Below are 56609 nucleotides of genomic sequence, written 5' to 3' on the forward strand. Positions count from 1 at the left end.
CGGGGGCCCCCCCGGCCCCCCCCGGGGTTAACACCCCCGGGCCCCCCCCGGCCCCCGGCGGTATGTCCGCACCCCCCCCCACCCCGGGGGGGGGGAAGGCGGCCCACCCGACTCCCCACGCCCGAGACCGCTGCGGATGCCTCACCTACGCGCAGGAGAGCGGGGCGAGGCCGCCACTGGTGAACACGTAGCTGACCGATCGCTTGTCCGGTCCCGGCGACGCCTACGGCATGCCCCCCTACGGACTTCCGCAGGAAGTCCCTGCTCCCCTGACGCCGGCCGCGCCCCGCCGGGACGGCCCGGTGGCCTCGGTGGGGCACCTCGTCGCGTAGCGGAAGGTCACCGGAACCGCCTGCCGATCAGTGCCATGATCGGTGCGGTAGGGGCGCGTTCACGACTGAAAGGTGATCACAGATGCTGCTTCGCGATGTCGGGCACGGCGACGTCGACGCCTACGTCCGGATGCGGTGCGACCCGCTCATGATGGCCGAGTTGGGCGGTCCGCAGCCCCGGGAGGGAATGGCGTCGAGGGTGGGCCGGGACATCGAGCGGGTGGCGGCGGGCACGGACTGGATCAAGATGATCGTGCCCGACGCGGCGGCGCCGGACGTGGTCGCCGGGGCCGTGAACCTGTGGATGCAGGGGAGCGGGGACGAGCGGACCACCGAGATCGGGTGGATGGTGCTGCCGGAGTTCCAGGGGCGGGGGCTGGGCAAGCGGGCGGTCCACACCCTGCTGGAGCAGGCCCGCGAGGACGGCCGGTGGGGGCTCGTGCACGCCTACCCGGCGACGACGAACGCCCCGTCCAACGGCATCTGCCGCACGCTGGGCTTCCGCCTCCTGGGCGAGCAGGACACGCCCTTCGGCGACCGGGTCATCCGGTCCAACCACTGGGTCCTGGACCCGCGCGGCGATCTGGCCTGAGCCCGGGACGGTGGCGCGGCGGTCAGCCGGCACGGGCGCGCAGGTGGGCGCTGCGGCTCTTCACCTGCCCGGCCGACCGCAACCCACCCGTTCAGACCGCCCGCTGCCCGCCGCAGCGGGCAGCGGGCGGTCTCCGCCCTAGACGCCGGTCTCGTACGTGACCCAGGTCGTACGCTCGGCAAGGGAGTTGTACAGCGCCTGGGCCTGGTGGTTGTCCTCGGCGGTGACCCACTGCACGAAGGTTCGCCCCTCGGCGGCGGCGAGTGCGCGCAGCTGCTCGATGAGCGCCCGTCCGACGCCCCGGCCCCGGGCCTCGGGATCGGTGAACAGGTCGTCGAGGAAGAGGCCCGTCGTCCCGGTGTACGGGGAGGGGACGGGGCGGTGGTGCGCGAATCCGACGACGGCTCCGTCGACCTCCGCGACGAGGGCGTCGCACTCGTGCCCGGGATCCGTCAGCCAGGCCCAGGCGCGGGAGACGACCTCCTCGGACTCCTCCAGCCGGTAGAACGCACGGTACTGGCGGAACAGCACGCGCCAGCGGGCTTCGTCGGCTGCGGCGAGGGGGCGGACGGTCGGGGCGTTCGTGGTCATGTGGTGCTCTTTCCTTACGTGGTGCATGCTTACTTGGTGCTTGCGCGGTGCGCGGGCGGCTCTCCGCTGAGGTCCCCCGCGGCGGCGCGGAGGTCGGAAAGGGACCGCTTCTGCCGGCCCTCCCCGTCGAAGTTGTCGGGCGAGAGCCACCGCCGCAGCGCCCCGCCGACCTGCGGCCACTCGGTGTCGACGACGGAGTACCAGGCGGTGTCGCGGCTGCGGCCCTTGTAGACCACGGCCTGGCGGAAGATCCCCTCGAAGGTGAAGCCCAGCCGCACGGCCGCCCTGCGCGAGGGCTCGTTGAGGCTGTCGCACTTCCACTCGTAGCGGCGGTAGCCGAGCCCGTCGAAGGCGTAGGACATCAGCAGGAACTGGGCCTCCGTGGACAGCGGGGTCCGCTTCAGCAGCGGGGAGAAGGTCACGCTGCCGACCTCGACGACGCCGTTGGACGGGTCCTGGCGCATCAGGGCGAGGGTGCCCACGGCCCGCCCGGTGCGCGGGTCGACGACCGCGTACTGCAGGGGGTCGTCCGCCCGCGTCTCCGCCGTCACGTGGGCGCGGTAGTCGGCCGGGTCGTCGAACGGGCCGGACGTCATGTACGTCCAGTCCGCGCCGTCCGCCGCGAGGGCGTAGGCGGCGTACAGGTCGTCGGCGTGGCGGTCCGCGTCCAGGGGTTCCACCCGGCAGAAGCGGCCCTCAAGGGTGACCCGGGCGGGCGCCGGGCGCGCCGTCCAGCCGGGCAGGGGGTGGCCGACGGGCTGGCCGTATTCGTTGGGACGTGCGGACATGTTCTTCTCCTGGTGTGCCGGTCCTTCCAGGCTAGGGACCGTGTGGACCCTCGATAAGGTCCACGGTACGGTCGTTCCATGGAGCCACGACGTGAGACCCTCGGGCCGCAACTCGACTTCCTGCTCCACGAACCGCTGTCCCGCACGCGCGGCGGGGACTCCCTGCAGAAGCAGCTGCTGCACCGCCTGCGGGCCGCCGTCCTCGACGGCCGGCTCCCGGCGGGCAGCCGCCTGCCGGGCTCGCGCGCCCTGGCCGAGGGCCTCGGGGTGTCGCGCAACACCGTGACGCTCGTCTACGACGTGCTGGGCACGGAGGGATACATCGAGCCCAGCCGGCAGGGCACCCGGGTCGCCGCACTGGCCCGCCCCGAGCCGGCCGACCGCGCGCACCCGGCCCCGGCGACCCTGGGGCGGCGTGCCGAGCGGATCCGCAACCGCGACCCCGGCGGCGTCGACTCCTTCGCCTTCGCCTCGGGCGTTCCCGCCCTGGCCCAGTTCCCCCTCGCGGCCTGGCGGCGCTCCCTGGACCGGGTGCTCCTGCGGGGCGGCACCGAGCTGCTGGGGTACGGCCCGCCGCGCGGCGAACCGGCCCTGCGGACGGCCGTCCTGCGCCACCTCGCGCTCGCCCGCGGCATGCGCTGCGCCCCGGAGCAGGTCGTCATCACCGAAGGGGCGCAGGAGGCGCTCTCGCTGTGCGTGCGGCTGGTCACCGACCCGGGGGACATCGCCTGGGTCGAGGACCCGGGCTACCGGGGCGCGCAGACCGCGCTCGTCGGCGGCGACCTGACCGTCGTCCCCGTCCCGGTCGACGCGGACGGACTGCGGACCTCCGCGTCCGACTGGACGGCCCGCCCGCCCCGCCTCGTCTGCACCACCCCCGCGCACCAGTACCCGACGGGCGCGGTCCTCACTGCGGCCCGGCGCCTCGACCTGATCGAGAAGTGCCGACGGCACGGCGCCTGGATCATCGAGGACGACTACGACAGCGAGTTCCGCCACAGCGGCGAACCCCTCGCCTGCACGCAGGGCCTGACGCCCGCCGCGCCGGTCTTCTACGTCGGCACCTTCAGCAAGACCCTCTTCCCCTCCCTGCGGCTGGGGTTCCTCGTGCTGCCCGAGCAACTGGTCGGCCGGGCGGCGCCGGTGGTGGACGAGCTGCTGCGCGGCGGGCACCGCCACGAGCAACTCGCCCTCGCGCACTTCATGGAGAGCGGCCAGTACGGCCGGCACCTCGCCCGCATGCGCCGCCTCTACCGCCGCCGGCGCGACGTGCTCAGGGCGGCGCTGGTCGAACACTTCGACGTGCCGCACACCGTGACCGGCGGGGACAGCGGGATGCACCTGACCGTACGACTGCCACCGGACGTTCCCGACCGGGCGCTCGCCCACGCCGCCCGCCGCCACCGGCTGGCCCCCCGGCCGCTGTCCCCGCACTCCCTGAACCCCGACACCGCCCCCAACGGACTCGTCCTGGGGTACGGCAACACCCCCGAATCGGCGTTCGCCCCCGGGCTGCGCCAACTCTCCCACCTGGCAAGGACCTTGGGCTGACCCCCGAACCGCGGAACATCGAAATCCCCGCCACGGCTTCCTTCGTTCCGCTCCCCCGCCGACGGCTTCCCTGGGACCATTCCCCCAGGGGGTTGCCATGAATTCTCGAATCAGGAAAACGACGCCTCCGGGCCGGTTCCGGCTCTCCGGACCCGCCGCCCGCCGGCTGATACCGGCCCTGCTCGTCCTGGCAGGACTGACCGCCACCGCTCTCGGCTTCGCCTGGTTCGCCGACGCCGACATGCGAATGAACGCCTACCGCGCCGCCCCGCCGTGCAGCACGGCGGAGGCGCACGGGCCCGACGCGCGCTGCGTGCGGCACGAACCGGGCAAGGTGACGGCCAAGGCCGTCCACCGCGGCTCCGGCCCCTCCGCCGACGACCCCGAGAAGGAGCACAGGCTGACCGTGGTGCGCGAGGCGGCTCCGACCCGCAGCTACGAGGTCGGCAAGGCCCTCTACGAGGACGTGGAGATCGGCGCGACCGTGGACCTGACGGTCTTCCGGGGGCGGGTGGCCGCGATCGCCTACCGGGGGCACCACGTCAACACCCCGCACCCGTCCGTCACGGTCTACTTCGGAATGGTCCTCCTGGTCGGCCTGGGAACCGCACTCACCTCCCACGGCCTGTCCTGGCCCCGGCTGGGCCCGAGCCCGGCCCGGTTCGCCACCGTCGGCGGCGCCGCCGCCGGCCTGGCCTTCCTCAGCGGCATGGCCTTCATGTGGCTGCCCCTGCCATCCGGTCTCCTCCCCGCCCTCCCCGTCCTCCTCTGGCTGATCGTGACCGCCACCGCCACCGCGATCACCTGGAACGACTGACCCCGCGCCGCGCACGGGAAGTCGGACGGGCCGACTTCCCACGCCCGAAACCCCTACAGAAGGCGGGTGTCGGCCTCCTACGTCGGTCGGCTCATCGTGGCGGTGGCGTCGAGGCTGACGATCGGCGGGCTCTCCTCGTACGACACGCTGATGCCGGCGGCCAGCTCGGCGACGGCATCCTTCAGCTCCTTCGACGTCGCGCCCGCCTTCGTGGTGGCGACCTTGATGCCGGATCCGTCCGGAAGCATGGCGACGGAGTGGACGGGACCCGGGAGCCTGTTCGACTCGGCCGCCTCCGCGATCCGGTCGAGCGCGGGGTCGACCGTTCCTCGCGAGTACCGGCACTTCCGGATGAGCGTGTGGGACGTCTCGATGCCCGGGTGCGCCGCCGCAGCCGCTTCGATCAGGGTCCGCGCCCGGCCCTCGTCGGTCGCGAAGAGGATGACGTGCCGCCCGGCCGGGTCCAGCTGGAGTGCGCCGAAGGTGTCCTTGAAGTCCGCACGCCCCTGTTCCCCGAGCGCCGATTCCAAAGTCTGCAGCGCGGAGTAGGTGCGCCCGTCGATCGGCGACGCCGGGCGGGGCTCGGGCGCTCCGCCGCACGCACTGAGCAGGACGCTCGCGAGAAGACCGGCCGACCAGGCGGCGATCGAGCGGTGCGGATTCATCGATCGATCCGTTCTTCCTTGCGCGTCCTTCATGGTGACGATCGGTCAGCCCACCCTACGGGAGGCCGGCGAGGAGACGGCCAGGGACTCCCGGCGATCACATGCGGGGCGGGGGTGTGCCATGATGCGCTTCGCCCGCCGCGCGGTGCGCAACGCGCCCACGGGCAGCCCGCTGGCGGGCCTGATGCTGCACGCGCTGTACGAGCGGGGGAAGGCCCGCCCCCGGGAGGAACCGTTCAGGGCCCTGTTCGAACGCCGACGGCTGACCACCGCCGCGAACGCACTCGCGCTGGTACCCGAGCACGACCCGTACCTCCCGCCGCTGCGGCACCTGCTGGCCCACCACCTGGTCCGGGCGAGGATGTGGGACGCGGCGCTCGACGAGTTCCGGCGGCTCGGCCCGTGGTGCGGCGCCGCGCCCTGGACCGACCGCGCCGACCCTGTGACGGCCTTCCACGCCGCCCGGGGGCTCGCGGCGGCCAGGTCCAAGGTCGAGACGGGCCGGGGCCGCCGGGCCGTGAAGGACAAGCAGCAGGGCATGGCCGGCTGACGCGGCACCGCCTCCCTCGACACGGAGCGCCGTCAGGCGGCTTGGGCCCGATGGGAGCCGTCGGTGGTGTGGCGCGGCCCGACAGACAACAGGAGTTCGCGGATGCGCAGGCCCAGGTGCAGGGTGGTGCGGTCCGCGCCGTTGTTCAGGTCGAGTCCGGTGATCTCCTGGATCTGCCGCAGCCGGTAGTACAGCGAGGTGCGGTGGACCCGGAGCGCTTCGGCGGTCCTGGGCATCGACCCGGCGTGGTCGAGGAAGCACCGCAGGGTCTCCTCCAGCCGGGGCCCGTTGCCCGATTCCAGGAGGGTGCGCAGCGGCCTCGGGAGCAGTGACTCGTTCAGGGCGTGGTCCGGCAGTTGCAGCAGCACGGCGAACTCGCCGAGGTCCTCCCAGGAGCCGATGCCCTCCAGTCCGGGCATCCGGCGTGCCGCGCGCACCGCGACGAGCGCCTGCTCGTAGGAGGTCCGCGCGCCGGTGAGGCCCGTCTGTCGGCCGCCGATGCCGATGACGGGCTCGGCCGAGGCGCCCAGCCGGGTGCCGAGGGCGTCCAGGAGGCGCGCGGACTGCTCCCGGAGGGCGCCCTGGGTCAGCGGCCGGTCGGCGAGCTGGAGCAGGACGGCCCGGTGCGAGGAGACCGCGAAGGCGGCGCTCACCGACCGGGTGCGGCCGAGGTCCTCCAGGGCGCCGTGGAGCGCGGTCGTCACCTGCCCGGCAGACAGCTGGGAACGCCTCACCCGCACCACGCCGACCACCGCGTGGGGGGCGTCCGGAAGCAGCGCGTCGTCGAGCAGCCGCTGTCGGGACCCGGCGCGCGTGGCGGCGTCCGGGCCCAGCAGCGACAGCAGGAGCTCCTGGTGCCCGGTCCTCTCCTCCTCGGCCGCGAGGCGGTCGGCGTACAGCTGGCCGACGACGGCGGGGGTCACCCGGGCGATCGCCTCGCTCTCCTCCGGGGTCAGCCGGCCCTCCGGCGCGATGACCGTCAGCAGGCCGAAGAAGTGGCCGCGCTCGCGCAGCGGCACGCAGTAGCGGGGAAGCAGGCCGAGATCGTCCCGGCCGTCGAGGAACCCCGGCTTCGACCACCGCGCGACGCCCTGGTCCAGGACATGACGCGCGACCTCGCCGCATGCCTGTCCGTACAGCAGGCTGTGGACGCGGACCGGGTCCGCGTCGTCGAAGTGGCGGCTGGAGCAGATCCGCCTGACCGAGGGGTCGACCAGGGTCACGGACCGCCGGAGCGACTCCGCGAGGTCCTCGATCAGCGCCTGCAGCGCGGTACTGCCGCAGGGGGCCCGCAGCCACCGTTCGGTCATGGCGGTCCCCGTTCGCGCTCGCTGTCCCGTTCGTTCTCAGGACACGCTGGCACCACCGCGATGCCCCACGGTGCACGGTTCTTGTCCCTGTCCGCAGCGTGAGGGTCGGCACTCAGCCTCGTGGCGGAGACGCCACCACGCCACGGAGCCGCCGCCACTCGCTCGGGGACACCCCGTGGGCCGCCCGGAAGCGGCGGCTGAAGTGGCTCGGGCTGCTGAACCCGCAGCGGGCGGAGACGGCGGCGACGGTCAGCCGGTCGTACCGCGGGGAGGCGAGCATGCGCCGAGCCTTCCCGAGCCGCTCCTCGATGAGCCACTGCTCCAGGCTGATGCCCGCAGCGCCGAGCAGGGTGTAGAGGCGGCGGATCGAGACGGCGTGCTCCGCCGCGATCCGCTCCGGCGTCAGGTCACGGTCCGCCAGGTGGGCCCGCGCGTAGGCCATGACCCGGGTGAGCAGGGTCTCGTCCATCGTCGACCTGACCTCGACGCTCTCCTCGACGTGCGCGGCCGAGAGCAGCAGCGCGCGCACCAGCTCCGTGGTGGCGGACGCCAGGGCCTCCGCGCCGGGGTCGGCCTCCAGTCGGCCCGGATCGTGCCACAGGCCCCGCAGGTGCTGCAGCACCAGGCCGTGCAGCGGGCTGGCGCGCAAGCGCAGGGACGCCCGCTCCACCGTCTCCACCGGCACACCGAGGCGGTCCATGTCGAACATGAGGGCCTGGGAGGCGCCGTCCCCGGACCAGCCGTACGTGCGGGGCGACAGCTCGTGGAAGACGCAGATGTCGTGGGACCCGAGGAGTTCCCGCCGGCCCGCGACCTCGGCCCGGTGCACGCCCAGGGGCTGGAGCGAGACCGAGACCACGGGGCTCTCCCGGTGGTGGCGGACGTGCTGGGCCGTCCGCCGGACCTCGAAGCCCGAGTTCCGGGTGGCGAAGAGGTTCAGCCCGCCGACCTGCCAGAGCTCCATGCGGGCGTGGATCCCGGTCTCCCCCTCCTCGTGGGCGATGTCGTTGGGCACCAACGAGTCCGTCAACGCATGACGGAACGCCTCCACGCGCTCACGTGGCGGAACGGTGTGGAGGTCGAGCAGCAGCACACTTTCTCCCAGGAAGGCCGGATTCGGACGGTCTGTCGCACCGGCCAACAGCGGGAACCCCGCACACCTTCCCGGCCCCCGCGCGCGAGCGCGTACGGCGGGCGGCGCGGACCCCGCTACTCCAGCCACACTCCGTCCCGCATGATGACGCGCCCGCGCAGTTCCCGCTCGCCGCGCCAGGCCCGCACCGTGCTCGGGACCACCCGGATGTACAGATACGGGCTCTCCTCCGTCCGTGGGTCCCACCCGAACTTCTCCAGGAAGCCCGCCGCCGCGGCCGCGGGGACCTCGTGGTCCGGGAAGCACTGCGCCTCGCCCTGGAGCATGATCACGTCGGCGGTGTCCGGCAGCGCGAGGCGCACGCGCGGCTCCTTGCGCACGTTCCGCACGGTCACGGACGTGGCACCGGTGCACACCCACACCGCCTGACCGTCCCACCGGAACCACAGCGGCACCTGGTGCGGCCCGTGGTCGGGGTGGGCCGTCGACACCCAGACATCCCTTTCGGTGACGAGCCGTTCCAGGGTCTCGCGCTTACGCTCCGCCGTTTCGCGGCGGACAATTCCCGTGCTCTCCATGAGACCCGACCCTAACCACGCCGACCCGCGCCCCGCCTGCGGCGCGGGACCTACGCCCAGCGACCGATGAACCCTCAGCCCGGCCCCACGGCGCCCGTCGGGTTCCACCGCTGTTCAGCGGCGTGTGGCCCGGTCGATGATCTCCGACCAGAACCGGTCCCTACCGTCGTGGCCCACACCACTTCGGGAGCGAACATGCACGACATCCACGAGTCCGGGCACGAGTGCGGGTGCCCGCGGACCGCCGACCTCGACGGGGACGGGCCGGCGGCGGCGGGCCGGCGCCGGTTCCTGCGCGGGGCGGGCCTCCTCGGGGCCGGGGTCGGGACGGTGGGACTCGGCCTGCTCGGCGCGGGGCCCGCTCAGGCGGCCGAGCCCGGGGCGGACCCGGCGAAGGCGGACGGTGCGGCAAAGCCGGCGAAGGCGGAGAAGGCCGAGAAGGCGAAGAAGGGGCGCTGGCAGCCGGACCCGGACGCCCGGCGGTTCACCGTCGTCGTCATGCCGGACACCCAGTACCTGTTCGACCAGGACCGGATCCACCCGGCGCCGGTGGAGGCCTCGATCCGCTACGTGCTCGACGGCGGGGTCAACCGGGAGGACGGCACGGACGACAACATCGTCTTCCTGGCCCACCTCGGCGACGTCACCGAGAACGGGCTGCCCGCCGAGTTCGCCGCCGTCTCCAAGGTGTTCGGCCGGCTCGACGACGCCGGCGCGGCCTACGGCGTGCTCGCCGGCAACCACGACGTCCGCTCCTCGACCGACGACCAGCGCGGCAGCACCCCGTACCTGGAGACCTTCGGCAAGGCGCGGGCCGCCCGCACCTCCGGCTACCACGGCTCCAGCCCGGACGGGTACAACACCTGCCACGTCTTCACGGCGGGCGGCCGCCCGTGGATGCTGCTCTCGCTGGACTGGCGGCTCTCGGACGCCGGCTTCGCCTGGGCCAACGCGGTGATCGCCGCCAACCCCAAGGTGCCGGTGATCCTGACCACCCACGACCTGGCGTACGCCGACGACGCCGGCCGGGCCGAGCTGTCCGGCTACGGCAAGAAGCTCTGGGACCGGCTGATCAGCGGCAACGACCAGATCTTCCTCACCGTCAACGGCCACTACTGGCCGCCCGGACGCACCGTGCTGCGCAACAAGGCCGGCCACGACGTGCACGTCCACATCACCAACTACCAGGACCGCTACTACGGCGGCGCCGCGATGATCCGGGCGTACCGCTTCGACCTGGACCGGAACACCATCGATGTGTCGACCTTCTCGCCGTGGATCCAGGAGATCGCGGCCGAGGAGCGCAACACCCTGGCAGCGCAGCAGGTCGAGCTGACCTCGGACGTGGACCGCTTCTCGCTCGCGATCGACTTCGACCGGCGCTTCGCTGGCTTCGCGCCCGTCCCGCAGCGCCCGGCCCGCCGGGCGGCCGAACTGCTGGTCCGGGACACGGTGGCGTACTGGCGCTTCGACGGCGGTGGCGGCGACGGCACGGCGCTCGCCCCGCAGCAGGTCGTCAAGGACCTCACCGGGCAGGGCAACGACCTGCTCTGGCGCAGCGCCCCGGGCACGCCCGACGGCGCGCTCACCTGGTCCGCCGAGCACCACCCGGACCAGCCGGGCCACGGCAGCCTGCTGTTCAAGGGCACCCGCTCGCCGGTGCGCGGCGGCTACCTGGAGACCGCGCCCACCGCGCCGCTGAACCGGGAGACCTTCGAGCGCGGCTTCACCGTCGAGGCCTTCTGCAAGCTGCCCGCCGACTGGGACTCCGGGCAGAGCCGCTGGTCCGCCCTGCTCAGCCGGTGGGGGACGGCGAGCGAGGCGGGCCGCAGCGGCCCGGGCACGGACGCGGACGAGCCCGTCGTCACCCTCAGCCTCTCCGAGGCGCCCGCCCTGCAGTGGTGCGTCTACCCGCTCAACCAGACCGGGGCGTCGACCTGTTGGGGCCACCAGTTGCCCCTGGACCGGTGGTGGCACGTCGCGGTCGTCAACGACGGCAAGCTCAGCCGGATGTACGTCGACGGCTGCGAGGTGGCCCGCAACCCGTCGACCCCGGCCGTGGGGCTGGCGACGCTGGGCCGGCCGTGGATGCTGGGCGGCTACGCGTACGCGGGTGTGCTGGACAAGGTGTTCCACGGGCACATCGGCGACGTCCGGATCGTCAAGCGCGCCCTGCGGGTGCGGGAGTTCATGACCGCCTGAGGTCGGCCGCGGCCGCGGAGCGGGGAGCCGGCCGGCTCCCCGCTCCGCGTGCCACCGGTCCTGCGGGCGGGGGCGGCGTTACGGTGCGGTCGGGCAGACGAGGGAGCTGAAGACGGGCGGATCGGGGAACTCGCTGCCCTGGTAGGTGCCGTTCGAGCCGTACTCGTAGTAGAAGTAGTAGATGCGGAAGTCCATGCGGGCGCCGATGGTGCAGTCCGAGTCGGCCGTGAAGTGGTAGGGCAGGGTCACGGTACGGCTCTCACCGGGCGCGATGGGGACCGTCGGTGAGACCAGGTTGAAGCGGACCGTCATGGGCGCGACCTCGCACCAGCTCGCACCGGTGCACCCGGTGAACTCGCGGCGCGCGCCGGCGATCGGCGAGCCCGCCTCGGAGGCGACGAGCGTCGTGTAGAGGAAGGTGACCGGGCCGGTCTGCCGGTTGGTGAAGGTCACCGACAGCGCGCCGTTCTGGCCCGGCGTGAGCGTGGTGTCGTCCAGGCTCAGCGCGAAGGAGGGCGCCGACACGGGCGCCGGCACGGGCGAGGCCGCGGCGAAGGCCTGCTGGCCGAAGCCCAGCAGGCCGAGGAACAACGTCAGTGCGGCGATGAGGCGCACACGCCTCATCGCCGAAGTGGGGGTAGACATGGTCGCCCAGCGTAGGCACCCGCATTCCGCCCGTCTGCCCCGCGCTCGGGAAACCGGCCATGATCGGCCGCACACGCACGCGTTCACGAGTGAAGGGGGGCTACGGATGCTACTGCCGCGAAGGTGCCCACCGCATGCTCAGCATCTCCATCAACTCGCTTGGTGGAAAAGTTCATTGAGCCTTCGTCAGATCAGTGAACGCGAATACGCCCCGAAGGGGTGGTTTGCGGCCGCACGACTCAAGGATTCCAGGAATCGGGGACCACGATGGAGTCCGGCGCTTCGCTCTCGAAGCACCGACCCACCAACCGATTCCCGGATTCCCGGACTACCCGTGCGAGGAACGATGAAGCTTCTGCGTGCCCTGTCGGTGGCGGCCTCGGCCGCCGTGCTGAGCACCCTCTCGCTGGCCGGCCAGACGGCGCCGGCCTCCGCCGCCGGCTCCTTCGTGGTCAGCGAGTCCCAGTTCAACCAGCTGTTCCCGAACCGGAACGGGTTCTACACCTACCGCGGCCTGGTCGACGCGCTCAGCGCCTACCCGAAGTTCGCGGCCACCGGCGACACCCCGACCCGCAAGCGCGAGGCGGCGGCTTTCCTCGCCAACGTCAGCCACGAGACCGGCGGCCTGAAGTTCGTCGTCGAGCAGAACACCGCCAACTACTCGCACTACTGCGACTCTTCGCAGCCGTACGGCTGTCCGGCCGGCCAGTCCGCGTACTACGGTCGCGGACCGCTGCAGTTGAGCTGGAACTTCAACTACAAGGCGGCGGGCGACGCCCTCGGCATCGACCTGCTGCACAACCCCAACCTGGCCCAGAACGACCCGGCGGTGTCCTGGAAGACCGCGCTCTGGTTCTGGAACACCCAGAACGGCGCCGGCCGGATGACCGCGCACGACGCCATCGTCAACAACAAGGGCTTCGGCGAGACCATCCGAACCATCAACGGCGCGCTGGAGTGCGACGGCAAGAACCCCTCCCAGCGCGACGACCGGATCAACCTCTTCAAGAAGTTCGTCGGCGCCCTCGGCACCGACACCGGCGGCGGTAACCTCTCCTGCTGACGCACCGGCCGGCGCGTGACCGGGCGGCCGGGCCCACCGGCCTCCCGGTCACGCCCGCCAGTGCACGAAGGTCGGCGGCGAGCAGTCCCACAGCTCCCCCGCGATGCTGGTCGGCCAGGACTCCCACCCGTCGAAGTCCTCCTGGACGATGCGGCGCAGGAACTCGACCATGCCGAACGGGTGGACCGCGAAGGTCGGGTCCATGCGATCACCCTGGCGACCGGGCGCGGTGACCAGCGGGAGGCGGTGAACGGTTGCCGGGCGGACGATCCGTCGGCGTCCGATCGGTCCGTCGGCCCAGCGCCCGGAGTCAATTCCCCCGCGAATGACCGCCCTTGGCCACCGGGGCCGCGAGCAGCGGAAATGCCCGCCGGGTCACGGCGCCGGGCGGGCGGGTGGCGGTGAACGGGACCGACGATTCCTGAACGACGGGAAATGGCAGCCGAGTTGGATGGTGTGCGATCTCCTGGGAAAGCAGTGAACCGACCACCGGCGCGCAGCGTGAGGCCGCGAACACCGTCCGCAGTCACTCAGACCCCAGGAGCCCGCCCAGGTAGCGCCGACCCCGTTCACATGTCAACCACACAACCTTGAAGCGACATCCTCAACAACCATTGTGGCTCCGCAGTCCCGGCGGGTAGAGTCCCGGTCCGCCGAGCACCGAACACGTGCTCGCACGGCATTCTTTGGGGCGGGCATGACAAATAACCGCAACATCCACGGGGCCACTTCCGACCTGATTGACGCGTTCACGGAAACCGTGCGCCGATATCCCGCACGCCCGGCGATCGTCCACCACGGACAGGACCTCAGCTATCGCCAACTGAACGAATCAGCAAGCAGTTTGGCCGCACACATCGGCACCGCGCCGGGCGTGGTGGCGGTTTCGGCGACGCATACGCCGGACACCGTCATCGGCCTGCTCGGCATCCTGGCCGCCGGCGGGGCGTACTGCCCCGTCGACCCGGCGTTCCCGCCGCAACGGCAGCGGGAGATGCTGGCGGCGGTCGGGTGCCGGAAGGCCATCGGCCTCGATCCCGAACCGCTGCCGGACGCCGCCGAGTTACCCCGATTAGCCGCGACCTCCCGGGACGGCTCGGAACAGCCGGAGCGGCCGGCCTATCTGCTCTTCACGTCGGGCTCGACCGGGCAGCCGAAGCCCGTCGTCACACCGCGACGGGCGATCTCCGCCGCCGTCGACTCGCTGCGCACGCTCTTCGGCCTCACCCCCGAGGACCGGGTGCTCCAGTTCGCCTCGCTGAACTGGGACACCTGCTTCGAGGAGATCCTGCCGACCCTCACCACCGGCGCCGCGCTGGTCCTGGACCGTGAGGCGCACAGCGGGTCGTTCCCGCGCTTCCTGCGGATGATCGAGCGCGAGCGGATCACCGTGCTCGACCTGCCCACCGCCTTCTGGCACGAGCTCGTCCTGCACCTCGCCGAGGGGGGCGCCGCGCTGCCCGGGTGCGTCCGGCTGCTGGTGATCGGCGGCGAGCCGGCCAACCCGGCGCGGCTGGCCGACTGGGCCACCCTCGACACCGGACGGATCCGGCTGCTCAACACCTACGGCTCCACCGAGACCACGCTGATCACCCATGCCGTCGACCTGCACGGACCGCTCGCCGCCGTCCGGGACCGGCCCTGGGCGGCCGGCGACCGGGTGCCGATCGGCCGCGCCCTGCCCCATGTGCACGAACGGATCGACGAGCACGGCGAGTTGCTGATCGGCGGACCGGCGGTGGCGCTCGGCTACCTCGGCCTGCCGGAGGCCACCGCGGCCCGGTTCACCGAGGACGCCGAGGGCGTGCGCTGGTACCGCACCGGCGACCGGGTGAGCCGCGGGCCGGACGGCGTGCTGACCCACCAGGGCCGGATGGACGGCGAGTTCAAGATCCGCGGGATCCGGGTCGACCCGGCCGAGGTGGAGGCGCACATCGGCGGGCATCCGGGCGTGCAGGCGGTGGCGGTGACGGGGGCGACCGTCGCCGGGCGCTCCGCGCTCGTCGCGTACGTGGTCCCGCGCGCCGGGGCGGCGGCCGGGACGCTGGACGCCGAGGTCCGCGCCCATCTGCGGGACCGGGTACCCGGCCACCTCGTGCCCAGCCGGATCACGGTCGTGCCGGAGCTGGTGCTCACGGCGAGCGGCAAGGTCGACCGGGCCGCCTCGCACCGCCGCCACTCGGCCCCGACCACGGCTTCAACCACGGCACCGGCACCCGCCTGCCCATAACGCTTCCGCCCTCACGCGCCCCGGGCCCGCGCACCGAACGGCCCACCACCCTCACGCGGTGCCGCCCCCGGCGCGCCGCGACCCCCGACGGTCCCTAGGAGACCCCGTTGAGCAGCGTAGACACCACCCCCGCCGACACCGAGGGCGTGACGGCGATCTTCCGTCGCGTCCTGGAGACCGAGGACGTCGCGGCGGACTCCGACTTCTTCCTCCTCGGCGGTGACTCCCTCATCGCCACCCGCGTGCTGAGCGCCCTGGCCCGGACGTACGGCGTCGAGCTGTCCTTCGAGGACTTCGTGCTCGCCCCCACCCCGGCCGGCCTCGTCGCGCTGATCGCGGGCATCAGATGACCGGCGGCAGAGCGCGCTCCGCGGTCGTCGTCGGCGCCGGACTGGCGGGTCTGACCGCCGCCGAGGGGCTGGCGGCCCGTGGGCTGGACGTCACCGTGCTGGAGGCCCGGGATCGGGTCGGCGGGCGCACGCACGGGATCGAGGTCGCGCCCGATGCCTGGATCGACGCCGGCGCCGCCTACCTCGGCGCACGACACACCGAACTCCTCGACCTCATCAAGGAGTTGGGCCTCCACACCACGCCGACCACGATGCTCGGCGCGAGCCGCTTCGCACTGGGCGGCCACGACGGCCGCGCGGACGGCGAACACGCCACCCGGGACGGCCGGTTCCCGCCGCTCAACGCGGTGGCGCTCGGCGACCTCTTCGACCACCTCGCCGAACTGACCGCCGTCGTCCGCCCGGAGGCGCCCTGGCTCACTCCGGACGCCGAGCGGCTGGACGGCCTCACCGCCGCCGAGTGGGCCGAGCAGTACCTCGACCACCCGGACGCCCGGCTGTTCTTCCCGCTCTTCCTGGGCGAGATGATGGCCGCCGACCCGGCCGAGGTCTCGGTCCTGCACATGGCCTTCTACCTGCGCTCCGGCGGCGGCCTGCGCTATCTCAACGCCTTCGAGGGCGGCGCCCAGCAGGACCGGATCGCGGGCGGCGCGCACCTGCTCTGCGAGCGGCTGGCCGGCCGGCTGGCCGAGCGGCACCACGGCACCGTCCGGCTCGGCACGGCGGTGCGTGCCGTCGCCCAGGACGCCGACGGAGTCACCGTTCACTCCGAGCGCGGCGCGACGTACCGGGCCGACGTCGCCGTGGTGGCCCTGCCGCCGCTGCTCGCCGACGCCCTCGACCTGGGACCCGATCGCCCGGCCCGCCGGGCGGGCGAGCTGACCGGGCGCGGCTGCGCCGTCAAGGTCAACCTGGTCTACCCGTCACCGGTCTGGCGCGAGCACGGGCTCTCCGGCTGGTCGGTCAACGCGGAGGGCCCGCTGCTCTCCACGGTGGACGACTCACCCGCCGGCTCGGCGGTCGGGGTGCTCACCGGCTTCGTCACCGGCGCCGAGGCGCACCGCTACGCCGCCCTCGGACCGGGCGAGCAGCGCGCCGCCGCGGTCGCACAGGCCGCCCGGCTGTTCCCGATGCTGCCCGAGCCGGTCGGCTTCCACGTCACCGACTGGGTCAACGAGCCCTACAGCAAAGGCTGTTACGCCGCACTCTTCGGGCCCGGCGACTGGCTGCGGCTCGGCCCGACGCTGACCGCGCCGCACGGCCGGGTGCACTGGGCCGGCACCGAGACCAGCACGGAGTTCTTCGGCCTGCTGGAGGGCGCGATCCGCTCCGGCCACCGGGTCGTCGCGGAGATCCTCGACGGCGAGGCCTGACCCGCCGCCCCGGCCGACACGCACACCGGCACAACGGGCACAACCGCTAGACGGCCAGAGCACCACCGACCACCGCTCCCCCGCCGCCCGTGCTCCCGTTCCACAAGAACCGCGGGCCACCCCCCTCTCAGGAGACGCCATGAGCGACCCGAGTTCCGCCCTGAGCAGCACCCCGCCCACCCCGATCGCACCGCTCGCCGCCCGCGAGCGGCTGATGGCCGAACCCGGCCTCGGGGCGGGCAACTTCCTCGACCACGCCATCGCGGTGAACCCGAACCGCGCGGTCCCGTTCGCCTACAGCCACCACACCGACCACCGCGGCGCCGTCGTGCTGCGCGGCCACAGCCTGCTCGACCTGGCCGCACAGCGCGACCGCTACGCCGCCTGGTACCACGCCAACGGCGTGCGCCCGGGCGAGCCGGTGGCCGTGGTGATCGCCGAGGGCCTGGAGCCACTGCTGCACTTCCTCGCGCTCAGCGCGCTGGGCGCCGTCCCGGCCCTGGTCAACGACGCGATGCGGCACGACGTGATGGTCCGCTACCTCCACCACGTCGGTGTGGTCGGCGTGGTGGCCGACGACACCACCCGGCTGGCCGCCGCCTACCGCGAGGACCCGCAGCACCGCCCCCGGTTCCTCGCGCTCGCCGCCGAGGTCCGGGCCTTCGACGCGGAGTCCTCCGGCTCCCTGCCCGCCCAGTACCCGTACCGGCACGCGCCGGACGACGTGGTCGCGCTGATCCACTCCTCCGGCACCACCGGCACCCCGAAGTCCACCATGCTCGGACACCGCCAGTTCTGGGACGGCAAGCAGCCGCGCATGGTGCGCTTCCCCGCCGAGCCGTCCGACCGGCTGATGTCGCTGATGCCGCACACCCACGCGGGCGGCCTGAGCTACTTCCTCACCGCGACCCTGCTCGGTCTGCCGACCGTGGTGATGGCCGACTGGCGCCGGGCGGTGGTCGAGCCGGTGATGGAGGCCTTCCAGCCGACCATGGTCGCCTCGTTCCCCCGCACCTTCGTCGAACTCGCCACCGGGGAACTCCCGGTGAAGGGCGCCGCCAGGGTGCACTCCTGGTTCAACACCGGCGACAGCGCCCACTACGGGCACATCCGCCGCCTGGTCCGACTCGGCGAGCGCCCGGCCGGGCTGATCCGGCCCTGGCTGCTGCCGCGGGAGAAGGCGGAGCAACCCGCCCTGCCCGGTTCGCAGTTCGTCGACGGCCTGGGCTCCTCCGAGATGGGCATGGCACTGTTCGGCCAGGTGACCACACCGGAGTCGGACCGCGACGACCGCTGCGTCGGCAAGCCGCTGGAGGTGGTGCGCCGGGCCGCCGTGCTGGACCAGGACGGCGCCGAGGTGCCGGACGGCACGGTCGGGCTGCTGGCGATCGACTCGCCCTCGCGCACGCCCGGCTACTGGAACGACGGCCGGCTGACCGGCAGCTTCGAACTCGCCGGGTACTGGCTCACCGGGGACGTCGCCCGGCGCGACGCCGAGGGCCGCTTCTACCACCTGGACCGGACGGTGGACGTCATCGACACCGCGGCCGGCCCGGTCTACAGCCTGCCGATCGAGGAGGTGCTGCTGGCGGACTGCGCCGAGCTGGTCCGGGACTGCTCGGTGGTCGGCGTGCCCGGCGCCGCCGGAGAGGGCCAACGGCCCATCGCCGTCGTCCAGTTGCAGCAGGATGCGGAGTCCGCGACGGACACCGAGGTGCTGGAGGCCGCCAACAAGGCGCTCGCCGGGGCCGGCCTGGCCGCGCTCGCCGCCGTCCGGATCGCCCGCACCGCGTCGGAGTTCCCGCTCGGGCCCACCGGCAAGGTACTCAAGCGCGAACTGCGCACCCGCTTCGCCACCCTCTTCACCGGCCAGTAGCCCCCGGATGGACGACCGCCACGCTGCGCCCGCGCCCCCCGCGCCCGCGCAGCCCTACCAGTACGTCCGCACGCCCCTGGTGGAACCCGACTGGCGCCGGCTGCCCGGCTGGCGCGAGGTGACCGGGGCGCAGTGGCGCGACGCCCAGTGGCAGCGCGCCCACTGCGTCAAGAACACCCGCCAACTGCGCGCCGTTGTCGGCGACTTGCTCACGCCTGAGTGCTATGCCCAACTCGACGCCGACCAGGCCGGGTTCGCGACGATGCCGCTGCTGGTGCCGCCGCAGATGCTCAACACCATGGCGGCGAACGCGCCGACCACCCCGGGGGAGTACACCGCCGCGTTCCTCGCCGACCCGGTGCGCCGCTACATGCTGCCGATGCTCGCCGACCGGCTCCCGCACTGGCCCAGCCACCCCAAGGCCGAGCGCGACTCGCTGCACGAGGCCGAGATGTGGGTGACCGAGGGCCTCACCCACCGCTACCCCACCAAGGTGCTGGCCGAACTGGTCGCCACCTGCCCGCAGTACTGCGGCCACTGCACCCGGATGGACCTGGTCGGCACCTCCACGCCCCAGGTCGCCAAGACCCGCCTGACGCTGCGGCCGGAGCACCGCCAGGAGCAGATGCTCGACTACCTCAAGCGCACCCCGGCCGTGCGCGACGTGGTGGTCTCCGGCGGCGACCTCGCCAACGTGCCCTGGCCGCAGCTGGAGTCCTTCCTGCGCCGGCTGCTGGAGCTGGAGACGGTGCGTGACATCCGGCTCGCCAGCAAGGCGGTGGTCGGCCTGCCGCAGCACTGGCTGCAGCCGCAGGTGCTGGAGGGCGTGCACCGGATGGCCACGCTCGCCGCCGGCCGGGCCGTCAACCTCGCCGTGCACACCCACGCCAACCACGTCCGCTCGGTGACCCCGCTGGTCGCCGAGGCGGCCCGGGCGCTGCTCGACGCGGGCGTGCGGGACGTGCGCAACCAGGGCGTGCTGATGCGCCGGGTCAACGACACCCCCGAGGACCTGCTGGACCTCTGCTTCGCCCTCCAGGGCGAGGCCAACATCCTGCCGTACTACTTCTACCTCTGCGACATGATCCCCAACGCCGAGCACTGGCGCACCAGCCTCCACCACGCACAGCGCCTGCAGGAGGCGATCATGGGCTACCTGCCCGGATACGCCACCCCGCGCCTGGTCTGCGACGTGCCGCGGCTCGGCAAGCGCTGGGTGCACCAGGTGGTGGCGTACGACCGCGAGCGCGGCGTCTCGTACTGGACGAAGAACTACCGCACCGGCCTGGAGGTCCGCGACGCGGGCACCGCCCCGGCCGGGCACGACGCGCTGGACCGCCTCCACCCCTACTACGACCCGGTGGACACCCTCCCCGAGGCCGGCCGCCGCTGGTGGGCGGAGCGGGCCGGGCACCCCGCCCCCCAGGAAGGAGCAGCACGGTGAACCCGTCCGCCCCGCACGATCCCGCCTCACACGGTCCCGCCTCACACGACCCCGGCCCGCTGCGCCGGATGTGCTGGATCTTCCCCGACCGCGAGTCCACCCGCACCACCGCGACCTGGCGCCACTACTTCTGGGACCTCTACGCCGAGGTGGCCGAGGAGCTGGGCCTCACCTGGTGCCGGCACGCGCCGGACGCGGTCACCGTGGACGCCACCGACCCGGCCCGCCCGCTGGTGTACGTCGACGAGGAGCCGGTGACCCCGCGGGACACCCTGTTCATCACCGCGCTCTACTCGCTGCCGTACCAGTCGATGGACGTCTTCAACCAGTACGCGCTGTACGCGGTGCTGGAGCAGGCCGGCTTCTACCTGCCGTTCCCGCCGCACATCTCGCTGATCGGCAACGACAAGCTGGCCACCGTGCTGCACCTGGCCGACTCCCCGGTCCCGCCGATCCCGTCGGTCCGGATCGGCACCGGCCGGGACGTCGCCAAGCACCACTACGAGGTGGCGCTCGGCTCGCTGACCTACCCGGCGATCGTCAAGCCGGCCGGCTGGTGCGGCGGCGGCGGCATCAACCTGGCGCGCGGCCCGGAGGACGTCCGCGGCCTGGCCAGCCTCGCCCAGGGCGGCGACACCACGCTGATCGCCCAGCCCTACCTCGGCGACGGCACCGTGGACTACCGCGTCTACGTGATCGACGGCAAGCCGTACGCGGCGCTGCGGCGGGTGCCCGAGCCCGGTTCGCCGGTGGCCAACGCCAGCCGCGGCGGCTCGATGGAGTTCCCACCAGTGCCGCCCGAACTCGCCGAGGCCACCGCCTACTTCGCCGAGAAGCTGGCGATCCCGTTCTTCTGCGTGGACTTCCTGCACGACGGCGAGCGGTACTGGTTCTCCGAGCTGGAGCCGGACGGCGTGATCGCCCCGGACTTCGACGACCCGGGCCGCACCCTGCAGCGGGACATCACCCGGGCCCGCTTCACCGCCTACCGGGACGCCCACGCCAAGTGGCTCGCGAACCGCCCCCTGTCCCCCATCCTCCGATCGGACGCCCGATGACCGATGCCTTCTCCCTTCCGCCCGACGCGGCCGAGCCCCGGCTTCCCGTCGCCGCACGGACCTTGGAGCTGCTGCGGACGGTGCCCGGGCTGGCCCCGCGCTACGCCGCACACCCCGGCGGCGTCCGCACCCTGGAGGAGCTGGCCGCCCTGCCGCCGCTGCTCAAGGACGACCTGAACACCGCGCTCGCCCATCTGGAGCCGCGCAGCACGACGGCCGCCACCTGGCTGTTCCAGAGCGGTGGCTCCACCGGCGCGCCCAAGGTCGGCTACGCGCCGACCGGCTTCTACATGGCCGGCGTCCAGGAGCACTGGCAGGCACTGGACCGCGACGACGTGTTCGCCAACGCCTGGGGCGCGGGCCGGATGTGGGGCGCGCACTTCCTCGCCGCCGCGCTCGCCGACCGCGCCGGCTGCCGGGTGATCGCGCTCGGCTCGATCACCCGCGAAGAGTACCCGGACTGGCTGGGCTTCCTCGCCGACCGGGGCGTCACCGCGATCGGCGGCACCCCGAGCGTGCTGCGCCTGTGGTTCACGCACGCCCGCGCCGCCGGCATCAAGCTGCCCGCCCTGCGGAAGGTGCTCTGGCTTGGCGAGGCCTGGCAGCCGCAGCTGGAGGAGGACCTCGCGGCCGTCGCACCGCAGGCCCGCCGCTGGGGCATGTTCGGCTCCACCGAGACCTGGGTGGTCGGCACCAATACGCCCGACTGCCCCGCGGACACCTTCCACCCGCTGCCCGACCAGCTGGTGCACGCGGGCCCGGACGGACTGCTGGACTTCACCACCCTCAACCCGGAGATGCTCAACCCGGTGCTGCGCTACCGCACCGGCGACGCGGGCGGGTTGACCGACTGCCCGTGCGGGCGCCCGGGCCGGGCGATGCGGGTGCTGGGGCGGCGCGACAACGTCGTCCAGGTGCGCGGCCTCGGCCTGCACGTCGACGAGCTGGTCGCCCGGGCCGAGCGCGAACCCGGCGTCTCCCGGGCCCAAGTGGTGATCACCGAGGACGGCGGCCGGGCCACCGGGGTGGACGTCCTGCTGCTGGCCGGCCCGGGCACGGCGGTGGACGCCGCCGCGCTGCGTACCGAACTGCTGTCCGCCACCTTCACGTTGAGCACCGCCTTCCAGCACGACCCGGAGCACGTCACGGTCCGGGTGGCGGACGCGCTGGTCAGCAACGACCGCACCGGCAAGACGGCCTCCTTCGTGGTGCGCGAGGCCACCGGCGCCGCGGCGACTCCCGACACCGCGGCGGCCTCCGACGGGGAGGCCTCGTGAAGCCGCGGCGCCCGGAGGACCTGGGGCGCGGCTTCAACCTGTTCTGGGCCGGCCAGACGGTCAGCGTGGTCGGCGACCGGATCACCGTGTTCGTCGTCCCCACCCTGATGATCTTCGTCCTGCACGCCTCCGCCCTCCAGGTCGGCGTGGTGGCGATGGCCCAGTACCTCGGCATCCCGCTGCTCGGCCCGGTCGCGGGTGTGCTGGTCGACCGCTGGGACAAACGCCTCACCATGCTGGCCTGCGACCTGCTGCGGCTGGCCGCCGTCCTGGTGATCCCGCTGGCGTACTGGCTGGACTTCCTCTCCACCGCGCTGCTGTTCGGCTGCGTGGCGGTGATCAGCGGCGCGACCATCTTCTTCAACGTCGGCTATCTGATCGCCGTCCCCGCCGTGGTGCCCGAGGACCGGATGGTGCGCGCCTACTCCCGGCTGGAGGGCAGCAACTCGGTCTCCGAGGTGGCCGGGCCGTCGATCGCCGCCGGCCTGTACAGCGCGCTCGGGGTGGGCGCGCTGCTGGTGGACGCGGCCAGCTACCTGGTGTCCGCCGCCTGCTTCCGCTCGATGCGGCCGTGGGGCGAGCGGACCGTCGTCGAGGGCACCGTGTGGGAGCGGCTGACCGCGGGCTTCCGGATGAACTGGGCCGACCCGGTGCTGCGCCGGGTGGTGCTGGCGGCCGTCACGCTCAACTCCGGCGGGCCGGTCTTCGTCACGGTGCTGCCGGTGCTCGCCTACCGCGGCCTCGGTGTGTCGGTCGGCGTGCTCGGCGCCGCGATGTCGGTCGGCGCGGTGGGCGCGCTGATCGGCGCCGTGGTCGCGCCGCGGATCAGCGCACGCCTCGGCCTGGGGCGGACGCTGGCCTGGTCGCTGCTGCTGCACTGCCTCGTCGGGCTCGGCGTACTGGCCGCGCCCGCGCTGCCCGCCGGACCGGTGATCGCGGTGACCATGGGCTGCTACGGCTTCTTCATGTCCTGCATCAACGTGTGCAGCGCGCCCACCCGGCAGTCGCGGATGTCCGCCGAGCACCAGGGCGTGATGCACGCGGCGTTCCGCACCGTCACCTGGGGCGTGATCCCGCTCGCCGCGCTGGTCGGCGGCCTGGCCGTGTCGGCGCTCACCGAACCGCTGGGCATCCGGGACGCGGCCCGCTGGGTGATGGCCGGCGGCACCCTGCTGGCGGCCTGCTCCTTCCTGCCCGCGCTCGGCATCCAGCCCCGGATGGACGCCGCCGCCCGCGCGGAGAAGCAGCAGGCGGCGGACGTCTCACCGGAGTTGACGGAGAGCGCGTCATGAGCGGCGACGTCCTGCTGATCACCGGCTGCTCCTCGGGCATCGGCCTGGCCACCGCCGTGGCCGCCGCCCGCGCCGGGTTCACCACCGTCGCCACCCTGCGCGATCCGGCCCGCTCCGAAGCCCTGTGCAAGGCCGCCGAGCAGGCCGGGGTCACCCTGGACGTCCGCCCGCTCGACGTCACCGACGCCGCCTCCGTCACCGCCTGCGTCGACGGCGTGGCCGCGGCGTACGGACGGCTGGACGCGGTGGTCAACAACGCCGGCGTCTCCAACTTCGACCCCACCCTGGAGATGTCCACCGACGCCGCGCTGCGGGCCAACCTGGAGGTGAACTTCTTCGGCGTGATCGCCGTCAGCCGCGCCGCGCTGCCACTGCTGCGCGCCTCCGGCGGGCGGCTGGTCACCATCGGCAGCGTGCACGGCGTGGTCGGGCAGCCGTTCAACGAGGCCTACTGCGCCGCCAAGTTCGCGGTCGAGGGCTTCATGGAGAGCCTGGCCCCGGTGGCCGCCGCGCACGGCGTGCGGGTCTCCGTCGTGGTGCCCGGCTTCGTGCCCGACACCGGGTTCGGGATCTTCCCGGACATCGACCGCCGCACCATCGCGGCAGCCTCCGGCCCGTACGCGCCCACCTTCGCCGACTACCTGACCTGGGTCGCCGGCCAGGGCTGGGAGGCCGCCGGCCAGCCGGCCGCCGAGGTGGCCGAGGTGGTGCTGCGGACGCTGCGCGCCGAGCGGCCCGCCTTCCGCGTGCCCACCAACGCCTGGGCCGCCGGCCATCTGGCCCACAAGCTCGCCGACCCCGACGGCTCGGCCGTCCAGACCCTCGCCCGCGGCTGGATCGGCCTTCCCGATTCCCCCTGACGCATCCCCAGGAGCCCCGCCATGCCCGCCAAGCCACTCCCCGAGCTGGTCGACTTCGCCCGGCGCAACTCCCCCTTCTACGCCGAGCTCTACCGCGACCTGCCGCCGCGGATCGAGCACCTCGCCCAGCTGCCGCTGATCGAGCAGACCGCCTTCTGGGCCGCCAACTCCTGGCCGGACAACCGCCTGCTCACCGGCCCGCTGACGGACGCCGGCGTCTACAAGACCGGCGGCACCTCCGGCGTCCCCAAGTTCTCCCCCTGGTCGCGCACCGAGCACACCGACTCGGTCACCGCTTTCGGCGCGGGGCTCGTCCAGGCCGGCCTCAGGCCAGGCCACCGGGTCGCCAACCTGTTCTGGGCCGGCGAGCTGTACGGCGGCTTCCTCTACATCGAGAACGCCCTGCACCACGCGCCGGTCGAGAACGTCCGGCTGCCCGTCGGTGCCGCGCCCGAGGCGTACATCGCCGACCTGATCCACGACTTCGGCGTGGACGTGCTGGCCGGTGAGCCGATGAAGCTCAGCTCCGTCGCCGAGCACCTGGTCAAGGAGGGCAGGGCCGCCGAGCGGATCGAACTGCTGCTGTTCGGCGGGGACCTGCTCTTCGCCGACCTGCGCCCGATCCTCTCCCGGGCCTTCCCGAACGCGGCCGTCTCCTCGATCGGCTACGCCTCGGTGGACGCCGGTCTGGTCGGCGCGCCGGTGCCCGGCGACGACGTCCGGGTGCACGAGGCCTTCCCGAACCGGACGGTGGTGGAGCTGGTCGACGACACCACCGGCGAGCCGATCACCGAGCCCGGGGTGCCCGGCCGGGTCGTGGTCACCAACCTGTTCCGCACCCTGATGCCGATCCTGCGCTACCCGACCGGCGACCGCGCCGAGTGGGTCGACGTGGAACGCGGGCGGTTCCGCCTGGTCGGCCGGTCCACCGAGGGCGCCCGGGTCGGCACGGTGGCGATGCCGACCGAGGAGATCCGGGCCGTCCTGCTCGCGCACGACCCGGAGCAGGTCATCTCCGGCCTGCAGATGGTGCAGCGGCGCTGGGACGGCAAGGACGGGCTGATCCTGCGGCTCGGGTACACCGAGCAGCCGCCGGCCGGTCTGGCCGGGCGGCTGGTCGAGGCGGTCTACAAGGCGCGGCCGCTCTATCCGGACGACGTGGCGGCCGGGGTGATCCACGACCTGGTGATCGAGTGGGTGCCGCGCTCGGAGCTGGTCACCAACCCGCGCACCGGCAAGCTCCAGCAGGTCATCGACGAGCGTCCGCCGGCCTGACCCCGGGCGCCGCCCGGGCGGGTGTCCCCCGCCCGGGCGGCCCGGCCCTCGACGTGGCCGCTGTTCAGCCCTTGTGCGGCGTTCCGGCCAGCATCACGCTCTGGCCGCGGAACTCCGCGATCACCTTTCCTGCCGCGTTGCGCACCGTCACGTCGTAGACGCCGGTGCGCCCGGAGCGGGTGCGCTCCACCGCCTCGGCGGTCAGTTCGTCCCCCACCGCCGCCGGTGCCAGGAACGTCACCTGCGCGGCCTGGGCGACCGTCACCGGGCCGTAGCTGTTGCAGGCGTAGGAAAAGGCCGCGTCGGCGAGCAGAAAGAGAAAACCGCCGTGTGCGATGCCGTGGCCGTTCACCATCGCCGGGCCGATCGTCATCCGCATCACCGCGCGCCCGGTGGACACCGCGTCGAGCGCGATGCCGAGCCCCTGGCAGGTCCGGTCCCGCTGGTAGAGGGCGGCCATCCGGGACTGCGGCACGGACGCCTCCGCCGATGCCCCGGAATCGGTGACGGCCTCGGTTTCCACGCTCATGACGCCCTGCTTTCCCCGGGAACTGCCCGAAACGGTCGGTGTCGGTGTGCCGTGCGTGCGTATTGCACCCGCATTACACCGAGGCCCGCGACGGGCTGTCAACGGCCTCAGGACGAGGACGGAACGTCGGGTGGGGGAATTCAGAGCAGCCGCTTGATGTCACCCCGGGCCCGGTAGAACGAGCCGCTGCCGGACTCCAGCACCTCCGCCACCAGGTACCGCGCGCCCGCCACCCGGATGTCCTTCGGGAACTGCACCCGGCGCAGCGGGTCGAAGCCCGGCGACACCACCCGCACCCGCAGCCGGGCGCCGTCCTGCACGCACTCGACCTCGATGCCGCCCGTCGCCGCCGCCGACCCGACCGTCACCGACTCGATCGCGGCGCCGGCCACCGCCGCCGTCCAACCGCTGCCGTCCACCTCGGCGGCCTGCGGCAGCCGGCCCTCCTCGGCCGCGCGCACCGCCTCCTCGCTCGCGTCCAGGCAGACCAGCGAACCGTCCGTGGTCACCAGGTAGAGCCGGCCGTCGCGGTACTGCATGCTGTACGCCGAGCCGCAGCCGGTGCCGAGCTTCCACAGCCGGGTGCCGTCGGCCGCGAAGCAGTACACCGAGGAGTGGTTGTCGCCCGCGAACACGTAGCGGCCGTCGGGCGAGGCCGCGCAGGAGAACACCGCGGCGTCGCAGCGGTAGCGGGCCGCCTCGGAGCCGTCCGCCTTGCGCAGCCGGTGCACCGAGCCGCGCGAGGTGCCGGCGAACACCTCGTCGCGCTCCTGCCAGCCGAACAGCACCGCGCCGTCGGTCCCGGTGTGCCACACCGGCGCGCCGCCGCGCGAGGCGTAGCGGGCCACGCCGCGCGAGTGGCCGTGGTAGACGCCGTCGGCGTCGCAGCGCACCATCCAGCCCTCGCTGCCCTCGGCCTTGCGACGCCACTGGAACTCGTCCTCGTGGTCGACGGTGGTGATCCCGCCGCGCGCGTCGGCCACGCCGAGCACGCCGTCGTGGATGTCCAGCCAGTAGATGTCGACGTCCTCGGCTATCTCGTACGCCACCCGCGGCACCTTGCCGCCCAGGTCGTACACCTTGCCGTCGTCGCAGCCGGCGTAGATCCACCAGTCGTCGGCGACGATGCACTTGACGCCGTCCGGCAGGCCGTAGCGGCCGGTCACCTCGCCGTCGTGGGTGAGGGTGTAGACGTCGCCGCGCTCGTTGCCGACCCAGGCGTGCTCCTCGCCGACGAAGATGCCGAACGCCGCCGCGCCGGAGCGGAACCGCCACAGCACTGGCGCCTGGCGGGCCGTCGAGCGGGTGCTGACGATCGCCCGGCGCGTCACCGCCCGCCGCTGCCGCACCCCGCGCACCGCCGGGGCGTAGCCCTTGCGGACCTTCTCGCCGATCTTCTTGGCGGCGGCCGACGCGGCCTTCTCCGGGGAGGGGTAGCTGGTGGTCTTGGTCTGGCCGCTCTCGCCGATCCGCCCGTAGGTGATGGTGACGGCCGCCCCGCTGACCAGGACCTCGTAGAACTTGTGCGCGCTGCCGCTGTCCTCGGACAGCTCCAGGTAGGTCGACTGGGCGTCGGTGGCGGTGGCTGACATGGCGTGGGCCCCTTCCGGGCACGGCGTGGTGTGGGCCGCCGGGTGTCTCGGTGCCCGGCGACACCTCAGAACCTAGCCGCCGGTACCGACAACGGCGCCGCCGGGCCCTGCGGGCGCGGAGTCTGCCCGAACGGACCTTCCGCCCCGCGCACCTCTCTGACAGCATCGTCCGCTATCCGGTCACCCGGCACCGGGGAACACGGGTACCGCTCACGGGGCAGGGGGGAGTCGGCGGATGCGGGACCTGGCGGCACCCTCCGCGCCCGTCGCGCACGCCGGCCACCGGCCCGCGCGGTGGGTTCGCACCCGGCTGCGGGCCGCACCCTGGACGGCACTGCTCAACGCCGTGCTGGTGTTCGCGGTCGTACTGCTCGCCACCGGCCTGCCCCGGGGCGTCGACCGCGGCGAGGACGCCGCGCTGCGCGACTTCCTGCGCGACCGCGGCATCGGCGCGACCAGCCTGGTCACCACCGCCGGGCTCCGCCAGGGCGACGACTCCGCCGAACTGGACGCCGTCGCCGAGCGGCTGACCGCCCACACCGGCGGGGAGTTCCGTGTCTCGGCGGGCGGACCGGTCTACGGCGTGCAGGGCAGACAGGCACGGACCCTCACCGACCCGCAGCTGTCCCGGCCCGACGGCCCGTCCCCCAAGCTGGCCCTGCGCCACCTCGCCGGCCTCGCCGAGCACACCGCCCTCGCCGAGGGCCGGTGGCCCTCGCCCGTCCCCACCGACCGGCCGCTCCAGATCGTGGTGTCGCGGACGACTGCCGAGAAGCTCAACATCCGGGTCGGCGACGTGCTGACGGCCGAACCCCTCCCGCTCGTCCCGCCCTCCCCCGGGACGGAGGTGGTAGGCACCTTCGACGTCCACGACGAGGCCGACCCGTACTGGACGGACCTCGCCTGTCTGACCAGGCCCTGCCTCAGGATCCCCGACACCTTCGAGCGGCTGCGGCTGTGGGAGGCCACCGGCCTGACCAGCGGCGACGACCTTCCCGGCCTCCAGCGGTGGACGGACGGCGGACAGCTCTCCTGGCGGCTGCCGGTCGACACCGACGCGCTGCGCGCCGACCGGCTGGCACCGGCCGCGCGGGAGCTCGCGAGCTATCTGACCGGCCCCACCGCCGTCCGGCTCACCGCCGGGACCGGCCGCTCCGACCTGCACACCTTCTCCTCCCTGCCCGAGCTGTTCGACCTGGCCACCGCCCGCCGGGACGCCGCCGCGCCCCTCGCGGCGATCGGCCCGGCCGGGCTGGCCGGCGTCATCGTGGTGGTGCTGTGCTTGGCCGCCGCGCTGGCCGCCGACCGGCGCGGCCCCGAACTCCTGCTGCTCCAGGCCCGCGGCGGCTCCCGCCGGGGCGTGCTGCGGCGGCTGCTCGGCGAGGGCACGGCCTTCGTACTGCCCGGGGCGGCGGCCGGAACGCTGCTCGCCCTCCTGCTGCTGCCCGCCCCGCGCTGGGGCAGCGCCGTGCTCGCCGGGACGGCGGCCACCGCCTTCGCGCTGCTCGCCTTCCCGGCCCGCGCGTTGATGCTGCTCCGGCCGCGCACCCGGGGCCGACAGGGCGCGCGCGGCGGCGGCGCGCGCCGGGTGGTCGGCGAGTTCGCCGTGCTCGCCGTCACCGCCGCCGCCGTGGTCGAGGTCCGCCGCCGGGGCGCCGCCCCGCCCGGCACCGGGATCGACCCGCTGCTCGTCGCCTCCCCGCTGCTGGTCGCGCTCTGCACCGGCCTGCTGCTCGCCCGGTTCCAGCCGCCCCTGCTCGGCGCGCTCGCCCGGGCGGTCGGCCGCCGGCGCGGCGCGGTCGGCTTCCTCGCGCTCGCCGGGGCGGCGCGCGGCTCCGGTGGCCCGGGCGGATCGGGTGGCTCGGGCGGCTCGGGGGGCCCGGGCGGATCGGGTGGCTCGGGCGGATCGGGTGGCTCGGGTGGCCGCCCCCGCCCGTCCGTCCTGCCGGTGCTCGCGCTGCTGCTCGCCGTCACCACCGCCGGGTTCGGCGCGAACCTGCTCGACGCCGTCGACGCCGGCCGCACCCGCGAGTCCCGCCTCGCCACCGGTGGTGACGTCATGGTGAGCGCGCCCAAGGGCTTCGGCCTGGCGGCCTCCTTCACCGAGGCGGCCGGCCGGCTGCCCGGCGTCCGCGCCGCCACCGCCGTCACCCTGCTCACCGACGCCGCCGTGCTGCGCCCCGGACAGCGCCACCTCACCATCAGCCTGGTCGTGGTCGACCCGCCGGCCTACGCCGAGATCTCCCGCTCCCTCGGCCGCGGCGCCTTCGACCCGGCCCGGCTCGCCGCCCCCGACGGCCCCGTCCGGCCGGCCGGGCGCGACGTCCCCGTCCCCGCCCTCTACTCCCGCGGCCTGGTCGAGCAACTCGGCGGCCGGGTCGAGGCCGAACGGATCTACCTCACCAGCACCGGCGAACTGCGCGCCCAGTACGCGGGCACCGTCGACGCCACACCCGCGCTGCGCGACTCCACCCACCCCTTCATCGTCCTGCCCATCGGCCCCGCCACCGCCCGGGCACCCGAACTGGCCGACCACGGCCACTGGTTCGCCGTCGGCGACCCCGACGAGGCGGCCGTCCGACGGCTGCTGCACGACCAGCCGGTCCACCCCCTGCTCGCCGACACCGCCAGGCTGAGCGGCGTCCCCTATGTCGGCCCGCACCCCGACGACATCCCTGACGGGTACCTGCTGAAGACCGCCTCCGGCCTTACCGCCGCGCTCGCTGACGACCCGCTGCAGCGGGCCGCCGCCCGGGTCTTCCTGGCCACCACCGTCGGCGCCGGCGCCTTCGCCCTGCTGGCCGCCCTGCTCACCCTGCTACGGGCCGCCCCCGGCCGCGCCGCCGCCCTGGCCCGGCTGCGCACCATGGGACTGCGCCCGCGCCAGGGCCTGGCCCTCATCCTGGTCGAGGCCCTGCCGCAGACCCTGCTCGCGGCGGCCGGCGGCGTCCTCGCCTCGCTCGCCGCCACCGCCCTGCTCGGCCCCGCCCTCGACCTGTCCGCGCTGCTCGGCACCCCCGTCCCGCCGGGCCTGCCGCTCCGCCCCGCCGCCGTGCTGCCCCCGGCCCTCGCCCTCACCGCCCTGGTCGCGGCCGGCGTGCTCGCCGAGGCCGTGCTGACCGGCCGCCGCCAGGTGACCACCGACCTGCGGGTGGGCGACGCGCCCTGAACACCCGGGAGTTCAGGCACCGACCGAGGCCAGATAGGCACCGACCAGCTCGGGCGTGGCGAGCCAGGCGGCGTGGTCGGCGGGCTCGGCGTAGGTGTTGGCGAGCCGCCGGGCCACCGCCTCGTGCTCGCCGGCGGCGGCGAACACCGCCTGGAGGTGGTCGGGCATCGTCAGCAGCGCCGCCGTCAGCGCCACCCCGTGCCGGGCGTGCCGCTCCCAGAACTCCTCGAAGACCTCGGCCATCCACGCCGCGGTGAACGGCCCGTCCCCGCGCTCGACGATCGCCCGCAGATACGCGTCCGCCGCCCGCGCCGCGCTGTTGGCGCCCTGCCCGGTGATGGGGTCGTTCACCACCACCGCGTCCCCGATCCCCCACACGGCCACCCCGTCCCCCAGCTCCGCCACCGGCCGCCGCACCACCGGGGTAAGCGCCCCGTACAGCGAACCGCCGGGGTCGGTGGGCTCGGCGGCGCGCCACAGCTCCGCCTCCCAGGGCAGGTACTTCCCCATCAACTCCCGCATCCTGCGCAGCTGTTCGACGCCGTCCGGCCGGTCGCCGAAACAGTCGAACGGACTGCCCGGCAGCGCCTCCCACAGCAGGATGTCGCACGGCCCGGACAGCGTCAGCGCCGGCTGCAGGTACAACTCCCCCACCCCGGGCACCGCGTGCATCCGCGCCCGCGGCCCGGCCGCCGGATCCGGCGCCCCCACCCCGTGCGCGTACAGCGCCGCCAGCCGCCGCTGCGGCGCGTCGAACGGCGAACGGGAGTCGTCCCGTTCGAAGATCCCGGCCAGCTCACCGCGCCCCGCCGCGACCACCGTCAGATCGTGCGCCGCCGCCACCTCCCGCAGCCCGGCGAGGTCCAGCTCCCGGTACTCCACCCGCCCGCCGCGCTCCTCCACCAGCTCCAGCCAGCGCGCCAGCTTCACCCGCTGGTCCACCGACTGCGCCGGCTCGTCCAGCGTCATGGTGAACTCCAGTGCCCGAAGCCCGGGTTCGGGCACCAGCACGGCATCCACCGACCGCACCCCGGGCGCCTCCCCCTCCCACAGATCCAGCCCCGCCGCCCGCTCCACCCGCAACGCCGGCCCGAACATCGCCTGCGTCGACATCACCCGCCCACCCCGCACCTGAGCCGGCGTCCGCGCCGCCACCACCGTCACCTCGTACCCGCCCGCCCCCAGCAACCCCAACCCCACCTGCAACCCCGCCTGCCCCGCCCCCACCACCGCGATCCGACGCACAGCGCAACCTCCGTACCGACGAGCCAGTGACCTGACGAAACGTCAGTTCTACCGCCTGGAAGCACGACAGGCCAGCACCACCCCGGCCCGGCGGGGCGGCCGTTGCCCGGAGGAGCTGGGGCGGGTCCCACGCCCACTCACCCCCGGCTCAGTGGGGCGGCCAGTCCTCCGAGGAGCTGGGGCGGGTGATGAGCTCGGCGGGGAGTTCGAGGCCGGTGGTGGGGGCGGGTTCGCCGCGGACCTGGGTGAGGAGGCGGGTGACCAGGGCGGCGGCGATGGGGCGCAGGGGGAGGCGCAGGGAGGTCAGGGGTGGGCGGAGGTGGCGAGCGAGGGGGGTGTCGTGGAAGCCGGTGACGGCGAGGTCACGGCCGATGTGCAGGCCCTCGGTGCGGGCGGCCTCGTAGATGTCGAGGGCGGCGAGGTCGTTGTCGGCGGCGAGGGCGGTGGGGCGGTCGGGGTCGCGCAGCAGGGTGCGCAGCTCGCCGTCGGCGGGCGGGGGGACGAGGGTCAGCCCGAGGCGAACGGCCTCGCGGTGGAAGCCCTCGCGCCGGGCGGCCAGCCAGGGCAGCGGGCCCGTCCCGCCGACGTAGCCGACCCGGCGGTGGCCGCGTTCGGCGAGGTGGCGGGCGACCTCGGCGGTGGCGGCGGCGTTGTCGATGTCGACCCAGTGCTGCGGCAGACCCGGCCCGGTGCGGCCGAAGGCGGCGAAGGGGATGCCGAGGCGGGCGGCGTGCGCGGCGCGGGCGTCGTCGGGCAGGACGTCGGCGAGGACCAGCCCGTCGACCTGCCGGGCCGCCGTCACGGCGTCGATCACCGCCCTCGCGTGCTGCTCCCCCGCCGCCGGGCGCAGGAGCAGCACGTGGTGGCCCTCGGCGCCGGCGGCGTCGACCAGGGCTTCGAGGAAGCCGGCCATCAGCGGGTTGGGGTCGTGCGGGTCGTCGACCGGGGCGAGGTAGCCGATGGTGCGGCGCTCGCCGGTGCGCAGCGAGCGGGCGGACTGGTCGGGCCGGTAGCCGAGCCGATCGATGGCCGCGGTGACCCGGGCCAGGGTGGCGGGGTGGACGCGCTGCGGGGCGTTGAGCGTGTTGGAGACGGTCTGCCGGGACACCCCGGCCGCGCGCGCGACGTCCGCCACGGTGGTGGCGCGGCGGGCCGGGCGCGGTGCCGGGGTGGTCATCGGCTCTCCTCGGACGGAGGGGGCTGGGCCTCAGACCCGGCGGAGGGTCAGCAGGCCGCCCCGGGGGACGTGGACGGTGGCCCCGCCGTCGAGGTCGACGGTCGAGGTGCCGACGGTCCGGCCGCGGGCGTCCTGGACGGTGGCCTCCGCGGTGCCGCGGCCACCGGCCAGGCGGACGTCCGGGTCGGCGTCGGCATTGGCGACCAGCAGGTTACGCCACGTGCCGCCGGCCTCGACCGGCAGCGCCGTGTAGCGGCCGACGATCACCTCGCCGTCTCCGACGGCCGTCACCATCGGGTAGCCGAGGTCGGGCCGGGCCGGGCGCAGCGCGCCGAGCTGCAGGGTGTCGACGTGGGCGCGGGCGACGCCCAGCCAGAAGGCGAGCGCCTCCCGCTGCCCGGCGTTCTGCGCGGCGAGGTCGACGGAGATCTGCGGGACGCCGAACAGGACGTTGATCAGGTGGCAGGCGACCTGCTCGGCCGTCTCGGCGGGGTGCCACATCAGCATGTCGGAGTGGACCGCGAGCGGCCCGGCGACCAGCCGGGTGTCGACGATGCGCTGGCGGTTCTCGTGCGGGCTGAGCGGGCAGTCGGTGGCCCGGACCATGGTGGCGTAGGGCCACAGGCCGGGGCTGACGTAGGGCTGGCGGTGTTCGATCATCGCCTCGGGGCGGGCGGCGTCGACCCGGCGGCGGATCTCCCCGAGCAGCAGGCGCACGCCCTCGTCGACGGTGGCGCAGTCGGCCTCGGGGCCGGGGGCGGGCGGGTCCTGGACGCCGAACCAGTCGACGAAGTCGACCTTCAGCCCGTCCATGCCCCACTCCTCGGCGGCGCGGGCGAGCCGGTCGGCGAGGTGGGCGCGGACCTGCGGGTAGCGGGGGTCGACGACGACGGCGCCGAGGTGGCCGACGTCGGCGAGCGCGTACTGGGAGAGGGTGTCCCAGGCGGCGCTGTCCTTGCCGATGAAGGGGAGCGCGTACCAGAGGAGGTAGCGCACGCCGAGGTCGTGGACGCGGGCGACGTGGGCGGCGGTGTCGGGCAGCGAATGGGGTTCCCAGTCACCGCAGTGGGCGTAGCCGCGGGTGCGGTCGGTGGTCATCCAGCCGTCGTCGACGATGATCGTGTCGAGGCCGAGGTCCTTGCCGAGGGCGGCCTGGCGCTCGACCGCCTCGGGGGTGATGTTCTGGTGCAGCGCGTACCAGGTGGAGTAGGCGGGGCGGCGGGCGGCGTCGGGGACGTGCGCCGGACGGTCGGCGCCTGCGGCCCACCAGTCGGCGAGGTCGGCGAGGCTGTGGGCGAAGTGCCGGCCGGAGGCGTCGATGCGGACGGTGAGGCGGTCGGCGGCCTGGACCCAGAAGCGGAACTCCCCGGTCTCCTCGACGACCCCGGCGCTCGCCCGGGCGTCCTCGCGGTCGGCGGCGAAGGCGCAGAGCGTGGTGTCGCCCACGCCGACCAGGGCGGCGACGGGGGCGCCGCGGGAGAGGGTGGTGCGGCGCGGGGCGCTCCAGGCGGCGGGCAGCCAGCCGGTGCCGCGCGGTTCGGGGGTCCAGAAGGAGGTGGCGCCGGTGCAGGGGGTGCGCCACTCGATCCGGACCTCGCCGCCGCTCTCCCGCTCCTCGGCGGTGACCTCGGCGGTGACCTCGATGACGTCCTCGGCGATGGTGCGCACGCTCGCGGCGCCGGTGACCAGCAGTTCCAGCCGGCCGGCGGCGAGGCCGGGCACGGCGAGCGGACGCGGGCGGCCGGTGGTGGCGGTGGCGTGCGGCTCCCAGATCTCCGCGGCTTCGGCGGCTTCGGCGGCCTCGGTGGTTGCGGTGGTTTCCGCGGCCTCGGCGGCTTCGACGGCCTCGGTGCCCTCGGCGGGTTCCGTCATGGTTCGGTTCAGCCTTTCGTGGCGCCGGCCAGCAGGCCGGAGATGAACTGCCGCTGGAGGACCAGGAAGAGGACCATCATCGGCAGGGTGGACAGCGCGGTTCCGGCGAGGATCGGGCCGTAGTCGGTGTTGGTCTTCATGCCCTGGAGGGTGGCGAGCGCGACCGGCATGGTGTGCATCTCGGGGCTGCGCAGGGCGATCAGCGGCCAGACGAAGTTGTTCCACGAGCCGAGGAACAGGAAGATCCCGAGCGCGGCGAGCACCGGCCGCATGACCGGCACCACGACACCGAACAGCACCCGCAGTTCGCCGGCGCCGTCGACCCGGGCGGCGTCGAGGAGTTCGTCGGGCATGCTGGAGAGCGCCTGGCGCATCAGGAAGATGGCGAACGGCACGCACAGGCCGGGCAGGATCAGGGCCTGGTAGCTGTCGAGCAGGCCGAAGGACATCATCATCTTGAACAGCGGGACGAGCATCACCTGGTCCGGCACGACCAGCGTCGACAGCAGAACGGCGAACAGCACCGTGCGGCCGCGGAACCGGAACTTGGCGAAGGCGTAGCCGGCGAGCAGCGCCACCACGAGCGCGCCCACCGTCTGGATCCCGGACACCAGCAGGGAGTTGAGCACGACCCGGCCGAGGCCGACCCGGTCCTGGAGGTGGCGGAGGTTCTCGCCGAGGTGGGAGCCGGGCAGCAGGTGCGGCGGCCAGGAGAAGATCTCGTTGTCGGTGAGGGTGGCGGAGACCACCAGCCAGTAGAACGGGGCGATGGACAGGCCGGTGACGGCGGCGAGCACCAGGGTCACCGGCCAGCCGCGCAGCCGGCGTCGTCCCACCCGGGCGGACGAGGCCTCCGGGACGGCGGGGACAGCAGGGGTGACGGGCGTGACGGGCGTCATTCGCGTTCTCCCATCAGGCGCATCTGCACCGCGCCGAGCACCGAGACGATCAGGGTGAGCGCGTAGGCGATGGCGGAGGCGTAGCCGAAGTCGAAGTAGCGGAAGCCGTTGTCGTAGAGGTACATCGACACGGTGAGGGTCGCGTTGTCGGGGCCGCCGCGGGTGAGGACGTACGGCTCGTCGAACAGTTGCAGGGTGCCGATGCTGGAGAGCACGACGGTGAACAGCACCACCGGCCGCAGCGCGGGCAGGGTGACCGAGAAGAAGCGGCGCACCGGTCCGGCGCCGTCGACCATCGCGGCCTCGTACAGCTCGCGCGGGATGCCCTGCAGCCCGGCCAGGTAGATGACGGCGTTGTAGCCGGTGTAGTGCCAGGTCAGCACGAGGACGACGGCCATCTGGGCCCAGAAGCCGTTGCCGAACCAGTCGACGCCGGACAGGCCGATCGCTTCGAGCGCCTTGTTGACGGCGCCGTTCTCCTTGTTGAGCAGGAAGGAGAACAGGATGCCGGTGGCGACCAGGCCGGTGACGGTGGGCATGAAGATGCCGAGCCGCCACACCACGCGCCAGCGGACCAGGGCGGCGTTGAGGCCGACCGCCATCAGCAGGGCGAGCCCGAGCATCACCGGGACCTGTACGACAAGGATCCGGGCGGTGTTGCCCAGTGCCGTCCAGAACAGCGGATCGTCCAGCAGACGGCGGTAGTTGGCGAGTCCGGCGCCTTGGGTGGCGCTGCCGGAGCCGGTGGTCAGCGACAGCAGTAGCGAGGAGACGATGGGGTAGGCCTTGAAGGTCCCGAAGAGCACCAGCGCCGGCGCGAGCAGCAGGTAGGGCACGGCCCGGCGGCGCAGCCGGGCGCGCCGGACCTGCTTGCTCGGCGCGGCCGGTCGGGCGGCCACCGAGGGGGCGGCGGCGGTCACTTGATCTTGCGCCCGGTCTGCTGGGCGAGCTGCTTGGCGGCCTCCTGGAGCGCGTCGGCCGGGTCGGCGCCCTTGGTCAGCACCTTGGCCTGGGCGTCGCTGACCAGCTTGAGCGCGCGGGCGAAGTCGCCGGAGTAGTTGGTGGCGTCGCCGCCCTCGGAGAGCAGCTCGGTGAAGGTCTTCAGGACCGGCTGGCCGCCGTAGTAGGCGCTCGGCTCGTTGTAGACCGGGTCCTGGTAGGCAGCGGTGAGCGCGGGGAAGACACTGCCGGCCTTGAACATCGCGTTGACGGCGTCGGGCCGGGTGAGCGCGTACTCGACGAACTTCCAGGCGGCGGTGCGGCGCGGGCTGGAGGCGGCGACGGCGAGGTGGGTGGAGTTGACCAGGGCGGTGCGCTTGCCGCCGGGGGTGACGGCCGGCGGCCGGGTGAGCCGCCAGTTGCCGCTGAGCTCGGGGAACTTGGTCTCGATGAAGTGCGCCGCCCAGGAGGGCTGCGGGCCGGCGCCGAGCTTGCTGTCCTTGATCTGGGCGCGCCAGGCGGTGGCGCCGGGCGTCTCGATCAGGAGGCCGACCTCGTCGAGGCGCTTGACCAGGGTGAGGGCGCGCACGCACTCGGGCGAGGTGAGGGTGATGTCGCCCTGGAGGTCGAAGAAGAAGGCGCCCTGCTGCTGCATCAGGGACTGCAGGAAGTCCGTGTCGGGGCCGGGGGTGCCGGTCTTGTTGATGCCGACCAGGCCCACGCCGGGGTTGGCCGCCTTGAACGCTCCGGCGGCGGCGACCACGTCGTCCCAGGTCGCGAAGGTGGTCGGGTCGAGCCCGGCCTTGTCGAACATGTCCTTGCGGTAGAAGAAGCCCTGGGCGTTGACCTCCCAGGGCAGGGCGCGGGCCCGCCCGGACTTGTCGGTGACGACCGGCCACAGGCCGGGGGTGAACTTGTCCTTGTGGGCGTCGGCGCCGAGGGCGGAGAGGTCGGCGAGGCCGTTGGGGAACTTCTCCAGGTAGCCGGGCAGGTAGTCGCAGCCGATGTGCAGGACGTCGGCGAGGCCCTGGCCGCCGGCGGCCAGGCCGACGGTGATCTTGTCCCAGATGGCCGGGTTGCCGACGTCCTGGACGTCGACCTTGATGCCGGGGTTGTCCTTCTCGAAGAGGGGGACCACACCGCGCAGGGCGTCGGCGGCGCTGGTCCAGGACCAGACGGTGATCGTGCCGGTGGCGGCGTCCCCGCCGGAGGAGCCGGTGCCGTTGGAGCCGCCGCAGGCGGAGAGGGCTCCGCCGGCGGACAGGGCCAGCAGGCCGGCGCCGGAGGCGCGCAGCAGTTCGCGACGGGTGAGGTGTGACATGGCAGGCCTTTCCGAGGGGGGTGAAGGGCGGGTGGAACAGGGTCTGGAAGGTGGTCCGCTCAGGCGGCGCGGACCTCCCGCCGGACGCGGTCGAGCGTCTCGGCGAGCGGCACGGCGATCAAGGCGTCGGTACTGGCGTGCGGCGACAGCCGGATCCAGCCGGAGCGCAGGGTGGTGGCCAGGCCGGCGGCGGCCAGCGCGGCGTGGACGGCGGCGGGGTCGACGCCGGGCAGCCGCACGCGGCCGATGCCGCTGCCGGGCTCCCCGGGCCTCCCCGGCCCGCCGTCGGTCTCGGCGCCGACCGCGCGGGCCGCGTCGAGCAGCCCGCCGAGCACCTCGGCGATCCGAGCCTCGATCCGGTCGGCGCCGGCGTCCCGCACCAGGGCGAGCGCCGCGCCCAGTGCGGCGACGGCGGGCCCGTCCGGGTTGGTGAGGGTGTGGGCGACGGCCCCGGGCCGGGGCGGGCACGGGTGGGCAGGCGCCTCGATCGGGTCCTGGACGCCGGACCAGCCGCCGAGGCCGGGCCCGAGCCGTCCGGCCACCCGGTCGCGCACCATCAGCACGGCCGCGCCCCAGCCGGCCCGCAGCCACTTCTGACCGCCGGCGGCGAGGACGTCGGCGGCGTCGGCGGCGAGTTCGACGGCGCCGAGCGCCTGGACGGCGTCCACCACCAGGACCCGGTCCGGGCCGATCAGCTCCTTCAGCCCGGCCAGCGGCGCCCGGAAGCCGGTGGCGGCGTCCACGGCGCAGACCGCGACGGCGCGCACCCGGTCGTCGAGATGGGCGCGGACGGTGTCCACGGTGAGCGGCCCGTCGATCTGACGAACCTTCAATCCCCGGTTCTCCTCGGCGCGCAGCCAGGGATAGAGGGCGCCGGGGAAGTCCGTCCGCGCCACCAGGACGGTGCCGTCCGCACCATCGGGCGACTGCGCGAAGGCGTGCGCGGCGGCGAAGAGCCCGTGCGAGGTGGAGCTCACGAAGGCGATCTCGTGCGGTGCGCAGCCGAGCAGCCCGCCCGCCGTCCGGGCGGCCTCCGCCGTCTGCGCGTCGAGCTCGTCGAGCGCGGACCAGCCGTGGCGGTGAAGCCGGTCGGCCTCGCGGACGAGCACCCGGCGGACCGGCTCCGACACCGGCCCGAACCGGGCAAAGTCCAGGTAACCGAACGGTTCGGCAAACTGCGTCAGGTAATCACGCATAGTGCGCTCCCCCACCTTTGGGGCGATTTGAACGTTCAAATCACACATAAACAAACAGAAGTAATCAACATCAAACGGAGCGGGAGCCAGCAAACGCTCTTGGTCGAGTCCCCGTCAAGACCCCTGCACCCACAACCGGCAGGTCGAGACCCTCTCGTTACCCGCCGCCATCCCCGGGCGGGCAACCCCTTGCGCAATGCAATTTGACATTACTATTTTACTCATCGACGGGTTGAGCGGACCCACGCAGAGCCCGTCGCGCTCACCCAACTCCCGTGCGACCCAGCGGCCCTGGTGCTCCCCCACGCCCTCGGCCCGAACCGCGACCGGCGTCGCGCACCCCCACTCCCACAGGAGAACTGGTGTCAGCCACCCCACGTCTGCGCACAGTCCTGCTCTCCGCGGCCCTCGCCGCCACCCTCGCGGCCCCGCTCGTCCAGAGCGCCCAGGCCGCCACGCCCGGCGGTGCGGCCCCGGCCGCCTCGGCGCCGGTCGCCTCCACGCCCTCCACCTTCGGCGAGACGGCCCCGGCCCCGGCCCACCACCCGGCCGGCCCGGCGGGCGAGGTCGCCCACGGGACCGCCTCCGCCGGTCTCCCCGGCCCCCAGGGCGCGCCGGAGAACGCGAACCGCCAGTCGACCGCGACCGCCGGGCAGCCGGTCGCCGACCCGGACGGCGCCACGGCCCCGACCGCCCCCGCCACCCTCACCGCCGCCGCCGGCTGTGACCTGGCCGCCTTCAGCGCGCTCTCCCCCACCGCCCTCGCCGACTTCCTGAGCGACCCGGCGCACGGCTACGACGAGTGCCTGTATCCCCTGCTCAGCAGCTGGCGGCCCGAACTCGCCAAGGTCCTCACCCAGGACCACGTGCGCACCGTCGCCGACCGGATCACCTCCCTCGCGCCGGACTTCGACAGCGCCAATACCCACAACCAGCGCGGGCTCTGGTACTTCCTGCACGTCGCCGTCTACTTCGACTTCAGTCACAAGGAGCTCGACTTCGGCGACGACACCACCAAGGCCGCGATCAAGAGCGCCACCGCCGCCTACCTCGCCAACCCGCACGTCTTCGAGCCGACCGAGCACGCCGGCAACGCCATGGGCGAGGTGTTCCAGGCCAACAGCGGCCCGGGGCTGCGCCCCGGCCTCCTCCCGCTCGGTGAGCGGGTGATGCGCCAGTACGCCACCGCCGACAGCCCGTACATCGGCAACCGCGGGTGGAACTGGGCCCTCCAGGCCGCGCTCACCATCAATTTCCAGGGCATCAACAACGTCGTCGAGGACAAAGGAAAGTTCCAGGAAGCCGTCGCCGACAGCCCCTCCTACCGGCAGGCGATCCGGGCGTTCGCCGGCTACGGCCACCTCAAGGGCACCGGCACCGAGTGGGCCGCCCGCGACGCGATGCTGGAGTTCGCCCGCCTCGGAAGCATCCCGGCAGTCCTGCCCGAGGTGAAGGCCGAAGCCGGCGCGGTCCTCACCGCCACCCGCGACAATTTCGGCCGGCTGAGCCCCGCGTGGGCCAACGCCGCCATCCCGGTCAACGACTTCGGCCTCTGCCAGGCGTACGACGCCTGCCGGGCCGACCTGATGCGGCAGTTCTTCCCGAACACCTACAGCTACGACAACGGCACGCTCGTCGTCCGCACCGCCCTCGACAAGGCCACCGCCGACCAGCTCTACTACGCCACCAAGCAGGTCAAGGCCCAGTTCTTCCGCACCATCGGCACCGATCAGCCGCTCGCCGACGACACCCACCCCACCCTCACGGTGCAGCTGTACGACACCAAGAGCAACTACCAGCTGCTGCAGAACCTGCTCTTCGGCGTCGGGGACGTCGAGAACGGCGGCATGTTCATCGAGGAGCACTCCACCTTCTACACCTACCAGCGCCTCGGCACCGAGTCCTACTTCAGCCTGGAGGAGCTCTTCCGGCACGAGTACACCCACTACCTCAACGCCCGCTGGGCCATCCCCGAGAGCGGCTACACCGAGCGCTGGCCGGCCGACACGACCTTCGCCATGAACGAGGGCACCGCCGAGTACTTCGCCGGCGCCACCGCCAAGGACGGCGTCAAGGCCCGCAAGTGGATGCTCACCGAGATCGGCTGGGAGAAGCGTGACGGAAAGCCGCGCATGACGGTCGATCAGATCCTGCACGCCACGCGGGACGTGGGCTTCCGCGTGTACCCGTACGCGGCCGTCTTCTTCAACCTGCTCGGCGAGAAGCACCCCGAGCAGCTGGCCGAGATGTACCGCCTGCTGCGCGCCGACGACCTCGACGGCTACAACGCCTGGCGCGACCGGCTCGGCCGGGACGCCGGACTCCAGCGCGAGTACGACGACTACCTGGACACCGAGATCCCGCGCGCCGGTGACCTCTACGTCCCGGCCACCGACTTCACCCCCAACGGCCGGCTCCGCTTCGCCTACGCCTACGAGGTGCAGGACGCCTTCGCCCGCGCCACCCAGAACACCCCGGTCTGCAAGGACAACGCCGACTGGAACAACACCGTGCGCTTCACCTGCACCGGCCGGATCACCACCACCCTGAACAACACCGTGGACGCCGGCCGGATCCGCGAGTCGATGGCCGACACCGTCGACTACTACCTGCTCACCCGCGCCGGCGAGGCCGCCAACAACCTCGCCGACATGAACTGCTGGTTCGGCAAGGTCGAGGTCTGGCCCACCGGCCAGGCCGGCAGCGCCGACTACACCTGCGAGGGCCCGCTCCGCCGCTGACCGTCCTCCCGCGGGAGGACCCGGACCAGGGACGGCCGGGTCCTCCCGCGGGGCGACACCTCGCAGATCCAGTCGCCGGACCGAGGAGCAGGAGCTCTCCCCCGGCTACCCGGCCGCGGGAGCCGCCTGGTGGATGCCGGCGATCGTCGCGGCGGCGTCGAAGCCGAGCACCCGGTCGGGGCGGCCGGAGAGCAGGCTGGCGTAGAGCGGGCGGTAGTGGGCCACCTTGCGCGGGGTACGGCCGTCGTTGCCGAAGGTGGCGATCAACTCGCCGCCACGGGCGGCGAATCCGGTCATGGCCGTGTGGTCGATCCAGACCTCCACCCCGGAGCGGCCGAACACCAGGCTGCTCTCCTTGCTGCTGGATCCGGTCAGCCAGCTGCTGCGCAGCCGCGCCGTGCCCACCGCGCCCCGCGAGCGGAACTCCACGGTGCACCAAGCGCTCGCGCCGCCGTCCGCCGGCTGGACGGAGGTGAGCGCGGTGAGGTCGTCGACGAAACGGGTGATCATGCTCAGCTGGTTCACCCCGGAGTCCGTCCAGCTGGACCCGTACGAGGCGAAGGCCGCGGGCAGCCGCTGGGCGTACGGGTCGTAGAACGCCGAGGTGATGCCCGTGACCGGCCCCCACTCGGGGTGCGCGGCGAGCAGCTCCGCCGCCCAGTCCACCTCCGGCGAGAAGGCGAAGTGGTGGGCGGTGAACAGCCGGCGCCGGACGTCGGCCCTCCCGTCCAGCTCCCGCAGCTCCGCGAGCGCGGCCGGGTCGTGGACAATGGGCTTCTCCACCAGCACCACGGCCGTGGAGCGCAGCAGCGCCTCGGTCACCAGCTCGGCGTGCGTCACCGTCGGCGTGGCGAGCACGATCAGGTCCGGCTCGTGCGCGCCGAGCGCCCGGGCGAGCCCGTCGTAGTGCGGCGGCGGCGCGGCACCCCGGAACCCGGCCGGCCCGACCGGCCGCGGGTCGACGGTGAACTCCAGCGTCACGTCGTCCCGTTCGGCCAGCACCGTGAGGTGGGTCTCGGCGATGATGCCGACCCCGACCAGCCCGACACGCACCGGATCCGCCATCCGCTCCGTCCTCCTCAGCCGTTCCGTCCCGCTGAGTGGACCCTATCCCGGCCGCGTCAGAAGCCGGCGAGCGCCTCCACCAGCTCGTGGAGCAGGGCGTCGTCGATGAGGGGCAGGAGGACACGGTTCTGGGCCTGCCAGACCAGCTTGTCGAGCTCCGCGCCACCGGAGCCCCGCGCACCGGGGCCGAGGCCGTGCCGGATCTGCCCCTCCCAGCTGTCGACCAGCCCCGCCGACCACGCCTCGCGCAGACCGCTCTCGGGCAGCGGCGCGTACGCCGCAGCGGGCGTGCCCCGCCCCTGGGCCGCCCGGATCGACGGCACCGCCCGTGGGCCGGCACTCGCGCAGGGCGGACGCCAGGTCACCGGTCCTGCCGTTCCAGGCCCTGGCCAGTTCCACCGCGAGTCCCAGGTCGGGCCCGGCCGCCTGCACCACGGTCTCACGGCGCAGGGCGTGCCGGATGAGCTTGGTCGGCGTCATGCGGCTGTGGGCGTGTCCGGAGCCCGGGTGCGGCATCGCGTCGGCCACCACGGTGGCCGTGTCGAGGTGGCTCCAGACCCCCCACCACCAGTGCGGCCGCGACACCGTCGCGTCGAGCAGCCCCACGGTGTCCGCCTCCAGGTCCTGCAGCCGGGAGGCCACCAGCAGCCGCGGTGTGGCCGTGCGCGACGGCGATGAAGGCGAGAAGTTGTTGCAGGGTGTCCGGTGGCTGATGCGCGAGCCACCGGCGGAGTTCAGGAGCTGACGACACGTCGCCCATCTTCACACGGTCGTGAACGCCCCCGCAGCGGAATCGACCAGTACAGCGGGCATCTACCGGCTTTCAAACATCGGAATTGACACGAGATCGTTCAGAGCTTGACAGCGGGTCGGCCGGGCGTCGGCGCAGGCCTTCGGCGCGCGGGCTCCGCGATGTGCCCAGGGGCCGCGGCGCCAGGGAAATATTGGTCTACTCCAATTCTGTCCGGAATACGTCCTCACAAGGGACGCCGGTGTGCCGTTCACTGTTGCACCCGAGCAGCCGGGTCCACTGGCCGCACGACTGGTCACTGTGGAGGCGGAATGCGAAGGGCCATGCGCTGTCTGATCGTTGGGGTCGCAACCGGGGTCGGTGCCGGGGTGCTGACGGCCGTGCACGTCGGTGGGCGGCTTCCGCTGCTGCCTGCCCTGTGTGTGGACGGGATCGTCGTGGTCGGGTGTCTGTCACTCGCCGCACTGCTCCTCCCGCGACGACGGCCCCCGATCGTCGCGACGGACGAGGGCGTGGGGCGGCCGCTGCTCTCCGACCTGCCCCACCCGACGGAGAACGAGCCCCGCGCCATGGCGCCCTGGAGAGGGCGCCACTGGCCCTGAGCACGGGGTTGGGAACCGGCCGAGATCACTGCGCGCCCTTTCGGCGGCGGGGCGGCTCCTGTCACGATGACACGAGACCCCAGAGACGAGGGAGAGCCAAGGTGTCGACGGTGCGCGTGAGTTCGGCGGTCATGACCCACCCGGTACGCCTGGTCCAGGCCCGCGAACTGGCCGAGCGGCTCGGGCTGGACGGCCTGGCGCTCGACCCGGAGCCGGACGGACCGCCCTCGGCCATGCGGACGGCCATGGTCGCCTGGGCGGCGGCGGACTCGGCGGCGAGCCACCACCTCGTCGTCCAGGACGACGTGTCCGCCCCGGAGAACCTGGTGGCGCTCGTGGGCCGCGCGGCCGCCCGGTTCCCCGACGAGGCCCTCGTGTACTACACCAACTGGCACGCGCGCAACGGCGGCGCCTCCCGGCTCGCCGCGCTCGCCGGCGCCGCCTGGGTGCGGGCCGTGCCCGACGAGTTCACGCCGTCGCTCGCGGTCTGTCTGCCGCTCGACACCGCGGACGACTTCCGCGAGTTCGCCGCCGGCAGCGACGAGCGCCACGACGACGAGCTCTTCTCCGTCTTCTTCCGCGCCCGCGGCCGGATGAGCCTGATCGCGGTGCCCAACGTCGTGGAGCACATCGGCACCAGCAGCATCAACGGCCATGCCACGCAGGGGATCCGGCTCGCCGTCTGCCCCACCGACGCCACCGACGCCGAGCCGCTGCTGGAGCGCGGCCGGGTCCTGGAGGAGCCGGGGTGGGTCCCGTACATGCGGTACGGCGAGGGCTACATCCGGCTCGTGGGCCAGGAGAACGGCCCGGACGGCGGGCGTGGCCACCACCGTTGGCTCGACGCGCTGCCGATGACCGGCCTCACCGAGCGCGCGGTGCGCGAGGCGGTGGCCGAGGGCATGCCGGCGGACCTGGCGTCGCAGGTGGCCGAGCGGTTCGGCCGGGCGTTCGCCGAGGAGCTGTGGATCCACTGCCTGCTGCTCGGCCGGCAGGCGGCCGAAGCCGCCCGCCGGCTGGGCGGCCCCGGCGAGGTACCGCCGGACGCCCTCGCCCGGCTGCGGGACGCGGCGGTGTCCACCGCCGGTCCCGCCGGCCTGCCGCCCGAGCGTCGGCCGGAGGCCGGGCCGGACGAGGTGCGGCTGATGTCCGCCTTCGCCTGGACCGCCGTCAGGGCCGGGGAGCAGTGGTCTCCGGCGTGACCTCCGGCGTGCCGTCGGACGCGGCCTCCGACGTGGCCGGGTGGGTGATCCACACCGCGGGCTCCCAGTACGCGCCGAGGTCCCGGGCACGGTCGATCCGCAGGGTGGCGAGGCCGCTCGGGAACACGTAGTCGCCGTCCTCCGGGTAGTCGATGCCGGTCCAGCGCTCCCATTCGGCCACCGTGCCGGTGATCCGCGAGGAACGCTCCGAGGCTCCGGCGATCGCGCCGCCGGCCTTCACCTGGGTGCGGATCCAGGGGTCGAACGGGGCGCCGTCCGCGCGCCGCCAGGTCGCGTACCGCTCGATCGGCACCAGCGGATAGCGGTCCTTCCAGGTGGGCCGCACCGGCACCAGCACCGTCGCCAGGCCGGCCCGCCGCGCCACCTGGCGCATCCCGTCGAGCAGCACGCTGGAGAGGCCCCTGCGCTGGTAGTCCTCCGCGACCTCGATGCCCAGCGCGACCAGGGCGCCGGCCGGCCGGTCCGCCTCGCGGTCCGCGAACGCCCGGGCGATGGAGTCGTCCAGTCCGGGGCCGAGGTCGGCGGCCGTGCCGTCCCAGGTCCGCGGCAGCGAGCGTCCGGCGCCCGCCACCACCTCGCGCTCGTCGTCGTACAGGACGAACTGGTAGTCGGCGAAGTCCTCGAACAGCCGGTCCCAGTAGCCGTCGTTGACGTCGCCGTGCAGGTTGTACTCGGGCACGATGCCGGCGAACCGCTCCGGCATCCGGTCCCACAGCTCGGGCTTCTCCGCGTGGGTCACCACGATCAGGGCCATCGGTCCGTCCTCCTCTTCCTTGTTGTCCTAGGCGGGGACTTCGACGTCCCAGACGATGACGATCGGCAGCCCGTCCCAGGCCGCGCGGGCGGCGTCGGCGATGAACTCCTCGTAACCCCCGGGCGCGAGACGGCCGTTGAAGAGCGGCTCGTGAAGGGCCCGGACCCGCAGCCCGGCTCCGGTGAACGCCTCCAGGTACCGCCCGGGCAGGTGGACGTGGTTGCGGACGAACGCGAGCTGCTCGGAGCCGTGCACGAAGACGCACTGTCCCTGGAGGGCGATGACGAACGGGTGCAGGTCCGAGACGATGATCCGCCCGCCCGGACGGACCACCCTGGCCAGCTCCGCCACGCCCGCCGCCAGGTCCGGCAGATGGGTCATGGCCAGCGAACAGACGGCGAGGTCGACCGAGTCGTCCTCCAGCGGCAGGCTCTCCAGCCGCCCGACCCGGAACTCGGCCTGCGGGGCGCGCTCGCGGGCCTTGGCCAGCATCTCGGGCGACTGGTCCACGCCGATGGTGCGGTGCCCGCGGGCGACCAGGGCGCCGGTCTGCCGCCCGGTGCCGCAGGCGGCGTCCAGGGCGACGCCGGTGGGAAGCGTGTCGAGGATCCCGTGCAGCACGGGCTCCTCGACCTCGATGTAGGAGTTGGGCAGCGAGTCGTAGACCGCCGACCAGGAGGCGTAGCCCTCGGCCAGGCCGAGTTCGCTGACGCCGGTGCCTCCTTCCGGCAGCTCCCCGTCGTCCGACGCGAAGCGCCTGATGTCCTCGACGCGCGCCTTGAGGAAGTCCTCCTCCCCGTCCATGGCGTGGCGCAGCAGCGCCAGGCCCTGGATTCCCAGGACGAGCTCCCTCACGCGAAATTCATTGCTCATGCGAATGCCTCGTTCTTGCCCGGAGGTGACGGATTTGCGGTAGCCGGTCGGCTTCGGCTGAATTCCGGCTACCCGGCCCGGCGGTAAAGGATTCTCCCGATCCGGTTCGCTGTCCGAAAGGCGGCCCTGAATGACCGGTTCCACAGCACCGTTGCCCGGAATTCCCGGAACCCCCTACGATGGCGGGCCGAAGCGGCCGGACATCTATTCACCGGCCGTTCGCCCTACCTGGGAGGCGGAATGATAGAGGGATATCTCGGCCGGGAAAGCGTCACCGCCGGGGAGCAACTGACCGTCCACGTCTCCACCGACGCCGCCGGCTTCCGGCTGAGGTTCTACCGGCTGGGCGCGGAGCCGGTCCTGGTGGCGGAGAGCGGCCGGTTCCCCGGGTCGCTCCACCCGGCGCCGCCGCACCCCGACGGCGTGCCCGGCCGGGCCTCGCCCGCCGACGCCTGGGGCTGGCCGCCGCTCGCCGTGCCCGTGCCGGAGGACTGGACGCCCGGCATGCACCTGGTCCAGTTCGTCGAGGACGGCGAGGACGGACGGGACCGCGAGGTCCCGCCGCTGCTCGACGCCGCGGGCATCGAGGGCCCGGACCGCGAGTTCTTCGTCGTGCGGCCCCGCCGGCCCGGCAGCCGGTCCCGCATCCTCTACAAGAAGTCGACCTTCACCCGGCACGCCTACAACCGCGCCGACCGTCCGGGCGAGGACCGCGGCGCCAGCCTCTACGACCACCCCGTGTACCTGCCGGACGGCGATCCGCGCGGGCACCGGGTGAGCCTGCACCGGCCCGGCGGAATCATCGACCTCGCCTACTGGGACGCTCCTTTCATCGCCTGGCTGGAGCGCAACGGCTACCCGGTCGAATTCTGTACGGACCTCGATCTGCACGAGGATCCGGAGCTGCTTTCCTCGTACGATCTGCTGCTCAGCGTCGGCCATGACGAATACTGGAGCGAGGCGATGCGCGGCCACGCCGAACAATTCGTCCGGGACGGCGGGAACATCGCCTTCCTCAGTGCCAACACGTGCTGGTGGCGCATTCATCCGACCGACCGGAACACCGCCTTCGTCACGGACACCGACCACCACGTGGGGGACGCGTACCCGCACCTTCCGGCGACCGACCAGTGGTGGCCGGCGGCGCCCGACGGCGTGGGCCGCCCCGAGAACTCCCTCACCGGGGTGAGCTTCCGCAACGGCGGCATGTGGGCGAGCGCCGAGGGGTGGCCCGGGGACCGTCCGCGCGAGGGGTACACCGTGCAGCACGCCGACCACTGGGTCTTCGCCGGCACCGGGCTGCGCGACGGCTCCGACGGCGGTGAGCCCGACCGGCTCGGCGCGGGCACCACGCTGATCGGGTACGAGTGCGACGGCGCCGCCTACGTCCGGGACGACCGCGGCGTCGCCCGAGCGAGCGGCGAGGACGGCACTCCCGCCTCCTTCCTCATCCTCGGCATCCATGTCCTCGAACCCGTGCACGAGGACTTCCACGACTTCAAGTGGGGCCACTGGAACGGACCGGCCCGGGAGCCGGGTGTCACCAGCCCCCGGGCCGCGACCATGGGCGTCTTCACCGCCGGCGGCACCGTGTTCTCCGCGGGTACCACCGACTGGCCGGCGGTCTGCGGGAAGGACGAGGACGCCGCGGTCGCCCAGGTCACCCGCAATCTGCTGGACCGGCTGCGGCACCGCTCGCCACGAGCGTGAGCAGTTCCCCCAGCCCGCGGATCCGGGCCGCCCCGTCCACCAGGGGCGGCTCGGATCCGAGCACCGCGGGGTCCGGCCGGGACAGGTGGACGGAGCGCATCCCGGCCGTGAGCGGGCCGAGCACGTCCGGCGCCCACATGTCGCCGACGAACAGCACCTGCTCGGGCGGCAGTCGGCACCGCTCCAGCAGCGTCCGGTAGATCAGCGGGTGCGGTTTGCGCGCGCCCGCCCGGGCGGAGCCGACCACGACGTCGACCGACCCGTCCAGGCCGACCTCCCGCAGGCAGTCCTCCAGGTTCCAGAACCAGTTGGAGCAGATGCCGAGCAGCAGACCGCGGGCGCGGAGCTCCCCGAGGACGGGGAGGGTGTCCTCGAAGAGCTCCAGCCGGACGGCCTTCATGGCCCGGTCGATCTCCTCGACCAGCCCCTCCAGCTCGCCGTCCGGTACCCCGCAGTCCCGGGCCCTGCGCCGAAGTCTCCCCAACTCCCAACGGTGGTAGTCGAGTTCACTGACGGAGTGATCCGCGTGCTCCTCGCCCTCGGCGGGGCCCACCGTCCACTGGTCACCCCAGCGGGCGCCCTGGGCGGACAGGCCCCGGCGGTCGAAGATCGGACGGTGGTCGGGCGGCAGCGGCTCGACCATCCGCGCCAGCGTCCCGTAGAAGTCGAAGACGACGGCGCGGATCCCCACCGGCCCCGCGGTCGGCACGGGCCCGGCCTCAGTAACGGCCGTGCCGGCGCGGGAAGTAGTCCTGCAGCTCGCCGTCGCGCTCGATGTCGACGGTCGCGCAGTGCAGCCCGCCGCCGAACGGCCCGACCGCCCGGAACGGCACCGGGACGATGTCGAAGCCGTAGGAGGACAGCTGCTCCGAGAGCCGGACCTCCTTCTCCTCGATGCACAGGGTGTTCTCGTCGAGGTTCAGCATGTTGCCGGCGAGCCACGGGCTGCAGAACGAGAGCTTCGGCGGGTGGTCCCAGCTCGCGGGCTGCACCGCCTCGATGATCTCCCAGTCGTTGAGTCGGAAGAACTCCATCAGCTCGGCGTCCGCGAGCCGCTCGCCGCAGTGCAGCACCAGCCCGGGGCGCAGCGGCACCCAGGTCGCGTCGATGTGCAGCGGGTGGGTGTTGGTGGAGGTGACCACGTGCACCCGGTGGTCGGGGAAGTGGCGCTTGAGCCACTGGTAGCCGCTGCGGTTGGTGACGAAGGACAGCTGGACGAAGAGGTCCTTGCCGAAGCGGGCGACGTCGGCGGCGTCGAACAGCGGCTCGGCCTCGGTCAGCACCAGGTCGTAGTCCCGGACCCGGGCCAGCTGCTCCTCGGTCGGCAGGTCGTTGTAGGTGTCCCAGAACTTGGTGTTGTAGGAGGCGTCGGTGAGCCGCGGCTTCGGTGCGGCCTCCCAGCGCATGTTCTCGTCGGAGTCGAACAGGTTCTGCAGCAGGGGCCGGTACGCCAGGTACTCGTGCCAGCGGCTGCGGTAGGACATGGTCGCTTCCAGGACCTCGTTGCCCACCGTCAGCAGCAGGTCGCGGGGCGGCATGCAGCCGAACATGGAGTCCTGCGTCCACTCGGGCGTGCTGACCTGCTGGTTGAAGTCGACGGGGGTGGGACGGTCCACCCGGATGCCGCGCCGGCGCAGCATCTCGGAGAAGTTGTCCAGCTGCTCCTCGGCCTCGGCGACCATGTCCTCGGGCATCGGCCCGAAGGTGCCCAGCGGGAAGCCGTCCTCGGGGTAGTCGCGGCGCACCGCGTGCTCGGGGGCCTGGACCACGGTGCCCTCGGCCCGTCCCACGACCACGTGGCGCAGCGGGTCCCAGCCGTTCCAGGCGTTGACCCGGATCGGTCGGGCGGAGGCGTCGGAGGTCTGCTCGGTCGAAGAAGTCGTCTGCTCGGTCACGTAACAAGCCCTTCGTATCGGGATCACGTGGGTGCAGAGGCCTAACCTGCGGGTACCGCCCGGGAGGAGTCAAGTGTTGATCTCTCTGCGGGACACCGAACGTCATCTTCCGGCCGAATGTCTAAACCTCTGCGACTCTTGGCGATCAGACGGGTAATCAGAAGAGCACCCCCATAGCGAACTTGGAGACCTCATGGCCATTCGCATGTCCTACCGCCCCCTTGTCCTCACGTTTCTCCTGTCCCTCGCAGCCACCGGCTGTACCTCCAGTAGCGGGGGCGGGGGCGACGCGGGCGGCAAACTGACGGTGTGGCTGGCCGTGGACGCGCAGGAGAGTTGGCCGCAATTGGTCCAGTCCACCAACGACCGTTTCACCCAGGCCCACCCCGGGGTCCAGGTCGACGTCCAGTACCAGCAGTGGACGACCAAGAACCAGAAGCTGGACGCCGTCCTCGCCGGGAAGAACGTCCCCGACGTGGTCGAGATGGGCAACAGCGAGACCACCAACTACATCGTGAACGGTGCCTTCGCCACGGTGGACCCGGCGAAGTACGACCAGTCGGCCAACTGGCTGCCGGCCCTCGCCGACGCCTGCCGCGCCAACGGCAAGACGTACTGCGTGCCCTACTACGTCGGGGCCCGGATCGGCATCTACCGCACCGACCAGTTCGCCCGCGCCGGTGTCGCCGAAGCCCCGAAGACCTACCCCGAGCTGCTCTCCGCGCTCGACAAGCTGAAGGCCGTCTACGGCCCCGAGGACCCCAACTACTCGGCGCTCTACATGCCCGGCCGCTACTGGTACGCCGCCATGGCGTTCGTGAAGGACGCGGGCGGCGAGATCGCCGTGAAGGAGGGCGACAAGTGGAAGAGCTCGCTGGCCTCGCCGAACTCCGTGGCCGGGCTCACCGAGTGGAAGCGGCTGATCGACACCTACTACGTCGGTGACCGGGCCAAGGACAACTCCGACCAGCCGGCCGTGGTCGGCCAGGGCCGGGTGGGCGTCTTCTACGGGAACACCTGGGAGTCCGCCATGGCCACCGACGAGCACTCCGGCGGCGACCCGAAGCTGAAGGACAAGTTCGGCACCTTCCCCTTCCCCGGCCCGTCCGGCAAGCTCCTGCCGCCGTTCCTCGGCGGTTCCACCCTGGCGGTGCCGGCCAAGTCGACCCGCAAGGACCTGGCGGCCGACTGGATCAAGCTGTTCACCGACACGCAGTCGCAGAAGGCCCTGATCGAGGTGGACACCCTGCCCAACAACACCGTCCAGATGGCCGAGGTCGCCGCCGGCGGCATCAACGGCCCGGCGGCCCAGGCCGCGGCCACCGGGGGCTGGATGACCCCGTTCGCCCCCGGCTGGACGTCGGTGGAGAAGTCCAACATCCTGCCCGAGATGCTGGAGCGCATCGCCAACAACAAGGCGTCCGTGCAGGACGCCGCCCGCGAGGCCGACCAGCGGATCAACGAAGTGATCAATGAGCGCTGACCGGGGCCGGCGGCGGCGTTCACCGCTGCTGCCGTACCTGCTGATCGCCCCCACCGTCCTGGCGCTCGTCCTGGTCCTCGGCTACCCGCTGGTGGACATGGTCGTGCTCTCCTTCCAGGACATGACCCGGGAGCAGCTCTTCAGCGGCGCCGCACCGCCGTGGGCGGGGCTCGACCAGTTCGGCAAGATCCTCGGCGACGGCTTCTTCTGGAAGGTCGTGGGCCGCACGGTGCTCTTCACCGCGGTGACCGTCGTGCTCACCGTGGTCTGCGGGCTGTTCACGGCGCAGCTGATGCACCGGGTCTCCCCGTGGGTGCGCGCCGTCATCGCCGGCGTGCTGGTGACGGTGTGGGCGATGCCGGCGATGGTGGCGGCGTCGATCTTCCGCTGGCTCTTCGACACCGACTACGGCGTCACGAACTGGGTGCTGTCCAACCTGCCGGGGGTCGACATGACCCACCACAACTGGTTCACCAACCCCTGGCAGGGGTTCACGGTCATCGTCGCCGTCGTGGTGTGGGGCTCGCTCCCGTTCGCCGCGATCACCCTGCGAGCTGCGCTCTCGCAGGTACCGCCCGAACTGGAGGAGTCCGCGATCCTGGACGGCGCCCGGCCGTTCCAGGTGTTCCGGCACGTCACCCTGCCGGTGATCAGACCGGTCCTGCTCATGGTCACCACGCTGAACGCGATCTGGAACTTCGGTGTCTTCAACCAGATCTGGCTCATGCGCGGCGGCCAGCCCGAGCGGGAGTACTACCTGCTGGGCGTCTACTCCTTCATCGAGTCCTTCGCGGTGAACCGGTACAGCACCGGCGCCGCGATCGCCCTCGTGACCGTCGTCCTGCTGCTCGCGGGATCGGTCGTCTACCTGCGTCAGATGCTCAGGACGGGAGAGCTCGAATGAGGCGTCAACGCTCGCTCGGCCACGACCTCCTCGGGCTGCTCGTCGCCGCGGTGATCGGCTTCCCCATCTACTGGATGGTGCTCACCGCGTTCCGGCCGGCCTCGGAGATCCTGAGCCTGCCACCGAGGTTCTGGCCGACTTCGCCCACCTGGGACAACTTCGCGCGGGCCCTGGGCTCGGAGACCTTCTGGGCCAACGTCCGCTCCAGCGTCCTCATCGGCGTCGGCACCGTCGTGGTGTCGCTGATCGTCGGCACGCTCGCGGCGTTCGCCCTCGCCCGCTTCCGCTTCACGGGCCGCAAGACCTTCGTCGTGGTGATCCTCATCGTCCAGATGGTGCCGCTGACGGCCCTGATCATCCCGCTGTACCTGCTCCTGAACGACGCCGGGCTGACCGACAGCCTGACCGGGGTGATCCTCACCTACCTGGTGTTCACCCTGCCGTTCACGGTGTGGATGCTGCGGGGATTCATCGACGGGGTGCCCGTGGAGCTGGAGGAGGCGGCCATGGTCGACGGCTGCGGCCGCCTCGGCGCGTTCCGCCGGGTGGTGCTGCCACTGCTCGCCCCCGGCATCGTCGCCACCTCGGTCTTCGCGCTCGTCCAGGCCTGGAACGAATACGTCCTCGTCTACATCCTGTTGTCCACCCCTGAGAAGCAGACCGTCAGCATCTGGCTGGTCTCCTTCACGACCAGCCGCGGGACCGACTACGGCGGGCTGATGGCGGGAGCCACGCTCACCGCCCTGCCCGTGGTGGTCTTCTTCCTCATCATCCAGCGCAGGATCGCCTCCGGCCTCGCCGCCGGGGCGATCAAGGGGTGATCAAGGGGTGATCCCGCGCACCGAACACCCGACTCTCCCGGTCGCACCCCGTTCACGCCCACAGGAGGACTCCGTGACGCACGACCGTCTCGATCTCGTCTCCAAGCTCTACCAGCCGTCCGGCTGGCCCCGTGTCCTGCAGGTGGCCGAAGGGACCCCGTCGGACGCCCCGCTCGTCGTGGACCTCGACCCGACCACCTTCTGCGACCTGGCCTGCCCCGAGTGCATCAGCGGAAAGCTGCTCAACCAGGGCCGCTTCACCCCCGAGCGGCTGGCCGCGCTCGCGGAGGAACTGGTCTCCATGTCCGTCCGGGCCGTGGTGCTCATCGGGGGCGGCGAACCGCTCGCCCACCGCGGCACCCGTCAGGTCCTGCGCGTCCTCGGCGAGGCCGGCCTGGCCGTCGGGGTCGTCACCAACGGCACCATGATCGACAAGAACCTCGACGAACTCGCCTCCTACGCCTCCTGGGTCCGCGTCTCCATGGACGCCGGGAGCTCCGACACGTACGGGCTGTTCCGTCCCGACCGCAAGGGCCGCAGCGTCTTCGACAAGGTCGTCGCCAACATGCGGCTGCTCGCCGGGGCGAAGACCGGCGCGCTCGGCTACTCGTTCCTCGTCATGACCCGCCAGGAGCCGGACGGCCGGGTCGTCAGCAACCACACGGAGGTGCTGCAGGCGGCCGAGCTCGCCCACGACATCGGCTGCGACTACTTCGAGACCAAGGCGATGTTCGACGAGGAGCACCACGTCATCCAGGTCTCCGAGGACATCCTCGAATCGGTCGACCGCCAGCTCGCCGAGGCCGCCCGGCTGGAGAGCGACACCTTCCAGCTCATCAACTCCTCCACGCTCACCTCGCTGCGCCGGCACACCGGGCCGGTCCAGCCCAAGGAGTACCACCGCTGCAAGGTGGCCGAGCTGCGCACCCTGATCACCCCGTCCGGGGTGTACGTCTGCTCCTACCACCGGGGCAACCCGCTGGCCCGGATCGGCGACGCCGTCACCGACAGCCTGCCCGACATCTGGAAGACCTCGGACCGCGGCATCGTGGACCCGAGCCGGGACTGCCGCTTCCACTGCGCCCGGCACCGCTCCAACCTGGAGCTGGACCTGATAGCGGAAGGAACGGGCGCAGTCCCCCCGGGAGAGGACTACGACCCGTTCCTGTGACCTGACCGTCAGCCCGCGCTGACGCCGACCCGGTTCCCCGTCCGGGCACTCCGGCTCCCCGGAGCCGCCCGGGCGGGGATCACGCGTGCCAGGGGGAACGGAGCGCGCAGCGCGTCGGCCAGCCGCGCCACCACCCCCGGCGTGTCGGCCGCGGGGCAGACACCGACCAGCGAACCGCCGCCGCCGGCCCCGCTGAGCTTCAACGGCAGGCCGGCGGCGTGCAGCGCCAGCGTCCGCAGCTCCTCCAGCACCGGGGTCGACATGCCCTGGAAGTCGCGCATCGCGTCGTGCGCCCGGGTCATCGCCTCCCCCAGCGCCTCGTGGTCACGCCGGCGCAGCGCCGCCCAGGCGGCCCCCGACGCCCGGTCGGCCTCGGTCCGGTACGCCGCGAGCGCCGGATCACCGGCCGCCAGCTGCGCCCGCACCGTGCGGATGTGGTCGGCGGTGTTCTTCCGGGTCCCGGAATCCACCACGACCACCCGCCAGTCCTCCGGGAACTCCAGCCGTTCCCGAACCACCGGCAGACCGCGCTCCCGGCCGTCGATCAGCAGCGCACCGCCCTCGGCGACGGCCAGGTGGTCCATGCCGCCGCCGTTGAAGCGGGCGAACTCGAACTCGTACGCCCACTGGACGAGCAGGGCGTCCGGCACCGGCTCGCCGTCCGGCGCCGCGGCCGCCCGGGCGAACGCGCGGAACAGTGCCACGATCAGTGCCGTGGACGAGGACAGCCCGCTCGCCGAGGGCGCCTCACTGCTGACGCGCACGGCCGGCGCAGGGCCATGCACCTCAGGGAGCCGCTCGCGCAGGAACGTCCACACCTGCGCCGACCAGTCGCTCTCGGCCGGCTGCTGCCCACCGGACGGCA

General features: G+C 73.1%; 48 protein-coding genes (1 of these 48 cut by a window edge). 24 read left to right on the plus strand and 24 right to left on the minus strand.

The window, feature by feature from the left end; all coding sequences use genetic code 11:
* Window positions 1-414 precede the first annotated feature (414 nt).
* A complete protein-coding gene (locus ACFU9E_RS19695; protein WP_355367867.1) occupies window positions 415-924 on the plus strand; it encodes a GNAT family N-acetyltransferase in 510 nt (169 codons plus the stop codon).
* A gap of 138 nt (window positions 925-1062) precedes the next feature.
* Here ACFU9E_RS19695 and ACFU9E_RS19700 read toward each other — a convergent pair whose 3' ends face one another.
* Together ACFU9E_RS19700 and ACFU9E_RS19705 are read right to left on the minus strand one after the other, a co-directional pair.
* Window positions 1063-1515, minus strand: a complete 453-nt coding sequence (locus ACFU9E_RS19700; protein ID WP_380685385.1) for a GNAT family N-acetyltransferase — start codon at window positions 1513-1515, stop codon at window positions 1063-1065.
* Window positions 1516-1544: 29 nt separating this feature from the next.
* Window positions 1545-2303 (minus strand): GNAT family N-acetyltransferase, encoded by a 759-nt coding sequence (locus ACFU9E_RS19705; protein ID WP_380685383.1) that lies wholly within the window; start codon window positions 2301-2303, stop codon window positions 1545-1547.
* Between the two features lie 78 nt (window positions 2304-2381).
* On the opposite strand from ACFU9E_RS19705, the gene ACFU9E_RS19710 reads away from it, so the two are divergent.
* On the plus strand, window positions 2382-3854 hold the full coding sequence (locus tag ACFU9E_RS19710; protein WP_380685381.1) for a PLP-dependent aminotransferase family protein: 1473 nt from the start codon (window positions 2382-2384) through the stop codon (window positions 3852-3854).
* Between the two features lie 97 nt (window positions 3855-3951).
* Window positions 3952-4671, plus strand: a complete 720-nt coding sequence (locus tag ACFU9E_RS19715) for a hypothetical protein (RefSeq protein ID WP_380685378.1) — start codon at window positions 3952-3954, stop codon at window positions 4669-4671.
* A 77-nt stretch (window positions 4672-4748) separates the two neighbouring features.
* On the opposite strand, the gene ACFU9E_RS19720 is transcribed toward ACFU9E_RS19715, so the two are convergent.
* A complete protein-coding gene (locus ACFU9E_RS19720; protein ID WP_380685376.1) occupies window positions 4749-5336 on the minus strand; it encodes a hypothetical protein in 588 nt (195 codons plus the stop codon).
* 121 nt (window positions 5337-5457) lie between these two features.
* Here ACFU9E_RS19720 and ACFU9E_RS19725 point away from each other — a divergent pair, with 121 nt between their 5' ends.
* On the plus strand, window positions 5458-5886 hold the full coding sequence (locus ACFU9E_RS19725) for a hypothetical protein (RefSeq protein WP_380685374.1): 429 nt from the start codon (window positions 5458-5460) through the stop codon (window positions 5884-5886).
* A gap of 32 nt (window positions 5887-5918) precedes the next feature.
* Here the strand turns inward: ACFU9E_RS19725 and ACFU9E_RS19730 are convergent, their stop codons facing one another.
* The 3 genes from ACFU9E_RS19730 to ACFU9E_RS19740 all read right to left on the minus strand — a co-directional run bounded on the left by ACFU9E_RS19730 (window position 5919) and on the right by ACFU9E_RS19740 (window position 8867).
* The gene (locus tag ACFU9E_RS19730) at window positions 5919-7196 is read right to left on the minus strand and encodes a PucR family transcriptional regulator (RefSeq protein ID WP_380685372.1); all 1278 of its coding nucleotides are present in this window, start codon (window positions 7194-7196) and stop codon (window positions 5919-5921) included.
* A gap of 112 nt (window positions 7197-7308) precedes the next feature.
* Entirely contained in the window at window positions 7309-8289 is a 981-nt protein-coding gene (locus tag ACFU9E_RS19735; protein WP_380715207.1) for a helix-turn-helix domain-containing protein, read from the minus strand.
* Window positions 8290-8405: 116 nt separating this feature from the next.
* Window positions 8406-8867, minus strand: coding sequence for a pyridoxamine 5'-phosphate oxidase family protein (locus ACFU9E_RS19740; protein ID WP_380685370.1), 462 nt, complete (start codon window positions 8865-8867; stop codon window positions 8406-8408).
* Window positions 8868-9062: 195 nt separating this feature from the next.
* On the opposite strand from ACFU9E_RS19740, the gene ACFU9E_RS19745 reads away from it, so the two are divergent.
* Window positions 9063-11069 (plus strand): LamG-like jellyroll fold domain-containing protein, encoded by a 2007-nt coding sequence (locus tag ACFU9E_RS19745; RefSeq protein ID WP_380685368.1) that lies wholly within the window; start codon window positions 9063-9065, stop codon window positions 11067-11069.
* A 78-nt stretch (window positions 11070-11147) separates the two neighbouring features.
* Here the strand turns inward: ACFU9E_RS19745 and ACFU9E_RS19750 are convergent, their stop codons facing one another.
* A complete protein-coding gene (locus ACFU9E_RS19750) occupies window positions 11148-11714 on the minus strand; it encodes a hypothetical protein (protein WP_380690241.1) in 567 nt (188 codons plus the stop codon).
* 346 nt (window positions 11715-12060) lie between these two features.
* On the opposite strand from ACFU9E_RS19750, the gene ACFU9E_RS19755 reads away from it, so the two are divergent.
* A complete protein-coding gene (locus ACFU9E_RS19755; protein ID WP_380690239.1) occupies window positions 12061-12777 on the plus strand; it encodes a chitinase in 717 nt (238 codons plus the stop codon).
* Window positions 12778-12825: 48 nt separating this feature from the next.
* On the opposite strand, the gene ACFU9E_RS19760 is transcribed toward ACFU9E_RS19755, so the two are convergent.
* Window positions 12826-12981 (minus strand): hypothetical protein, encoded by a 156-nt coding sequence (locus ACFU9E_RS19760; RefSeq protein WP_380684386.1) that lies wholly within the window; start codon window positions 12979-12981, stop codon window positions 12826-12828.
* Between the two features lie 493 nt (window positions 12982-13474).
* On the opposite strand from ACFU9E_RS19760, the gene ACFU9E_RS19765 reads away from it, so the two are divergent.
* From ACFU9E_RS19765 to ACFU9E_RS19810, 10 genes are all read left to right on the plus strand, one after another.
* Window positions 13475-15007, plus strand: coding sequence for an amino acid adenylation domain-containing protein (locus tag ACFU9E_RS19765; RefSeq protein ID WP_380684387.1), 1533 nt, complete (start codon window positions 13475-13477; stop codon window positions 15005-15007).
* 107 nt (window positions 15008-15114) lie between these two features.
* On the plus strand, window positions 15115-15357 hold the full coding sequence (locus ACFU9E_RS19770; RefSeq protein WP_380684388.1) for a phosphopantetheine-binding protein: 243 nt from the start codon (window positions 15115-15117) through the stop codon (window positions 15355-15357).
* Window positions 15354-16730 carry a flavin monoamine oxidase family protein gene (locus tag ACFU9E_RS19775; protein WP_380684389.1) on the plus strand — a complete coding sequence of 459 codons (1377 nt, stop codon included), beginning with the start codon at window positions 15354-15356 and terminating at the stop codon, window positions 16728-16730. Before ACFU9E_RS19770 ends, ACFU9E_RS19775 begins: the two co-directional genes overlap by 4 nt.
* Before the next feature lie 139 nt (window positions 16731-16869).
* Window positions 16870-18606, plus strand: coding sequence for a class I adenylate-forming enzyme family protein (locus tag ACFU9E_RS19780; protein ID WP_380684390.1), 1737 nt, complete (start codon window positions 16870-16872; stop codon window positions 18604-18606).
* Between the two features lie 7 nt (window positions 18607-18613).
* Window positions 18614-20050: a KamA family radical SAM protein gene (locus ACFU9E_RS19785; protein WP_380684391.1), complete on the plus strand. Its 1437-nt coding sequence runs from the start codon at window positions 18614-18616 to the stop codon at window positions 20048-20050.
* Window positions 20047-21108, plus strand: coding sequence for a RimK family alpha-L-glutamate ligase (locus ACFU9E_RS19790; protein ID WP_380684392.1), 1062 nt, complete (start codon window positions 20047-20049; stop codon window positions 21106-21108). Before ACFU9E_RS19785 ends, ACFU9E_RS19790 begins: the two co-directional genes overlap by 4 nt.
* The gene (locus ACFU9E_RS19795; protein WP_380684393.1) at window positions 21105-22385 is read left to right on the plus strand and encodes a phenylacetate--CoA ligase family protein; all 1281 of its coding nucleotides are present in this window, start codon (window positions 21105-21107) and stop codon (window positions 22383-22385) included. The genes ACFU9E_RS19790 and ACFU9E_RS19795 overlap by 4 nt, the downstream gene beginning before the upstream one ends.
* Window positions 22382-23677, plus strand: a complete 1296-nt coding sequence (locus tag ACFU9E_RS19800) for an MFS transporter (protein WP_380684394.1) — start codon at window positions 22382-22384, stop codon at window positions 23675-23677. Before ACFU9E_RS19795 ends, ACFU9E_RS19800 begins: the two co-directional genes overlap by 4 nt.
* Window positions 23674-24537, plus strand: a complete 864-nt coding sequence (locus ACFU9E_RS19805; protein WP_380684395.1) for an SDR family NAD(P)-dependent oxidoreductase — start codon at window positions 23674-23676, stop codon at window positions 24535-24537. Before ACFU9E_RS19800 ends, ACFU9E_RS19805 begins: the two co-directional genes overlap by 4 nt.
* A 21-nt stretch (window positions 24538-24558) precedes the next feature.
* Window positions 24559-25812, plus strand: coding sequence for a phenylacetate--CoA ligase family protein (locus tag ACFU9E_RS19810; protein WP_380684396.1), 1254 nt, complete (start codon window positions 24559-24561; stop codon window positions 25810-25812).
* A 64-nt stretch (window positions 25813-25876) separates the two neighbouring features.
* On the opposite strand, the gene paaI is transcribed toward ACFU9E_RS19810, so the two are convergent.
* Together paaI and ACFU9E_RS19820 are read right to left on the minus strand one after the other, a co-directional pair.
* Window positions 25877-26272, minus strand: a complete 396-nt coding sequence (paaI, locus tag ACFU9E_RS19815; RefSeq protein WP_380682821.1) for a hydroxyphenylacetyl-CoA thioesterase PaaI — start codon at window positions 26270-26272, stop codon at window positions 25877-25879.
* A 209-nt stretch (window positions 26273-26481) separates the two neighbouring features.
* Window positions 26482-27933, minus strand: a complete 1452-nt coding sequence (locus ACFU9E_RS19820) for a WGR domain-containing protein (RefSeq protein WP_380682819.1) — start codon at window positions 27931-27933, stop codon at window positions 26482-26484.
* Between the two features lie 235 nt (window positions 27934-28168).
* Here ACFU9E_RS19820 and ACFU9E_RS19825 point away from each other — a divergent pair, with 235 nt between their 5' ends.
* Window positions 28169-31102, plus strand: a complete 2934-nt coding sequence (locus tag ACFU9E_RS19825) for a hypothetical protein (protein WP_380682818.1) — start codon at window positions 28169-28171, stop codon at window positions 31100-31102.
* A 12-nt stretch (window positions 31103-31114) separates the two neighbouring features.
* Here ACFU9E_RS19825 and ACFU9E_RS19830 read toward each other — a convergent pair whose 3' ends face one another.
* The 7 genes from ACFU9E_RS19830 to ACFU9E_RS19860 form a co-directional block, all read right to left on the minus strand.
* Window positions 31115-32215, minus strand: a complete 1101-nt coding sequence (locus ACFU9E_RS19830) for a styrene monooxygenase/indole monooxygenase family protein (RefSeq protein WP_380682817.1) — start codon at window positions 32213-32215, stop codon at window positions 31115-31117.
* A 280-nt stretch (window positions 32216-32495) separates the two neighbouring features.
* Window positions 32496-33524, minus strand: coding sequence for a LacI family DNA-binding transcriptional regulator (locus ACFU9E_RS19835; protein ID WP_380682816.1), 1029 nt, complete (start codon window positions 33522-33524; stop codon window positions 32496-32498).
* 30 nt (window positions 33525-33554) lie between these two features.
* Window positions 33555-35396 carry a glycoside hydrolase family 36 protein gene (locus ACFU9E_RS19840; protein ID WP_380682815.1) on the minus strand — a complete coding sequence of 614 codons (1842 nt, stop codon included), beginning with the start codon at window positions 35394-35396 and terminating at the stop codon, window positions 33555-33557.
* Between the two features lie 8 nt (window positions 35397-35404).
* Window positions 35405-36295, minus strand: coding sequence for a carbohydrate ABC transporter permease (locus tag ACFU9E_RS19845; protein ID WP_380682814.1), 891 nt, complete (start codon window positions 36293-36295; stop codon window positions 35405-35407).
* Window positions 36292-37194, minus strand: a complete 903-nt coding sequence (locus ACFU9E_RS19850) for a carbohydrate ABC transporter permease (protein WP_380682820.1) — start codon at window positions 37192-37194, stop codon at window positions 36292-36294. Before ACFU9E_RS19850 ends, ACFU9E_RS19845 begins: the two co-directional genes overlap by 4 nt.
* A 17-nt stretch (window positions 37195-37211) precedes the next feature.
* Window positions 37212-38555 (minus strand): ABC transporter substrate-binding protein, encoded by a 1344-nt coding sequence (locus ACFU9E_RS19855; RefSeq protein WP_380682813.1) that lies wholly within the window; start codon window positions 38553-38555, stop codon window positions 37212-37214.
* Window positions 38556-38614: 59 nt separating this feature from the next.
* Window positions 38615-39751: an aminotransferase class V-fold PLP-dependent enzyme gene (locus tag ACFU9E_RS19860; protein ID WP_380682812.1), complete on the minus strand. Its 1137-nt coding sequence runs from the start codon at window positions 39749-39751 to the stop codon at window positions 38615-38617.
* 362 nt (window positions 39752-40113) lie between these two features.
* Here ACFU9E_RS19860 and ACFU9E_RS19865 point away from each other — a divergent pair, with 362 nt between their 5' ends.
* On the plus strand, window positions 40114-42492 hold the full coding sequence (locus ACFU9E_RS19865) for a collagenase (RefSeq protein WP_380682811.1): 2379 nt from the start codon (window positions 40114-40116) through the stop codon (window positions 42490-42492).
* A gap of 105 nt (window positions 42493-42597) precedes the next feature.
* Here the strand turns inward: ACFU9E_RS19865 and ACFU9E_RS19870 are convergent, their stop codons facing one another.
* Both ACFU9E_RS19870 and ACFU9E_RS19875 read right to left on the minus strand, forming a co-directional pair.
* The gene (locus ACFU9E_RS19870) at window positions 42598-43557 is read right to left on the minus strand and encodes a Gfo/Idh/MocA family protein (RefSeq protein WP_380682810.1); all 960 of its coding nucleotides are present in this window, start codon (window positions 43555-43557) and stop codon (window positions 42598-42600) included.
* A 56-nt stretch (window positions 43558-43613) separates the two neighbouring features.
* Window positions 43614-43922 (minus strand): hypothetical protein, encoded by a 309-nt coding sequence (locus tag ACFU9E_RS19875; RefSeq protein WP_380682809.1) that lies wholly within the window; start codon window positions 43920-43922, stop codon window positions 43614-43616.
* A gap of 1104 nt (window positions 43923-45026) precedes the next feature.
* On the opposite strand from ACFU9E_RS19875, the gene ACFU9E_RS19880 reads away from it, so the two are divergent.
* Window positions 45027-46112 (plus strand): hypothetical protein, encoded by a 1086-nt coding sequence (locus ACFU9E_RS19880; protein WP_380715209.1) that lies wholly within the window; start codon window positions 45027-45029, stop codon window positions 46110-46112.
* On the opposite strand, the gene ACFU9E_RS19885 is transcribed toward ACFU9E_RS19880, so the two are convergent.
* Both ACFU9E_RS19885 and ACFU9E_RS19890 read right to left on the minus strand, forming a co-directional pair.
* Window positions 46081-46887 carry an N-acetyltransferase gene (locus tag ACFU9E_RS19885; RefSeq protein ID WP_380683508.1) on the minus strand — a complete coding sequence of 269 codons (807 nt, stop codon included), beginning with the start codon at window positions 46885-46887 and terminating at the stop codon, window positions 46081-46083. The genes ACFU9E_RS19880 and ACFU9E_RS19885 overlap by 32 nt on opposite strands.
* A 27-nt stretch (window positions 46888-46914) precedes the next feature.
* Window positions 46915-47742 (minus strand): class I SAM-dependent methyltransferase, encoded by an 828-nt coding sequence (locus ACFU9E_RS19890; RefSeq protein WP_380683510.1) that lies wholly within the window; start codon window positions 47740-47742, stop codon window positions 46915-46917.
* Between the two features lie 258 nt (window positions 47743-48000).
* Here ACFU9E_RS19890 and ACFU9E_RS19895 point away from each other — a divergent pair, with 258 nt between their 5' ends.
* Window positions 48001-49470: a N,N-dimethylformamidase beta subunit family domain-containing protein gene (locus tag ACFU9E_RS19895; RefSeq protein WP_380683512.1), complete on the plus strand. Its 1470-nt coding sequence runs from the start codon at window positions 48001-48003 to the stop codon at window positions 49468-49470.
* On the opposite strand, the gene ACFU9E_RS19900 is transcribed toward ACFU9E_RS19895, so the two are convergent.
* Window positions 49421-50179, minus strand: a complete 759-nt coding sequence (locus tag ACFU9E_RS19900; RefSeq protein ID WP_380715211.1) for an HAD family hydrolase — start codon at window positions 50177-50179, stop codon at window positions 49421-49423. The two genes, ACFU9E_RS19895 and ACFU9E_RS19900, sit on opposite strands and share 50 nt — an antisense overlap.
* 10 nt (window positions 50180-50189) lie before the next feature.
* Window positions 50190-51365, minus strand: a complete 1176-nt coding sequence (locus tag ACFU9E_RS19905; RefSeq protein ID WP_380683514.1) for a serine/threonine protein kinase — start codon at window positions 51363-51365, stop codon at window positions 50190-50192.
* A gap of 319 nt (window positions 51366-51684) precedes the next feature.
* Here ACFU9E_RS19905 and ACFU9E_RS19910 point away from each other — a divergent pair, with 319 nt between their 5' ends.
* The 4 genes from ACFU9E_RS19910 to ACFU9E_RS19925 all read left to right on the plus strand — a co-directional run bounded on the left by ACFU9E_RS19910 (window position 51685) and on the right by ACFU9E_RS19925 (window position 55744).
* A complete protein-coding gene (locus ACFU9E_RS19910) occupies window positions 51685-52848 on the plus strand; it encodes an extracellular solute-binding protein (RefSeq protein WP_380715213.1) in 1164 nt (387 codons plus the stop codon).
* Window positions 52838-53752 carry a carbohydrate ABC transporter permease gene (locus tag ACFU9E_RS19915; protein ID WP_380683517.1) on the plus strand — a complete coding sequence of 305 codons (915 nt, stop codon included), beginning with the start codon at window positions 52838-52840 and terminating at the stop codon, window positions 53750-53752. Before ACFU9E_RS19910 ends, ACFU9E_RS19915 begins: the two co-directional genes overlap by 11 nt.
* A complete protein-coding gene (locus ACFU9E_RS19920; protein WP_380683518.1) occupies window positions 53749-54573 on the plus strand; it encodes a carbohydrate ABC transporter permease in 825 nt (274 codons plus the stop codon). Before ACFU9E_RS19915 ends, ACFU9E_RS19920 begins: the two co-directional genes overlap by 4 nt.
* 73 nt (window positions 54574-54646) lie before the next feature.
* Entirely contained in the window at window positions 54647-55744 is a 1098-nt protein-coding gene (locus ACFU9E_RS19925; RefSeq protein ID WP_380683519.1) for a radical SAM protein, read from the plus strand.
* An 8-nt stretch (window positions 55745-55752) separates the two neighbouring features.
* Here the strand turns inward: ACFU9E_RS19925 and ACFU9E_RS19930 are convergent, their stop codons facing one another.
* Window positions 55753-56609, minus strand: the 3' portion of a protein-coding gene (locus ACFU9E_RS19930) for a galactokinase (RefSeq protein ID WP_380683521.1). It continues 139 nt past the right edge of the window; 857 of the gene's 996 nt are visible here — the last part of the coding sequence; its start codon lies off the right edge, out of view — the gene reads right to left on this strand; the stop codon is at window positions 55753-55755.

This window comes from Kitasatospora sp. NPDC057595 (genome assembly GCF_042800875.1).
Taxonomy (GTDB): Bacteria; Actinomycetota; Actinomycetes; order Streptomycetales; family Streptomycetaceae; genus Kitasatospora.

Excerpts from the sequence above, each read along its gene's own strand:
- ACFU9E_RS19725 (WP_380685374.1), top strand. The coding sequence starts at position 5,458 with ATGATGCGCTTCGCCCGCCGCGCGGTGCGCAACGCGCCCACGGGCAGC.
- ACFU9E_RS19720 (WP_380685376.1), bottom strand. The coding sequence starts at position 5,336 with ATGAATCCGCACCGCTCGATCGCCGCCTGGTCGGCCGGTCTTCTCGCG.
- ACFU9E_RS19810 (WP_380684396.1), top strand. The coding sequence starts at position 24,559 with ATGCCCGCCAAGCCACTCCCCGAGCTGGTCGACTTCGCCCGGCGCAAC.
- ACFU9E_RS19700 (WP_380685385.1), bottom strand. The coding sequence starts at position 1,515 with ATGACCACGAACGCCCCGACCGTCCGCCCCCTCGCCGCAGCCGACGAA.
- ACFU9E_RS19845 (WP_380682814.1), bottom strand. The coding sequence starts at position 36,295 with ATGACGCCCGTCACGCCCGTCACCCCTGCTGTCCCCGCCGTCCCGGAG.
- ACFU9E_RS19795 (WP_380684393.1), top strand. The coding sequence starts at position 21,105 with ATGACCGATGCCTTCTCCCTTCCGCCCGACGCGGCCGAGCCCCGGCTT.
- ACFU9E_RS19710 (WP_380685381.1), top strand. The coding sequence starts at position 2,382 with ATGGAGCCACGACGTGAGACCCTCGGGCCGCAACTCGACTTCCTGCTC.
- ACFU9E_RS19785 (WP_380684391.1), top strand. The coding sequence starts at position 18,614 with ATGGACGACCGCCACGCTGCGCCCGCGCCCCCCGCGCCCGCGCAGCCC.
- ACFU9E_RS19840 (WP_380682815.1), bottom strand. The coding sequence starts at position 35,396 with ATGACGGAACCCGCCGAGGGCACCGAGGCCGTCGAAGCCGCCGAGGCC.
- ACFU9E_RS19855 (WP_380682813.1), bottom strand. The coding sequence starts at position 38,555 with ATGTCACACCTCACCCGTCGCGAACTGCTGCGCGCCTCCGGCGCCGGC.
- paaI (WP_380682821.1), bottom strand. The coding sequence starts at position 26,272 with ATGGCCGCCCTCTACCAGCGGGACCGGACCTGCCAGGGGCTCGGCATC.
- ACFU9E_RS19775 (WP_380684389.1), top strand. The coding sequence starts at position 15,354 with ATGACCGGCGGCAGAGCGCGCTCCGCGGTCGTCGTCGGCGCCGGACTG.
- ACFU9E_RS19705 (WP_380685383.1), bottom strand. The coding sequence starts at position 2,303 with ATGTCCGCACGTCCCAACGAATACGGCCAGCCCGTCGGCCACCCCCTG.
- ACFU9E_RS19760 (WP_380684386.1), bottom strand. The coding sequence starts at position 12,981 with ATGGACCCGACCTTCGCGGTCCACCCGTTCGGCATGGTCGAGTTCCTG.
- ACFU9E_RS19825 (WP_380682818.1), top strand. The coding sequence starts at position 28,169 with ATGCGGGACCTGGCGGCACCCTCCGCGCCCGTCGCGCACGCCGGCCAC.
- ACFU9E_RS19870 (WP_380682810.1), bottom strand. The coding sequence starts at position 43,557 with ATGGCGGATCCGGTGCGTGTCGGGCTGGTCGGGGTCGGCATCATCGCC.
- ACFU9E_RS19830 (WP_380682817.1), bottom strand. The coding sequence starts at position 32,215 with ATGTCGACGCAGGCGATGTTCGGGCCGGCGTTGCGGGTGGAGCGGGCG.
- ACFU9E_RS19780 (WP_380684390.1), top strand. The coding sequence starts at position 16,870 with ATGAGCGACCCGAGTTCCGCCCTGAGCAGCACCCCGCCCACCCCGATC.
- ACFU9E_RS19765 (WP_380684387.1), top strand. The coding sequence starts at position 13,475 with ATGACAAATAACCGCAACATCCACGGGGCCACTTCCGACCTGATTGAC.
- ACFU9E_RS19915 (WP_380683517.1), top strand. The coding sequence starts at position 52,838 with ATGAGCGCTGACCGGGGCCGGCGGCGGCGTTCACCGCTGCTGCCGTAC.
- ACFU9E_RS19745 (WP_380685368.1), top strand. The coding sequence starts at position 9,063 with ATGCACGACATCCACGAGTCCGGGCACGAGTGCGGGTGCCCGCGGACC.
- ACFU9E_RS19860 (WP_380682812.1), bottom strand. The coding sequence starts at position 39,751 with ATGCGTGATTACCTGACGCAGTTTGCCGAACCGTTCGGTTACCTGGAC.
- ACFU9E_RS19750 (WP_380690241.1), bottom strand. The coding sequence starts at position 11,714 with ATGTCTACCCCCACTTCGGCGATGAGGCGTGTGCGCCTCATCGCCGCA.
- ACFU9E_RS19755 (WP_380690239.1), top strand. The coding sequence starts at position 12,061 with ATGAAGCTTCTGCGTGCCCTGTCGGTGGCGGCCTCGGCCGCCGTGCTG.
- ACFU9E_RS19920 (WP_380683518.1), top strand. The coding sequence starts at position 53,749 with ATGAGGCGTCAACGCTCGCTCGGCCACGACCTCCTCGGGCTGCTCGTC.
- ACFU9E_RS19885 (WP_380683508.1), bottom strand. The coding sequence starts at position 46,887 with ATGGCCCTGATCGTGGTGACCCACGCGGAGAAGCCCGAGCTGTGGGAC.
- ACFU9E_RS19695 (WP_355367867.1), top strand. The coding sequence starts at position 415 with ATGCTGCTTCGCGATGTCGGGCACGGCGACGTCGACGCCTACGTCCGG.
- ACFU9E_RS19740 (WP_380685370.1), bottom strand. The coding sequence starts at position 8,867 with ATGGAGAGCACGGGAATTGTCCGCCGCGAAACGGCGGAGCGTAAGCGC.
- ACFU9E_RS19820 (WP_380682819.1), bottom strand. The coding sequence starts at position 27,933 with ATGTCAGCCACCGCCACCGACGCCCAGTCGACCTACCTGGAGCTGTCC.
- ACFU9E_RS19730 (WP_380685372.1), bottom strand. The coding sequence starts at position 7,196 with ATGACCGAACGGTGGCTGCGGGCCCCCTGCGGCAGTACCGCGCTGCAG.
- ACFU9E_RS19715 (WP_380685378.1), top strand. The coding sequence starts at position 3,952 with ATGAATTCTCGAATCAGGAAAACGACGCCTCCGGGCCGGTTCCGGCTC.
- ACFU9E_RS19835 (WP_380682816.1), bottom strand. The coding sequence starts at position 33,524 with ATGACCACCCCGGCACCGCGCCCGGCCCGCCGCGCCACCACCGTGGCG.
- ACFU9E_RS19805 (WP_380684395.1), top strand. The coding sequence starts at position 23,674 with ATGAGCGGCGACGTCCTGCTGATCACCGGCTGCTCCTCGGGCATCGGC.
- ACFU9E_RS19895 (WP_380683512.1), top strand. The coding sequence starts at position 48,001 with ATGATAGAGGGATATCTCGGCCGGGAAAGCGTCACCGCCGGGGAGCAA.